The sequence below is a fragment of the Streptomyces sp. NPDC054770 genome, assembly GCF_053611985.1.
In genome coordinates this window covers 57,672-114,383 of the sequence record NZ_JBSHBL010000032.1, presented here as the reverse complement: position 1 = coordinate 114,383, position 56,712 = coordinate 57,672, and the positions used below count along the sequence as shown (strand labels likewise).

Below are 56,712 nucleotides of genomic sequence, written 5' to 3'. Positions count from 1 at the left end.
CCGACTGCGACCTGTACCTGGTGGCGAACACCGGACACTGGGTGCAGTGGGAGCGCGCCGAACTGTTCAACAGCCTGTGCGCGGACTTCCTGGCAGGCCGGCGATGACCGGGCGGCACGACGTCTTCGGGGCCGTCCACCTCGGCTACCTGGTCATCGAGACGGAGCGGTTCGCCGACTGGCGGCGGTTCGGCACCGACGCCATCGGCATGCACCACGACGACCTCGACACCGGCCTGATGCGGTTCCGCCTCGACGACCACGAGTGCCGGTTCCTGCTGCGGCGCGGTCCGGCCGAGGACGTCGTCGCCATCGGCTGGCACCTCGACGACCACACCACCTTCGAGCGGATCGAGGCCCGGGTGCGCGCCCACGGCGTCCCCGCCGTCGAGGGCAGCGCCGAGGAGGCCGGACTGCGCGGGGTCGAGCGCCTGCTCCGCTTCCCCGGCCCCAAGGGCATCACCCAGGAGATCTACACCACCCCCGTCACCTCGACGCAGCCCCTGACCATGCTCGCCTCCGGCTGGGTCACCGGCGACTCCGGGATGGGCCACGTCGCGATCACGTCCACCCGACCCGCCCTGACGCGCGGCTACTTCGCCACCGTCTTCGACGCCCGCCTGACCGACTACATCGACGAGACCATCAGCGGCGTCAAGCTCAGGATCCGCTTCCTGCGGGTCAACGAACGCCACCACTCCATCGCGATCGCTGCCGTCCGCGGGCTGCCGATCGACCCGGTCCGCACCCGCGTCCAGCACCTCAACATCCAGTGCGCGAGCCTGGACGACCTGGCGCGCAGTTACGAACGCGTCCACGAACTGGGCTTCGACATGGCCCTGTCGGTAGGTCAGCACACCAACGACAAGGAACTCTCCTTCTACGCCCGCACCCCCTCCGGCTTCGAGTGGGAGGTCGGATGGAACCCGGTCGTGGTCGACGAGACGACCTGGGAACCCAGCACCCACCAGGGCATCAGCGTCTGGGGCCACACCCCGGTCGGCCGGACCGTCCTCGGCAGACTCGACCAGTTCCGCCTCGGCACCCGCTCCCTGCTCCACCCGGAGCGGACCGTTCCCGCGCTGAGCGGAGTGGGCATCCCCGATGACTGACGGCCAGGTCCGGACCGGTCGGCTGCTCCGGATTCCTCAATTCGGCACGACAATCGTGAAAGACGGTCACAATGTGGCGATGCGGCCGGTGGTGTGGGGCGCCGGCTGTCGCGTGCTGTGAAACGAGAGTCCTGTCTTCAGGCAACGGCGTACGCTCCGCGTCGAAGGAGGGTGCCATGGCCGCTCACGCGAAAGCGATCGGGATCTGGTGGCTGGCCACGATGGCCGCCCTGACCACAGCGGTCATCGCGGTCGTCCTGGTGGTCCAGGCCGACTCCGGGGAGGCGTCCCCGCCGCCGGCGTCTCCGCTCAGCGCGCCGCCGACGAACGCGCCCGGACCGACGTCCGCCGACGGCCCCTAGGACGTGGAGCCCGTCGGCACGAAGACGCTCAGCCGATAGGTGGTCGGCCGTTCCAGCCGGCCGCAGAGAACGTCCAGGCGAGCGTTCGTCCAGTCGAACCGTTGCTCCGAGTTCCGCGGCCGGCGCAGGCGGGCCCGCCATTCCGACTCGTCCTGGGTCTCGAAGACGGTTTCCCAGCGGCCGGTGTCGGGGGCGCGGGGCGTGGGCGTCCGGCTGCTCCGGGGCCGTTGCCGGCCTGTGCTCTTCTGCCGTCCGGTCATCGGCCCAGCGTCGTCCGTCAGTTGCCGGGCGGCAAGACGATTACGGCTCACCGGCTCACCGGCTCCCCGCCGGGCCGGGGCCGCCGCGGGTGCGGTCGGCCGACCGCGTCAGACCGTGGACAGGTCGATCGCCCGGTCCAGCTCGTGCGGGCGCAGGACGCGCAGGATCGCTTCGAGGAGGTAGTAGTCGGCGTAGGGGAGGGAGATCTCGATGCCGTCCTCGGCGGGGCGGTTGCGGGTGCAGCGGGCGACGACGGCCTCGGCGCGGGTGGAGTGGGTGGTGAGGCAGGTCCGGCATACCGCGTCCAGGATTTGCAGGGCGGTGGTGCGGTAGGGACCGCTGCCGGTGGCGGCGGCCAGGTCGAGCAGTCCGCAGGCCATGACGGTTGCGGCGGAGGCGTCCTTGACGTCGTAGGGCTGCTGCGGTGCGCGATAGTCCCAGACGGGCACATGGTCCGGGCCGAGCGCCTCGACGGCGTAGTCGGCGAGCGTGCGGGCGGTGTCGAGGAACCGATGGTCGCCGGTGCGGCGGTACATGGTGGTGAAGCCGTAGATTCCCCAGGCCTGGCCGCGGGCCCAGCAGGAGGTGGGGCTGTAGCCCTGGACGGTGTTCTGGCCGATGGGGGTGCCGGTGACGGGGTCGAGGTCGTAGGCGTGCGGGGTGGACCCGTCCGGCCGCGGGAAGAGCCGCCGGGTGGTCTGCGCGTGTCCCACGGCCGCGTCCATGAAGGCGCTGTCGCCGGTCTGCCGGGCGGCGAAGACGAGCAGGTCGAGGTTCATCATCGTGTCGATGATCATGCGCCCCGCGCTGTCGGAGGTGTTGAGCGCGCCCCAGGCCCGCAGGTAGCGGCCGCGCGGGTTGTAGCGCTGGAGCAGTGAGCGCGCGGCCTGCACGGCGCCGTCCCGCCAGGACGTGTCGCCGGTCAGCCGCCAGGCGGTGACCCAGGACGGGGTGAACAGGAAGCCCAGGTCGTGTGTGCTGGTGTCGTACTGGCGGGGGGCGAGTTTCGCGGCCGACGTGAGGGCGAGGGTGCGCAGGCTGTCGTCCCCGCTGTGCAGCCAGCTCAGCCAGAGGATGCCCGGCCAGAATCCGCCGACCCAGTCGCCGTTCTGGGAGTAGACCCACTTCTCGAACTTCGTCCCGACGGGGAAGGCGCTCACCCCGGGCGCGACGGCACGTACCTTCGCCACCGCGTAGTCGGCCGCGTCGCGCAGCACCGACTCCGTCGCCGCCGGCGCCTGCCCGGTGAGCGCCTGCGCGGACTGAGGTACGGCGGCGTACGCCACCGCGGCGCCGCCTGCGGTGGCCAGCACGGCCCTGCGGGACATGTGCATGGGTGCCTTCCTCTCCAACTGGACTGGTCTGTGCGGGAGTTGAAGGAGTCTCGCATTGCCGGGCGGCTCGCGTATATACATGTGCGCAAGGTTCATATAGGTGAACGATGTGATGTGACATCCCCGAGGGGCCCGGCGCGGGTCGCCGGGCCCCTCGGGGTGCAGTATCGATCGGTGCCTCTAGTTGCTGCGGGCGGTGATGTCGCCGCGGGACGTGGTGGCGTGGATGTCGAGTTCGGTGCTGCCGTCGTTCTTGAGGGAGTTGCTGACGCGGCCGTAGCCGGTGCCGGCGTCCAGGGCGGCCGAGACGCCGGCGGCCGCGCCGACCGAGATGTCGCCGTCCTGGGTGCGGAGCAAGACCGTGCCGCGTACGGCCTCGTTGATACGGATGTCGCCCCGTGCGGTGCTGATCTCCGCCGGGCCGCCCAGTCGGCCGACCTCGATGTCGCCGTCGGTCGCGACGAGGCGGAGGCTCGCGGCCTCGTCGATCTTGATCTGGCGGTATGCGCCGTCGAAGACCACGTCCCCGAGGCGCCCGGCACCGCGCAGCTCCGTGCCGGCGGCCTTGGCCTCGACGCGGGAACCGGCGGGCAGCTGGACGGTGACCTCCACGGAGCCGGAGGGACCGAAGAGCTGGTTGCCGGGGGCGCCGGCCGCGATCCGCAGGGTGCCGTCGGCGTAGGAGACGGTGGTCTGCTCGGCCGCCTTGACGTCCCGGCTCTTGGCGGGGTCGGCGGGCAGGACCTCGACGGTGGTGTCGGCGCGGTCCGCGGCGATGAACTGGACGCGTCCGGCGGGGATGTCCAGGACGGCGGAGATCGGGGCGGGGGTGGCGAACTTCTGCATCGTGGTCTCCCGTTGGCGTTCGTTGTTTCCGACATTGAAAACGCTACGTTGCTTTCGTGGGTGTAGCAACGCGTCCGTTGCGTAAGAAGTTTATTTATGCAGCTCAACGTCAGTAAAGTGTTGCAACGGTTCTGAAAGTAACGCAACGACAGGCCTCTGATCATTGCAATGAACGTGGAGTGAACGCTATGCTCGGGGAGCCGGGGGCGCCCTCGGAGGAACAGTGAGGAGATCGCGATGCCGGGAGGCAGGCTCACTCAGCAGGAACGCCAGCAGATCGCGCTGGGGCTGGCCGACGGCCTCCCCTATGCCGAGATCGCCCGCCGCCTCGACCGTCCGACCTCGACGGTCACACGTGAGGTGATGCGCAACGGCGGCCCCACCGCCTACCGCGCCGACCTGGCGCACCGTGCCACCGAACGCCGCGCCCATCGGCGCCGGGCCGTTTCCTCCCGGGGCCCCGGGGCGGTACCTCAGCCGCACGGGCGTGACGCCGAGGCGGTGGCCGAGTACGAGGAGACGCTCACCACCGTCTTCATGCAGTCGGGTACGCCCAAGATGATGGCCAGGGTGCTGGCCTGCCTCTGCATCAGCGACGCGGCCAGCCTGACCGCTTCCGAACTCGTGCAGCGGCTCCAGGTCAGCCCGGCGTCCGTCTCCAAGGCGGTCGCGTTCCTCGAAGAGCAGGGGCTCGTCCGCCGGGAGCGCGACGAACGCCGCCGCGAGCGCTACGTCGTCGACGACGACGTCTGGTACCAGTCGATGATGGCCAGCGCCCGCGGCACCGCCCAGATCGCCGAGACCGCACGCCAGGGTGTCGCCGTCCTCGGCGCCCGCACCCCCGCCGCCGACCGCCTGGAGAACATCGCCCGCTTCCTCGACTTCGTCAGCGAGAGCATCGCCCGCGCCGCCGAGCAGGCCCGCGAAGTCCTGCACAGCAAACCCGGGACGACCTCCGGCGAGGCCGCCCGGCCGAGCCCGGACGGCGCGTAGGCGGCCACCCCGGTCGGCACGGCGGCGAAGCCTGCCCGACGCGGCGATGCGCCGGTGGCCGTGGCGATGTCTACGGTCTGGTCAGCCGGTGCAGCAGGTCGCGGCTCGCCGTGGTGACCAGCGGGGGTACGCCGAGGTCGTCGAGCATGTCGGCGGCGGCCTGCATCTCCGCCGTGCGGCGTACCGCGTGCCGGTGGCTGCCGTCCACCAGCCGGTCCAGCGTCGCCGCGTCCGCGTGCGCCAGCTCGTCGGTGATGTGCCGGCGCAGCCACTCCTCGCAGCCCGCCGCGCGCGCCGCCTCCAGCGCCTCGACGGCGGCCGCAGCCCACCCCTTGTAGAACACGCTGCGCAGCAGCTTGCGCTCGGCGGCCAGCCCGGCCGGACCGTCGAGGACGTCCACCCGCGCGCCGAGCGGCCGGAGCAGGGCGGCGCAGCGCCCGGCCGCCGCCCCCGAGGCGAGCATCGGCGTGCGCAGGCCCCGGCCCGGCACGGTGGCCATCAGGGCCACGTCGACCAGGTCGATGCCCGCGTCCGCCGCGACCTCGCCGAGCTCCCGTTTCACCGCGGGCGACGCGGTGTTGAGGTCGGCCCACAGGCAGCCGGGCGCGGTGCCGGCGAGGCCCGCGCGCAGTGCGTCCAGGGCGGCCGAGGCGCTGTTGACGCTCAGGACGAGATCGCTGCCCGCGGCCGCTTCCGCCTCGCCGCCGGTGCCGACGACACCCGGCGGCGCCGCGACCCTCGGGTCGTACCCGCGCACCCGCGCCCCCGCGGCGACCAGGTCGCCCGCGATCGCGCCGCCCGCCTCGCCCAGTCCGAGCACGGCGACACGGAGACCGGCCACGGCGGTGGAGTTCACAGGTGCCTCCCAGTTCGTGTTCATCGCCCCTGTCCGGGGCCCTCGCGGCAGGGCAGGATTGGCGACAATATCGTTGCCATTCTGATCGTTCCGTCGCGGAAAGGGGAACCACGTGTCGGCAGCACCCAACATCCCGTCCGGGTCCGACCCGGTCGTCGAGGTCATCCGCGCGGCGATCGTGCGCGGGGACTACGTGCCGGACCAGCGGCTCGTGGAGGTCGACCTGGCGGAGCAGTTCTCGGTCAGCCGCGGTGCCGTGCGCTCCGCCCTGCTCCAACTGGGCAACGAGGGGCTGGTGGAGCGCATCCCCAACCGGGGCGCCCGGGTGCGCGCGGTGCCGCTGGCCGAGGCGATCGAGATCACCGAGGTCCGGATGGTGGTCGAAGGCCTCTGCGCCGCCAAGGCCGCCCGGCGGGTGACCGACACGGAGATCGCCGAACTGCGCGAGATCCGCGCGGGGATGATCGGCGCGGTCGAGGCCGGGGAGGTCATGACCTACTCCGAGCTGAACAACCGGCTGCACCGTCGCCTCGTGGAGCTGAGCGGCCAGGCCACGGCCGGGGGAGTGCTGGAGCGGCTGCGCGGCCAGTCGGTACGGCACCAGTTCAGGCTCGCCCTGCAACCGGGGCGGCCGACCGTCTCGCTCCCGGAACACCTCGCGATCATCGACGCCGTCTGCGGCCGGGACCCGGTCGCCGCCGAGCAGGCCGCCCGGGGGCACCTCGGCAGTGTCGTCCACGCCCTGCAGAGGATCGCCAACACGGCTTCACCGCAGGCGAGTTAGCCGCCGTGTGGCATGCCGCGGGTTGTGCCCGGACAGCGGTCGGTACCGCTTTCTGCGCAACCCATTGACGCCTTCCGGGTGATTGTTGACAATCTGCGTCACCAAATTGGCGACAGGGAGGCGGCATGACCGACCGACCAGCCACCCATCCGACCCCCTCGGATGAGGCCCGCGAGCTCGTCGCGGGGGCTTACGACATCCATCTGCACATCGCACCCGACCTGATGAAGCGCCGCGTGGACGACCTGACCCTCGCGGCCCGCTTCGCCGAGGTCGGATTATCCGGCTTCGTCCTCAAGTCGCACTACGTGCCCACGACGGAACGGGCCGAGGTGGTCCGCAGGGCGGTACCCGGCTTCGCGGCGGTCGGGGCGATCACCCTCAACGGCTCGGTGGGCGGGATGAACCCGATCGCCGTGGAGATCGCCGGCCGCGGCGGGGCCCAGGTCGTCTGGCTGCCCACCGTGGACAGCGCCAACGAACGGGCCTGTACCGCGAGCAACCCCGAAGGCGCCACACCGCCCATGTGGATGCAGCTGCAGAACGAACTCCGCGACGCCGGAATGGCAGCCGACCCGGTGGACGTGGTCGGACCGGACGGCAAGGTCCTGGAGATCACCCGCCAGGTGCTCCGGGTGATCGCCGCCCACGACATGACCCTCGCCACCGGGCACCTCGGCACCGACGAGATCACCGCCGTCGTGGGCGCGGCGGTCGAGGAGGGCGTACGCCGGATCGTCGTCACCCACCCGGAGTTCACCTCGCAACGGGTGGGCGTGGCACGGCAGCGCGAACTGGCCGCCAAGGGCGCCCTGCTGGAACGGTGCTTCACCACCCCGTACACCGGCAAGGTCTCCTGGGAGCTGTGGCTGGAACACATCAGGGCCGTCGGCCCGGAGCACTCCGTGCTCTCCAGCGACCTGGGCCAGCCCTTCAACCCGCCGGTGGAGGACGGACTCCCGCTCCTCGCCGAACGGCTGCTCGCCGCGGGCTTCACCGAGCACGAGGTCCGGGTCATGGCCGTGGACAACAGCCGCTGGCTGGCCGGAGCGGTGAAGGACCGATGACCGCCGTCCTGGAACTCCGCGGGCTGAGCAAGCAGTTCGTGAAGGACGACACCGGGATCGTGGCGCTCCGCGACCTGACCCTCGGCATCGAGGAGGGCTGCTTCTTCACCGTCCTCGGCCGCAGCGGCTGCGGCAAGTCGACCATGCTGAACATGATGTCGGGGCTGATGCCCCCGACCTCGGGCCAGGTGACGTACCGGGACATGCAGGTGTCCGGGCCGCGCACCGAGGTCGGCTACCTCACCCAGTCCGACACCCTCATGCCCTGGCGCGACGTCCGCCGCAACGTCGAAATGCCCATGGAGATCAAGGGGGTTGCCGCCGGGGAACGCCGGGACCGCGCGGCGGACCTCATCGAACGGGTCGGACTCACCGGCTTCGAACGGCACTACCCGCGCGAACTCTCCGGCGGCATGCGGCGCCGCGCCAGCCTGGCCCGGATGCTCGCCGGCGACCCCGAAGTACTGCTGCTCGACGAGCCGTTCGGCGCCCTCGACGCCCAGCTCCGCTCGGTGCTCCAGGCCGAACTGCTGCGGCTGTGGCAGGGCAGCGGCCAGACCGTCGTCTTCGTCACCCACGACATCGAGGAGGCCCTGCTGCTCGGCGACCGGGTCGTGGTGCTCGGCCGGATCGGCCGGATCGTCCTCGACAAGGCGATCGACCTGCCGAGGCCGCGGGACGCCGACGGACTGCGCGTGGACCCGCACTTCGTCCGCCTGCACAAGGAGATGACGGCGGCGCTTCGGGAGGCACGGTGAACACGGTCGACGCGAAAACCCCGGCGGACCCGGAGACGGAGACGACGATCGGGCAGTCGGTCACCGTGCCCCTGAACCGCGGCTGGTGGGAACGGCACGGCGGCACCGTCGTCATCTGGGGCGGCCGGCTGGTCCTCGCCGTCGTCCTGCTGGTGGCCTGGCAGCTGTGCGCCGGGCGGGTCTTCGACCTCACCTTCACCAGCAGGCCCCTCGACGTCGTACGGCGGCTGGCCGACTGGCAGCGTCAGGGCCTGCTCTGGTCCAACACCTGGGTCACCCTCAAGGAGGTCGTCCTCGGCTTCCTGCTCGGCGCCGGGTCCGGTGCGGTCACCGGGTTCGTCCTCGCCTCCCTGCCGACCTTCTACCGTATGGTCGACCCGTTCATCGTGGCGCTGTACTCGCTGCCGAAGGTCGCCCTCGCCCCGCTGTTCATCGTCTGGTTCGGCATCGGCATGCAGATGAAGGTGCTGCTCGCCGCCGTCACCGTGTTCTTCCTGGTCTTCCTCAACACCGCCGTCGGCGTACGGGAGGTCGACCGGGGACTGATCGACGCGGTACGGCTGATGGGCGGCCGGCGCCGGGACATCGTCCTCAGGGTCGTCCTGCCCGGGGCCATGACCGGCCTGCTCACCGGACTCAAGGTCGCCGTCCCGTACTCGCTGATCGGCGCCGTGATCGGAGAACTCGTCGCCTCCAACCGGGGGCTGGGCTATCTGATCAGCGACGCGGCCGCCAACTTCGACACCGCCGGGGTCTTCGCGACGCTCGTCGTCCTCTCGGCCATCGCCACCGTCCTCAACCTGATCGTCAGCCTCATCGACCGCAGGGCCAACCGCTGGAAGCCACTGGAGGGCCGGAAATGAGACAGCGTATGGACCGCCGGCAACTCGTCAAGGGCCTGCTCGCCACCGGAGCAGTCGCCCTCACCGGCGTGGGGTGCGCCAAGTCGGGTGCCTCCACCGGGGCCGGGAAGGTCTCGGTCGGGCAGGTCAGCCAGTCGATCGCCTTCTTCCCGCTGTTCATCGCCACCAAGAAGGGCTACTTCAAGGACGAGGGCGTCAGCTTCGGCGACCCGCCGATCCTCGGCACCGGCTCCAAGGTGGCCGCCGCGCTGAAGTCCGGCAGCATCGAACTCGGCGGCTCGGTCATGACCGACGTCTTCAAACTCGCCGCGATCCAGGACGACATCCGGCTGGTCGCCGACCTGGTGGACCGGTACTACATCGACATCATCACCGGGAAGAACTTCAAGGGCGCCGCGGCCGACGCCACGCTCGACGAGCGCATCAAGTCCCTGCGCGGCCAGAAGATCGGCATCACCGGACCCGGCAGCGGCACCGAGGCGCTCGTTATCTACCTCTTCGACAAGGTGGGCCTCGACTCCAAGAAGGACGCCCAGCTGGTCAACCTCGGCAGCGAGCCCAGCGCGGCGCTCGGGGCGCTCAAGGGCGGCCAGGTCGACGCGCTGTCCTTCGCCCAGCCACTCGGCCAGCAGGCGGCGGGCACCGGCGTCGGCACCCTCTACATCTCCCCGGCCCGCGGCGACATCCCCGGCCTCGTCGACGTGGCCCACGGCGTCATCTTCACCACGCAGAGCATCCTCAAGGACAAGGCCAAGGAGGTCGCGGCCTTCCAGCGGGCACTGGTCCGGGCGAAGAAGGACATCCACGGCGACGACACGGCAGGGGTCAAGAAGCTGCTCGCCGAGTACCGCAGCGGCCTGCCCGACGCCACCCTTGACGCCCTGCTCCCGTTGCTGAGGAGCGAGATCCCGGCGACGAACGCCTTCAAACGCTCCTCCTTCGACACCGCGGTCACCTTCCACCGCTCCGCGGGCCTCATCACCAAGGATCCCGACTACGACCGGCTCGTACCGGCGAACTTGCGCGAGACGTGACCGCGGCCGACCAATCCCGGGAAGCCGGGGGTCCCGAGAAGGGAGAGGCGAGGGGGGAGGGGGATGAGGCGGGACGGAGGAAGCGGACGGGGCAAGACGGGAGAGGCGAGCGGGGACGGGACGAGGCGGGACGGGAGGGGTGGCATGGGTAGGACGGCCGGAGTGGTGGCCGAGTATGTGCGGGCCATGGGGGCGCCGTGCGTGTTCGCCTACCCGGGCGATCCGATCATCGAGCTGATGGAGGCGTTCCGGGCCGCCGGCGTCGAGGTCGTGGCCGGCAGTCGTGAGGGCACCGCCGTGTTCATGGCCGAGGCGCAGGCGATGGTGACCGGGCGGCCCGGTGTCTGTCTGTCGACGCTGGGGCCCGGTTCGACCTCGATCGTCAACGGGGTGGCCGCCGCCACCTGGGACCGGGTCCCGCTGCTGGCGATCTCGGGCCAGATCGACCCCGGCCGCGAAGACCTGGTCACCCACCAGGTGGTGGACCACAAGCTGCTCTTCTCACCCGTGGCCAAGTGGGCCGGCCGGATCGACCCCCGGTCGGTCGACGCGGTACTGCGCAAGGCGCTGCGGCTGGCCGTCGCGGAGCGGCCCGGCGCCGTTCATCTCACCGGCTCCGCCGAGGCGTTCACCGCCCCCGCGCCCGACTCCGGCATCGCGCCGCCACCGCTGGACGGTGCCGCAGGCGGTGTCCGGGTGCAGCGGGCCCCCGCCGGTCCGGACCCGGTGGCGCTGCTGCGGTCGGCCCGGCGCCCTGTGGTGCTGGCCGGCACCGCCGCGACCCGGTGCGGAGCCTCCGGCAGCCTGGTCCGGCTGGCGGAGACGGCCGGGGCACCGGTGGTGGTGTCACCGATGGCCAAGGGTGTCTTCCCGGAGGACCATCCGCTCTTCGCCGGGGTTCTCGACATGGCATGCCACCGGGTGGTGTGGGAGTGTCTGGCGGGCAGTGACCTGGTCGTCGCCGCCGGCTTCGACCCCGTGGAGCTCCTGAGGCCGTGGTCCGTGAACACGCCCGTCCTGCATGTCGACACCACGCCCAACGTCGACCAGGTCTATCCCAGCGACTGCGAACTGGTCGGGGACGTCGCGGCAAGCCTGGACTGGCTCGCCGACGGCTGGCGCGGCGAGCCCCGCTGGACCGAGGCGGACGTCGCCGCCCACCGCAGCCGGCTCCGCACGGCCTACTACGCGGGCCGGGTCGACGGCCGTCTCAATCCCACCGACGTCATCGACGTCGTCCGGGACCGTACTCCGCCCGACACCGTCGTCACCTGTGACGTCGGCTCGCACAAACTCCTCGTCGGCCAGGGCTGGCAGGCCCGCGCGCCCCGGGGCGTCCTCATGAGCAACGGCCTGTCCTCGATGGGCTTCGGACTCCCCGCGGCGATCGCCGCCCAGATGACCCTGGGTGAGGTCCCCGTCGTCGCGCTGATCGGCGACGGCGGCTTCGCCATGACCGCGACCGAGCTAGGGACGGCCGTCGCCCGCCGGCTGCGGTTGACGGTGGTGGTCTTCTGCGACGGCAGCCTCAACCGCATCGAGCTCAAACAGCGGGCCCTCGGCTACGGCAGCACGGCCACCCGGCCGGCCGACATCGACCTGATAGCACTCGCGGGCGCCATGGGCTGCGACGGCGTGCGCGTGACCACGGCGGCCGAACTGGAGAAGGCCACGACCGGCCTCGCGAACCGCACCGGACCGCTGCTCATCGAGGCCCGTATCGACCCGGCCCAGTACGAGGCCCAGTTCTAGGACGCGGACCGTCCTGATCGGGCACCGCGTGCCACGCGGTGCCCGATCACCGGCCGGGGTTCAGCTCTTGCCGGGCCGGGTCACCCACTTCCCGTCGACCCAACCGCTGACCGTCTCGTATCCGGAGCGGAACGAGCCCAGGTAGTTCACCTTCAGGTCCTTCTCGGCGGTGGACAGCTGTGCCGTGTAGCTGTCGGGGTCGTCGGCGGATCCGCCGGTGGTGTCGAGGGCAATGTAGGGGTACGGGTACACGGGCCGGGCGGCCGTCACCTTGCCGGTCCTGTCGATGGTCTGGCTGAGCAGGCTGTCCGGTGCCCGGCCCGCGGTGACCCAGTCGACGACCGCGGTGAGCGCGTCGATGCTGTCCGGGCCCTGGCCGCCGCCGCAGTGCGCCACACCCGGGAGCAGGAACAGCCGCGCGAACTCCTTGGTGGCCGCCTCGCCGCCCATCGTCCTCTCCACCGCCTTGTAGTAGGCCATCCCGGCGACGGAGGAGATGTTGGGGTCGGCCAGCCCCTGCCAGACGATCAGCTTGCCGCCGGCCGCCTTGAACGCGGAGAGGTCGGGGTCGGTGGCGTCCATCGTCCCCTCGTTCGGCTTCATCAGCTTCTTGTAGGAGACGTCTGTGAACTTGACGTCCTTCCATGACAGTTCGGGGTGTGCCTCGGGATAGAGCAGGTAGCGGACCCGTTCGTTGACGTTGGTCTGGCCGGTCGTGGAACCGGTGGCGGTGGTCGGGACGATGACCCCAGCCCAGTTCAGCTCGTTGCCGCGCAACTGCCAGCCCGGGTAGAGGAGTTCGCCGTCCTGGTCGCGGGGGCCCGAGTACAGCTTGCGTACGGTGGTGACCTGGGCGGCGGTCAGGCAGAAGTCGTCGGAGGCCGACGTCTGCCCGCTCGCACAGGCGATGCTGCCCGGGTCCCAGGTGCAGCTCAGCGGGTCCTCGATGATCCCGTCGTCGGTGGCGCCGCACGCCTTGAGCACCGCGTTGTGCAGCGGGGTGAGGTCGGCCGTGGTCAGGGTGGCGGCGCCGTCCGTGCCGGAGAACACGGCCTGGGCGTTCCAGGCGTGCTGGAAGGTGTGGGCGGTCCAGTTGTTGGCGGGGGCGCCGGCGACGATGCCGTTGAAGTCGGTCGGATAGCGCTGGGCCTCGGTCAGCGCCTCGTGACCGCCCTGCGAACAGCCGTCGTAGTAGGCCCGGGTGGTGGAGGTGCCGTAGAACCGCTTGATGATGTGCTTGGCGACGACGGCGAGTTGGTGCTCGGACTTGTAGCCGAAGTCGGCCTTCAGCGTGGGGTCGGTGCCGAAGAGACCGGAGCTCATGCTGGTGCCGTAGTGGCCCTGGTTGTCCGAGGCCACCGCGAACGCGCCGTCGGTCAGCGGCACGCAGCCCGTGGCGGCCGGGGCGCTGCCGCTGCTGACCACACCGCAGTTGCCGCCACAGCCGACCTGGAGGTAGCTGCCCTGCCAGGTCGTCGTCGGCAGCCGCAGATCGAACTGGATCTGCGGGGCGATGAGCCCCTTCACCTCACAGGCCGCCCAGTCGCCCAGGGCGTTGTCGGCGGCGGCCAGGGCGGTCGCGGACGCGATCTGCGTGGGCGCGCCCGGGATGCCGCTCAGATCGAGCCCCGTGACGGCGGAGCAGCCGATGGCGGGGGCCGTGGCGGAGGCGGTGGTCGTGCTGTCGGCCTGTGCCGAACTCCCGGTCAGCGCGCCGACGGTGCCGATCGTCAACGCCAGCACGGCGGCCAGGACCGTGGCGACATGTCGGAGGCGGATGCGTTTCCAGTGATGTGGCTGCACAGGGGGCTCCAGGGGCTCCAGGGTCTGCCAACGGTCCGGGAACACCCGGACCGCGGGGGCGGGTGAGGAGTGAAGCAGCGAGTGCGGGAGCGGCAGAAGGAGGCGGCGCCTGTGAATCCGCGTTCTGGGCATCGGCGACCGGCATACGAGCCATCACCTTGTGAACCTGCCGCGTGAAGAGGGCACATGACGCCACGTCAGGACGTGAACCCGGGCCGATCGCGACCGGGTGGCGAAACTGAAAATCTTGGCCGTGCCGCACAGTAAGACACAGGTAAATCCGAGTACCGCTCGATGGCATCCATAGCGGCGGCTGGTGGAATTTATCTCCTTCACACAACGGGCAGGGAGATCTGGCGGCTGCGTTTATGAGGACCGTTTCCAGAATTCTCTGCACATCATCTTTCGAAGGGACCGGAAAGATGCCAGAAACCCAAACTCACCGCAGGTTAAAGAGCAGGTGGAAGCGCGCCGGCGTGGCCTTCGCCGCGGGGACCGCCCTGCTCTTCGGGGGTGTCTACGTCAACGCCAACGCCGCGAGCACCCCGGGCGACTCCGCGGCCGGTGACACGTCGGCCGACGGGACCACGGCCACCACCGAGGCCGCGTCGTCCGTGTCGGACGTGGTCGACGCCGCCAACGCGTTCCTGGACACCCTGGACAGCGACCAGCAGTCCGACGTGCTCCTCGACTTCACCGAGGCGAACGCCACCGCCTGGTCGAACCTCCCGTGCGGCTCGACCTGCCGGGTCGGCATCGAGTTCAGCACCCTCAGCGACGAACAGCTGACCGCCGCCGAGGCGGTGATCGAGGCGGCCACCGGTACCGGCAGCGGCACCGGGTACGACCAGATCAGCCAGATCCTGGCGGCCGACGACAAGCTCGGCGAGACCGCCAGCGGCTACGGCAGCGGCAACTACTACCTGGCGTTCCTCGGCACCCCGAGCACGGACGGCACCTGGCAGCTGCACTTCGGCGGTCACCACCTCGCGCTGAACCTCACCTACAAGGACGGCGAGGTCGAGGGCACCACCCCGTTCTTCATCGGGGTGGAGCCGACCAGCTGGACCGGCGACGACGGCACATCGTACGCACCCCTGGCCGGGATGCACGACGGAATGGAGGACATGCTCGCCGGCCTCAGCGACGACGAACTGTCCGAGGCGAAGCTCTCCGAGTCGTTCAGCGACGTACTGCTCGGCCCCGGCGAGGACGGCGACTTCCCGGAGACAAAGGAAGGCCTCAAGGTCAGCGAACTCACCGACGACCAGCAGGAACTGGTCCTCGCGGCGATGGAGCCCTGGGTCGACGTGGCGGACGACACCACCGCCGCCTCCGTGCTCGGTGACTACCAGGCGGACCTCGACGACACCTACATCGCGTACTCCGGCAGCTCCGACCTGAGTGCCCAGGGCGACTACGTGCGCATCGACGGCCCCGGCGTCTGGATCGAGTTCGTCTGCCAGAACGGCGTGGTGTACCAGAACCAGGTCCATTACCACACCGTCTACCGGGACCACGACACCGACTACGGGGGAGAGTTCTCGTTCTGATGAACCGCCCGCCGATCTCACTGTCGCATGCGCTGCGCATGCTGGCCGGGATCGCGACGGTGGTCACGGCGGCGCTGCTTCTGGCGGCGCCGCCCGCCGCCGCGCACCCCATGCCGCACTCGGTGCTCCTGCTCGACGTGCACGAGACGTCGGTGGCCGCCGAACTGGAGCTCCCGCTCAGCGACTTCTCCCGGGCCAGCGGAGTCGACCTGGACGACGCCACCACGGCCCGGCAGCTGCCGGCACGGGAAGCCGCGATCCGCCACTACCTGGCCGCCCATGTGCACCCCACCACCCGTGGGGGCAAGGCCTGGACCGTCACCTTCGGATCCATGGGCCTGAGCCGGACCGAGCAGACCTCCACCGGTCCCTACCGCGAACTGACCGTCCGGGCCACGCTCACCCCGCCCGCCGGCGGGGACCCGCGCCGGTTCGTCCTCGACTACGACGTCATCGTCCACCAGGTCGTCACCCACACCGTCCTGGTCTCCGTCCGCCAGGACTGGGCCACCGGAAAAGTGGCCGGCGACGGCCGGCACAACGCGACCCAGGTCGGCGTCATCCGCATCGACACCCGGACGATGACCGTCGCCCCGCTCGCCGTCAACCTGGAGAACGGGAGCATCTGGAGCGGTACCTACGCCATGTTCCGGCTCGGCGCCCACCACATTCTGGAAGGCACCGACCATCTGCTGTTCCTGCTCATTCTGCTGCTGCCCGCACCCCTGCCGGCCGCCGGAAACCGCTGGCGCGGACTGACGAGCACACGGACCGCCGTCGGCCGCATCGGCCGTACCACACTGGCATTCACCGTCGGGCATTCCGTCGCGCTCGCCGTGAGTGCATTCGGGCGTCTCGACATCCCGGCCCAACCGGTCGAGGTATTCATCGCCTTCAGTATTCTCGTCGGCGCCGTCCACGCAATTCGTCCGCTTTTCCCGGGACGTGAGGCCGTGGTCGCCGGTGTCTTCGGTCTGGGACATGGACTGGCCTTTTCCCTCACCCTCGCCGAGATGCACCTTTCCACCTCCCAACTGGCGTTCAGCCTCGCGGGATTCAATCTCGGTATCGAATGCATGCAGCTCGTCCTGGTCCTGCTCGCCCTGCCGAGCCTGATCTGCCTCACCCGGCTGCGCCGGCACTCCGCCGTGCGTACCGCCTGTGCCGGACTCACCGCCGTCGCGGCCCTCGGCTGGCTGCTGGACCGCCTGGGCCTGGCCAACCCCGTCGCCCGCGTGGCGGACAGCGCGGGAACCCACACCTCCCAGCTCCTCCTCGTCCTGGTAACCGGTGCAGTGCTGGCCACGCTCTCGACGGCAGCCCCGCGCGGTCCCGGCCACCCCCGTCGATCTTGGCGGTTCGCTCACCGTTCATAACGTTCTCACCTGCGCGAAGGCAGCCGTTAGGGCCACGCCGGAAAGGTCCTGGCGGCCTGTCACAACGAAACCCCAGGACGGACTTGGTGACCGAATCACGCGTTCGCCGGTGGCGCCGCAGCCTCCGTGTTCTGCTCGTCGCCGTCGCCGGACCGACGCTCGCCGTCGGCGCCCTGACGGCGTCCCCCGCCCACGCGGCGGCGGCCGACGACATCCGGATCAACGAGGTGGTGACCACCGGGGACGTCAACGACTCCGTGGAGCTCTACAACAAGGGCACCGCCTCGGTGGATCTCTCCGGCTGGATCCTCCGGGACGACAACGACAGCTCCACGTACGCGATAGCCGCCGGGACCACGCTGGCCCCCGGCGGCTTCGTCGCCTTCGACGTGCACAACGCCTTCGGTCTGGGCTCCGACGACGAGGCACGCCTCTACCTCGCGGACGGCACCACCCTGGTCGACAGCTTCGGCTGGACCCAGCACTCCGCCCCGTCGTGGTCGCGCTGTCCCGACGGCACCGGTGCCTTCGGCTCGGCCGCGGTGACCCTCGGCGCCGCCAACGACTGCGGCTCCGGCGGGCTTTCGGCGACGGCGTGGCCGGGCGGCAGCTCGGTCGCCACCGCCGACACCAAGAACGCCTTCGGCACGGACCTGAGCGGCCTCTACCAGGAGGGGAGCGTGATGTGGGCGGCACAGAACAGCGGCAAGCTCTGGCGGCTGGTGCCGAACGGCTCCACGGCCTGGAAGGCCGACACCGCAGGCGGCTGGACGTCCGGCAAGACGCTCAAGTTCCCGGGCGGTTCGGGCACGCCCGACGACGAGGGCGTCACACTGACCGGCTCCGGTTCCAGCGGTGGCGTGTATGTGTCGAGTGAACGCAACGCCGACTCGTCCGGCACCAGCCGGCTCTCCGTCCTCCGGTACGACGTCAGCGGCACCGCCACCACGCTCACCGCCACCACCGAGTGGAACCTGACCTCCGACCTGCCGTCGGTGGGCTCCAACCTCGGCCTGGAGGGCATCACCTGGGTCCCCGACGCCACCCTGACCGCCGCCGGGTTCAGGGACGCCTCGACGGGCGCCGCCTACAACCCGGCGAACTACGGCTCGCACACCGGCGGGGTGTTCTTCGTCGGCGTCGAGGGCACCGGCATGATCTACGGCTACGTCCTCAAGGACGGCGGCACCTTCACCCGGGTCGCGTCCGTCAGCAGCGGCATGGCCGGCGTCATGGAACTCCAGTGGGAACCGCAGGCCTCCCGCCTGTGGGTGGTCTGCGACGACACCTGCTCAGGGCAGCACCGCACCATGCAGATCAACTCCTCCGGCGTCCTCGCCACCACCGCGATCTACAACCGCCCGTCCGGCATGGACAACCTGAACAACGAGGGCTTCGCCGTCTCCGGCTCCGACGCGTGCAGCGGCGGCACCAAGCCCGTGTGGTGGTCCGACGACAGCAACGACAGCGGGCACGCGCTGCGCAGGGGCACCATCACCTGCTGACGCACGCGTTCCGGTGCGCCCGGGCGCCGCTGTATCGTACCCGCGGCATCTCACGCACCACCGGAACGCAGCCTCAACTCCCTTACCGGCACGTCGACTTCACGACGTGCCGGTTCCTTTCGCCACCCCCCGGAGGAACCGTGGCAACCAGCCGCTCCCGTCGCTCCCGTGTGCCGCTGACCCGACGCAGATCCCTCGCCGTGGCGGCCGCACTCGCCGCCGTCTGCTGTGCCTGCCTCACCCGGCCGACCCCGGCCCGCGCGGACGCCGCCACCGACCGCGCGGCCCTCGCCCAGTGGTGGGCCCCGGTCAACTTCCAGGACGTCGACTCCACCGGCGAGACCGCGCTCGGCGGCAAGTCCGACTACATCACGTCGTACGACTACGACGGCGACCTCGACGGCCGCAACAACTGGGAGAACACCAGCCGGTTCCCGCTCGCGGCGCACGTGTACTACTCGGTCGTCCAGACCCCGTCCTTCTCCTACCTGCTGTACACGTTCTTCCACCCGCGCGACTGGTCGGACGGAGTCCTCGACAACTACCAGGAGGACCTCACCGAGCACGAGAACGACGCCGAGGGCGTCCTCGTCGTGGTGGCCAACGACGGCTCCGCGCACGGCCAGTTGAAGGCCGCGATCACCGTCGCGCACAGCAACTTCTACTCCTGGGTGCCCGCCGGCAGCGACTTCACGAGCGGCCAGGAGACCGTCGACGGCACGCTGAAGCTCCAGGGCGACCCGCACGACGACGGCCACGGACGCCCGTTCACGACCCAGCAGCCCAACACCCATGCCGCGTGGGCCGAGGGATACCTGTCCCAGGAGCGCAGCCAGTACGCGAGCGGCGACGGCATCGTCTACTACCCCGGCTCCACCGCCGAGGTGCCGTCCGGCTCCAACGACCGCGACGTGCAGTACACGCTGACCGACGTCTTCGCCGCCAACGGCATGTGGGCGAACCGCACCCTGACAACGTTGTTCGCGACGCCCAACAACTTCGCGGGTGACGACAGCTCCAACCCCTACGGTGCCAAGTGCGGCGCCGGCGGGGTCCTCGGCCCCGCCAACGGCGCCTGCGCCACCGACGCCGCCAATCCGCCCTGGGCCTGGGACGACGCCAACGACCTGCCCGGCCGGGGCTACCTCGCCACCGACCCCGCCGAACTCGTCTGGGACTACTTCGACTGGCCCGGCAAGCCCTCCTCGCCCGACCTCGCCTACACCTGGGACCAGTACAACGGCATCACCTCCTGACCAGGCGATCAGGGGCCGTGCGGGGCTCGACGCGCGCGATCGGGCCGGAGCTGGTGTGCTGGGTGAGGGGGCTTCGGACCGTACCCGTCGTACCCGTTCCGGGAGAGACGCATGAGTATCTACCGAGTCGCGCAGGTGCCCGCCCTGGGCGGGCCGTTCGAGATCGTCGAGCGGGAGGTGCCGAGGCCCGGCCCCGGCCATGTGCGGATCGCCGTGGAGGCCTGCGGCATCTGCCACAGCGACACCTTCTTCGTCACCGCCGCACTGCCGGGAATCACGTTCCCGGTGGTGCCGGGGCACGAGATCGCCGGGCGGATCGAGGAGCTCGGCGAGGGCATCGAGGACTGGGGCTGGCAGCTCGGCGACCGGGTCGGGGTCGGCTGGTTCGGCGGCAGCTGCGGCCACTGCAAGCCCTGCCGCCAGGGCGACTTCATCGTCTGCGAGAACATGAAGACGCCCGGCTGGAGATACGACGGCGGCTTCGGCGCGCAGGTGATCGCACCGGTCGACGCCCTGGCCCGGATCCCCGACGGGCTGACCTCGGCCGACGCGGCCCCCATGGGCTGCGCGGGCGTGACCACCTTCAACGGCCTGCGGCACAGCCCGGCCCGGCCCGGCGACCTGGTCGCCGTCGTCGGTCTCGGCGGGCTCGGCCACCTCGGGGTGAAGTACGCGGTGGCCATGGGCTTCGAGACGGTGGCCGTCGCCCGCGGCGCCGAGAAGGCCGACTTCGCCAAGCAGCTCGGCGCCCACCACTACGTCGACTCCACCGCCGCGACCCCGGTCGCGGAGGCCCTCCAGTCGCTCGGCGGCGCCACGGCCGTGCTCGCCACCGCGGGCAACTCCCAGGCGATCTCGGCGGCCATGGACGGGCTGGCCCCCCGGGGCGAGCTGGTGGTGATCGGCATCGACCCCGAGCCGCTCGGGGTCAGCCCGTTCCAGCTGGTCGGGACCGCGCGCGTGGTCCGCGGCCATCCCTCCGGCACCGCGCAGGACGTACAGGACACCATGGAGTTCAGCGCCCTGCACGGGATCCGCCCGACGATCGAGACCGTACCGCTGGAGCAGGCGGACGCGGCGTACCAGAAGATGGTCACCGGGGCCGCTCGCTTCCGGATGGTCCTCACCTACGAATGACCTCACCTACGACCGAACAGACCGCCCGCCGGTCACGGGCATGCCGCGCCCGCCGTCGCGCAGATCGCCGTCGGCGGGCCTTCCCGTTGTCGGGAGTGTGAGGCCTTCCCGTTCTCGGGAGTGTGAGCGTGCGCTCAGCCGCGTACCGCGCGGGCCGCGAGCAGTGCGATGTCGTCCTCGGAGCCGCCGGCGAGGTGCGCGAGGACCGTGTCGAGGATCTTGTCCAGCGGATCGGTGGGACACAGCGACAGTCCCGTCAGCCGTGCCAGGCCGCGGTCGATGTCCTCGCCGCGCCGCTCCACCAGCCCGTCCGTGTAAAGGAGCAGCACCCCGCCGCGTTCCGGGGTGACGCGCTGCTCGTACCGGCCGAGCCCGCTGCCCAGCGGCGGGCCGACCGGCACCGGGACCAGCTGTATGTCGCCCTGCGGGCTGAGCCAGACCGGCGGCAGGTGGCCGGCGCTGGCGTAGGTGAGCGTGGCCACGTCCGAGTCGCCCAGCGCGAGGAAACAGGTGGCCACCCGGTCGAAGCCGGAGTCGGCGACCATGCGGTCCGCGTGCTGGAGGATGCGGCGCGGCGAGAGCCCCGCGAGGGCCAGGGCGCGCAGCGTCGAACGGTAGTGGCTCATCGCCACCGCCGCGTCCACCCCGTGCCCCATCACGTCCCCGATGACCAGCATGGTGCGGCCGTCGGGCAGCGCCAGGACGTCGTACCAGTCGCCGCCGACCAGCGAGCCGTCGTCGGCGGGACGGTAGCGGGCCGTGGTCTCCACCCCGGCGTGCTGCTGGAGCTGGCCCGGCTCGGCCAGCAGGGCCCGTTGCAGCTCCAGGGCCATGGTGTGCTCGCGTTCGAAGCGGACCGCGCGGTCCAGGGCGCGGGCGGCGCGGGCGGCGAGTTCGCGGGCCACGGTGGCGTCCTCGTTGGAGAACGACCCGGAGTCCCCGGCCCGGGCCAGCAGCAGAATGCCGAGCACCCGACCGTCCGCGACCAGGGGGGCGAGGAGCACCGAGTGGACCCGGGCGGTCAGACACGCCCGGGCCGGCGGCCAGCGCGGGATCAGCGACCGCCACTGCGCCGCGGTGATCGCGTTGCGCCGCCAGATCCGGCCCGCCGCCAGGTTCCGCCGGGTCCCGGTGCCGCGCGGCCAGCCGACCAGCTCACCGCGCGCGTCGAGGGCCGCGAGGCCGGTGACCAGCCCGTGCCGGGTGGCGTACGCTGCGAGCCGGGTCGGCGTCCGGCGCGCCGACGCGGTGTCCGGCGGACTGAGCTCGACCCCGGCCGCGTCCGCCAGCTCCGGTACCACGAACTCCGCCAGCTCCCGGCAGGTCCCGGCGACGTCGGTGCCGGTGCCGATCCGGGAGGCGGCCTTGTCCAGCAACGCCAGCCGCCGGTGGGCGCGCTCCAGCTCGTACAGGTACTGCTGCGGCTCACTGATCTCCAGGCCCACCGCGGCGACGCCCACCACCTTGCCCGTGCTGTCGACGAGCCGGTGGTACACGCACCGCCACTCGCGGACCTGGTACGGCGAGTCCGCCCAGGTCCGTCCGGTGACGACGGCCTCGCGCGGCCGTCCGTCGTGGATGACGTCCCGCAGCACCTGGTCGGGCCGCTGGATGTGCGGCAGCACCTCGTGCTGGGTGCGGCCGAGGTAGGCGGCGGCCGGCAGACCCGTCATCCGGGCCATATGGGGATTGACGTAGAGGTAGCGCAGATTGGTGTCCAGGACCGCGAAACCGACGGCCGCGTCCTCGACGATGCCGCGCAGCAGGTCGATGTAGCCGATGTCGACGGGCGGCACGCCCGGTGCCGCCGACGCCGTCGACGCGGTTGCTCTGCCCCGCGCGACCGGTGCCGCCGGTGCGGCCGCGAGCCCCGGTGCGGCCGGCGGAGCCGGTGCTGCCGGTCGTCGTGAGGAGGTGTCCCTGTCCACCCGATCCTCCTCGCCTGCCCCCTCCCTCGGCCGCCCTCATCCTCCACCAGGTCCCGGCGCGACGCATCCCGGGACCGGGGGCCGGGCTCCCGTGCGGGAGCGTCCGGGGAGCGGCCCCGGCGGCCGTGCGGGGCGGCCGCCGGGCCAGGCGTCCTGGCATCCTTAGACCGTCCCGTCCGGTATACCGGACGCCTCCGCTCACACCGCCCGGAGCCGGTCTGTGCGGTGGCCTTAACCCCCGTTGATCAGGAGCGGTGACGCCGACGTAATCAGCCGTACATACCGTCGGGGTCGAATGGAAGAGGCTGACCAGCAGGAACAGGGGGCGCCCGTGGCCGCGCCGGACTCGCGCAGCACCGACACCGGCAGGGTGCGGACCGTGTGCTCGTACTGCGGGGTGGGCTGCGGCATGGTCCTGGACATCGGTATGGGCCCGGACGGCCGCCGTACCGTCCTGAAGGCCTCCGGCGACAAGGAGCACCCCGCGAACTTCGGCAGGCTGTGCACGAAGGGCGCCACCACCGCCGACATGCTCGCCGCGCCGGGCCGTCTGACCACCGCGCTGCTGCGGCCCGAGCGGGGCGAGGAGGCGGTGCCGTCGGCCGTGGCGGCGGCGGTCGCCGAGACCGCGCGGCGGCTGCGCGCGATCGTCGACGAGCACGGCCCGGACGCGGTCGCCCTCTATGTCTCCGGCCAGATGAGCCTGGAGGCCCAGTACCTCGCCAACAAACTCACCAAGGGCTATCTGCGCACCAACAACATCGAGTCGAACTCCCGGCTGTGCATGGCCAGCGCCGGCACCGGCTACAAGCTCTCCCTCGGCGCCGACGGCCCGCCCGGCTCCTACCAGGACCTGGACAAGGCGGACGTCTTCCTGGTCATCGGCGCCAACATGGCCGACTGCCACCCCATCCTCTTCCTGCGCCTGATGGACCGGGTGAAGGCGGGCGCGAAACTGATCGTCGTCGACCCGCGCCGCACCGCCACCGCCGCGAAGGCCGACCTGTTCCTCCAGGTCAAACCCGGCACCGACCTCGTCCTCCTCAACGGCCTGCTCCACCTCCTGTACGAGAACGGGCACACCGACCCCGACTTCATCGCCGCGTACACCGAGGGCTGGGAGGCGATGCCGGAGTTCCTCGCCGACCACCCGCCCGCCGCCGTCGCCGAGATCACCGGGATCCCCGAGGACGACCTGCGCGCGGCCGCCCGGCTGATCGGCGAGGCGGGGGAGTGGACCAGCTGCTGGACCATGGGCCTCAACCAGTCCACGCACGGGACGTGGAACACCAACGCGCTGGTCAACCTGCACCTCGCCACCGGGAAGATCTGCCGTCCGGGCAGCGGCCCGCTCTCCCTCACCGGCCAGCCCAACGCCATGGGCGGCCGGGAGATGGGCTACATGGGGCCGGGGCTGCCCGGCCAGCGGTCGGTCCTCGTCGACGCCGACCGCGCCTTCGTCGAGGAGCGGTGGGGTCTGGAGCCCGGCACGGTCCGCGCCGACGGCGTCGGCAAGGGCACCGTCGAGATGTTCCGGAAGCTGGCCGACGGCGAGATCAAGGCCTGCTGGATCATCTGCACCAACCCGGTCGCCTCCGTCGGCAACCGCAGGACGGTGATCGAGGGCCTGGAGGCCGCCGAGTTCGTCGTCACCCAGGACGTCTTCACCGACACCGAGACCAACGCCTACGCCGACGTCGTGCTGCCGGCCGCCCTGTGGACCGAGACCGAGGGCGTCCTCATCAACAGCGAGCGCAACCTGACCCTCGCCCGCCCCGCCGCCGACCCGCCCGGCGAGGCCACCGCCGACTGGCGGCTGATCGCCGGCGTGGCCCGCGCGATGGGCTTCGAGGACGGCTTCTCCTACGACAGCGCCGAGCAGATCTTCGAGGAGATCAAGGGCTTCCACAACCCGCAGACCGGCTACGACCTGCGCGGCGTGACCTACGACCGGCTGCGCACCGCCCCCGTCCAGTGGCCGGCCGCCACCGCCGACGGCCCCGACCGCAACCCCGTCCGGTACGTCGGCGCCGACGGTTCCCTCACCTTCGCCACCGCCTCCGGCCGCGCCGTCTTCCATGCCCGGCCGCACGTGGACCCCGCCGAGATGCCGGACGACGACTACCCGTTCGTCCTGAACACCGGCCGCCTCCAGCACCAGTGGCACACCCTGACCAAGACCGCGAAGGTCGCCAAGCTGAACAAGCTCAACCCCGGCCCGTTCGTCGAGGTCCACCCCGAGGACGCGGCCGCGCTCGGGCTCGCCGAGGGCGACTCCGTGGAGGTCGCCTCACGGCGCGGCCGGGCGGTGCTGCCGGCGGTCGTCACGGACCGGGTGCTGCCGGGGTCCTGCTTCGCGCCGTTCCACTGGAACGACCTGTTCGGCGAGTACCTCAGCGTCAACGCGGTGACCAGCGACGCGGTCGACCCGCTGTCCTTCCAGCCCGAGTTGAAGGTGTGCGCGGTGTCGCTGACCAAGGTGTCCACGCCGGTGAGCGTGCAGGTGCCGGGGACCGAGCGGACCCCGGCCGCCGCCGTACCCGCTGCCGCCGTCCTACCCGCTTCCGCCGCCGTCGCGCCCACGGCCGTGCTGCCCTCCGCCGCCTCCGTGTTCGGCCTCGACCCGGCTCCGCCGCCGGTCCTCACCGAGCGCGAGCGCCAGTACCTGGTCGGCTTCCTCGCCGGCATACCGGCCGGCGCCCCGGGTGTCCCCGTGCTGCCGCCGGACGCGCCGTTCAGCCCCGAGCACGCCCTGTGGGTCAACGGCACCCTCGCCGGCATGTACTCCCGCTCGGCCGCGGCCCCGGTCACCGCGTCGGCGCCGGTGTCGCCGACCCGTCAGGTGGTGGTCCTGTGGGCCTCGCAGACCGGCAACGCCGAGGACTTCGCCGCCACCACCGCAGAGCGCCTCACCGCGGGCGGCCACGCGGCCTCCCTCGTCGCCATGGACCAGGCCGACCCGGCCACCCTGCCCACGGGCGCCGACCTGCTCCTGATCACCAGCACCTTCGGCGACGGCGACGCCCCCGACAACGGCGCCGGCTTCTGGGACGGGCTCGCCGCCCTCGACGCCGGGCGCCTCGAAGGCCGCCGGTACGCCGTCCTGGCCTTCGGCGACTCCAGCTACGACGACTTCTGCGGACACGGGCGGCGCCTGGACAGCCGCATGGACGAACTCGGCGCGGTCCGGCTCGCCCCGCGCTCCGACTGCGAACCGGACTACGAGACCCAGGCGGAGGCCTGGCTCGACCAGGTCCTCGGCGCCCTCAAGGACGGATCCGCGGCCACCCACGGTCCCGTGGCGGCCTCCGCTCCCGTGCCGGCCTCCGCTTCCGCGGCGGCCTCAGCCCCGTCCCGGCGTCCCGCCCCCGTCACCGCCCGGCTCGTCGGCAACCAGCTGCTCAGCCTGCCCGGCGCCGGCAAGGAGGTCCGCCGCTTCACCTTCGACAGCCGCGACAGCGAGACCCCGCTGGTGTACGAGGCGGGCGACGCGCTCGGAGTCCGGCCGCTCAACTCCCCGGACCTGGTGGCGGAATGGCTGTCCGTCACCGGCCTCGACGCGACAACCGGGGTGCAGGTCAACGGAGTCGGCGAAGTCCCGCTCGCCGAAGCCCTCTCCCGCCACCTGGACATCACCCGCATCACCCCCGACCTGCTCCGCTTCGCCGCCGAACGCACCCGTGACCCGCGCGAGTTGCGGAAGCTGCTGCGCCCCGACAACAAGGACGAGCTGGCCAAGTGGTCCTGGGGCCGGCAGGCCGTCGACGTCGTCGCCGAGTTCGGCATCCGCGCCGCCGCCGACGAATGGGCGGGACTTCTCGGCAAGCTCCAGCCGCGCCTGTACTCCATCTCGTCCAGCCCGCTCACCGACCCCCACCAGGTCTCGCTCACCGTCTCCGTAGTCCGCTACGAGAACCTGCACGGCAGGCCCCGGCAGGGCGTCTGCTCGCCGTTCCTCGCCGACGCCGAACCCGGCACACCGGTCCCGGTGCACGTCCAGCGCTCCCCGCACTTCCGCCCGCCCGCCGATCCGGCGACCCCCATGGTCATGGTCGGCCCCGGTACCGGCGTGGCGCCGTTCGTCGGCTTCCTGGAGGAGCGCCGTGCCCGCGGCCACCGCGCCCCCAACTGGCTGTTCTTCGGCGAACAGCACCGGGCCACCGACTTCTACTACGAGCAGGAGCTCACCGCCCTGCTCGCCGACGGCACCCTGAGCCGTCTCGACACCGCCTTCTCCCGCGACCAGCGGGCCAAGGTCTACGTCCAGGACCGGATGCGCGAACACGGCCCGCTGCTGTGGTCCTGGCTCCAGGGCGGCGCCCACTTCTACGTCTGCGGCGACGCCTCCCGGATGGCCAAGGACGTCGACCGGGCCCTGAAGGACATCGCCACCGTGCACGGCGGACTCACCGAGGACGAGGCGACGGTGTACGTCAAGCAGCTGGCCACGGACCGGCGTTACGGCCGAGACGTCTACTGACGGGCCGGTGAACCTTTACTGACTCTCCATCAGGTGACGCATGGTGAGGGCGAGTTGCAGCCGGAACCGGCCCTGCGGGGTGCGCACCGACCAGCCCAGCAGATGCTCGGCGTGCGTCAACCGGTCCTGGAGCGTGGAGTGGTGGACGTTGATCCCGGCGGCCGCCGCCCGCAGGCTCGCCGTCGACGCGACCGCGTGCAGCGTGCGCAGCATCCAGGGAGCGTCCGCCGCGGCGGCCTGCACGGCCCGGACGTCCGGCGCCGGTTCCGCACCGGGTACGACGAGACCGGCGAGCAGCGCCACCCCGCCCAGCTCGTCGGCGTGCACGACGGACGGGCCGCCCGGCTCCGGCGCGTCGCCGCCCGAGGCGAACCGCAGCGCGGTACGGGCCGCCGCCCAGGACCGGGGGAGATCCGCGACGGCCACGGCGGGACCCACGCCCGCGCGCCCCGCCGGCAGTACCGGTGCCGGTCCGTCGCCCATGATCCGGGGCGGGCCGTCCGGCATGATCCGGGGCGGTCCGTCGGCCACCGCCACCGCGCGGAACCGCGCCGCCGGACCGGCGGTGTCCAGGCCGAGCCGGCGGGCCGCGTGCAGCCGGGCCGGTAGCGGCGCGCCGGCGTCCAGGACCGTCTCGACCAGCGCGGGATCGTCCACCGGCGACCCCGGCGCCCGCCCCCGGGTGCGGTCGAGCACGGATCGTACGGCTGCCGAGGCCCGCTCCAGGATCACCGCGTCGACCACACCGGTACCGTCGGCCCCGGCCCGCTCCAGCCACAGGGCCGGCGGCCCGCCGGGCACCAGCGGTGCGCACGGCCAGCCCGGCCCGGGCGCGCCCATGGCATCCGACCGCCGTCCGTCCGGCTCCACCCGCAGCCGGACCCCGCGCTCCTCGTCGGCCAGCCGCGCCGGACACCCGGCGAGCACGGCCGCCCCGCGCACCAGCGCCTCCAGACCGGCCCGGGTCTCGGCCAGCCGGTCGAAGTAGGCGATGACCGCGACGGCCGCCCCGGCATCCGGGTCCACCGCGGCCAGCCGTCCCGCCAGCTCTTTCATACGGCCATCATGCGCCATCCGGCCGTCCGCCGAGGAGAGCCGTGCACCCGCAGGCAACCGACGCACACGCTCGCCCCTCATAGCTGTCGAGACAGGTACCGACCGACAGGAGCCCTCGCTTGGACCGCACCGAGCCCCTGCGGGCCGCCGGACCGTCCCGCCGGAGATTCGTGGTCTACACGGTGGCCGCGGCCACCCTCACGGTCGCCGCCCCGCTCGGCTGCGACACCCCGCGGGCCGCCGGCGCCACCGCGCCCTCCGACGTGCTGGTCACCGGCACCGACGACGAGATGCTCGTCCTGGAGGTCACCGCCGACAACGAGGTCGTCGTACGGCTGCCCCGGGTCGAGGTCGGCCAGGGCATCACCACCGCCGTCGCCATGATGATCGCCGAGGAGCTGGACGCCCGCCTCGCCGACGTCCGGATCCCGCTCGCCGACGCCCGCGGCAAGGGCAACCAGTACACCGGGGGCTCCAGTTCGGTCAGTTCGCTGTACGGCCCGGCCCGGCAGCTGGCCGCCACCGCACGCGCCCGGCTGGTGACCGCGGCCGCCCGCCGCTGGCGGCTCCCCGCGCACAGCCTGCGCACCCGGAACACCCGGGTCGTGGCCCCCGACGGCCGGACGGCCACCTTCGGCTCCCTCACCGCGAGCGCCGCCCGGATCCGCACCCCGGACGTGTCGAGCAAGCCCAAGCCGGCCTCCCGGCACCGGGTGATCGGGAAGCCGACGACCAGGATCGACGCCCGGGACATCGTCACCGGCGCCGCGAAGTACGCCGGTGACCTGGCGGTGGCGGGCGCGAAGCCGACCGTGGTGGCCCGGCCGCCGACCCTGCGCGGCAGGCTGGTCTCCCTGGACGACACGGCGGCCCGCGCCCTGCCCGGCGTCCGGGCGATCGTGCGGATCCCGGGCGGGGTAGCCGTCGTGGCGGACACCTTCCACCACGCCTTCCAGGCCCGGGACGCGCTCAGGACCACCTGGGCCGACGGGCCGCTGGTGCCCCTGTCCGACAAGGAGATCCGCTCCCGGCTGCGGGCCGCGGTGCCCCGGCTCGGCACTCCGCCGCGCGGATCGACCCAGATCGAGGGCGAGTTCGCGTTCGCCTTCGTCAGCCACGCCCCGATGGAGGTGCTCACGGCCGTCGCCGACGTCCGCGCCGACCGGGCCGAGCTGTGGTTCGCCACCCAGACCCCGATGGACGCCCGCGAGACCGTCGCCGACCTGCTGAGGCTCCCGAAGACCGCGGTACGGGTCCATGTGCTGCGCGGGGGCGGCTCGTTCGGCCGGCGCCTCAACTTCGACCAGGCGATCGAGGCGGTGCTCGTCTCCAGGGCGGCCCACCGGCCCGTGAAGCTGATGTGGAGCCGCAACGACGACATCCGGCACGGCAGGATGCGCCCCGCCGACCACCACCGGATCCGGGCCAGTGTCGCCGGGGGCCGGGTGGTGGCCTTCCAGCACCTGTCGGCCTCGGTGTCGGAGTCCTCCGACGGGCAGGGCCCGACCGTGCAGTCCGGTGCGGTACGGCCGCTGCCCAGCGACAGCGGGCTGTACAACTTCGGCCGGGTGGGCGGCGGTTCGGGCGGCATCGAGCTGCCGGTACCGCTCGGCGCCTGGCGCTCGGTGGACTCCGGGACCTCGCGCACGGCGGAGGAGATCGTCGTCGACGACATCGCCCGCGCACTGGGCCGGGACCCGGTCGCCTTCCGCCGCAGCACCCTGCGCGGCGCAACGGTGCGGGCCGTCCTCGCCAAGGCGGCCGCCGCCGGCCACTGGGGCCGCGCCATGCCCACGGGCACCGCCCAGGGCGTCGCCGTCCACGAGGAGTACGGGTCCGCCGTCGCCTGCCTCGCCGAGATCGACGCCACCGACCCGAAGAACCCCCGGGTCACCAAGGTGGTGATGGCCGCCGACGTCGGTACGGCCGTCAATCCGCGCGGCCTTGAGGCCCAGCTCATGGGCACCGCCGTCGACGGCATCTCCACCGTGCTGCGCGCCGGACTGCACATCGACCGGGGCGCGGTCCGCGAGGGCAGCTTCGCCGACTTCCACTACGCCCGCCAGCGGCACGCCCCACTGGAGTTCGAGGCGCACATCCTCCCTTCGCGCCGGGAACCCGGCGGCGCCGGCGAACTGGGCGTCCCCGCGGCGGCGGGCGCGATCGCCAACGCCTACGCCCGCGCCACCGGCAGGAAGCCCCGTACCTTCCCGCTCGACTTCTGACCCACCGCCCCCAACTCCCGGAAGACACCGATGCGTTCGTACTCCTTCGTCCTCAACGGCAAACCGGTGACGGTCGAGGCCCCCGCCGACATGCCCCTGCTCTGGGTGCTGCGCGACCTGCTCGGCGTCACCGGCCCCAAGTACGGCTGCGGGGTGGGCGTCTGCCGTGCCTGCACCAGCCACCTCGACGGCGCGGAGATCCAGCCGTGCACGGTCCCGGTCGCCGACTGCGCGGACCGCACGGTCACCACCATCGAGGGCCTGGCCGACGGCGACACCCTGCACCCCGTCCAACAGGCCTGGCTGGACTGCGACGTGGCCCAGTGCGGCTTCTGCCAGCCGGGCCAGATCATGGCGGCCGCCGCCCTGCTGAAACGCACCCCGCACCCGACGGACGCCGACATCGACGCCATCGAGAACGTCTGCCGCTGCGGCACCTACTCCAGGATCAGGGAGGCGATCAAGAAGGCGGCGGCGAACGGGGGTTGAGTCCCGGCCCCGCTTCTCCTCCCGGCGCGCGAACGGCGACCGAAGACGCCCGGACACAGACGATGGACGCCCGGACACAGACGATCGACGCGCGGGCATGGACGATCGACGCGCGGGCGCAGACCTTCGGCCGATGTCCGCGCGGCCGCTCCCGCCCGACGATGGGGCCATCCCATCCGACGAGCGGGAGGCAACACGTGAGGACAGCACGGGGGAGTGCGGCCGCCGCCCTGGCCGTGGCGGCCGTACTGGCATCGACGGCCGGCGCACCGGCCCCGCACCACCCACCCACCACCCGGCTCTACGTGGCCCCCTGGGGCGACGACCACTGGCCCGGCACCCTCGACCGCCCCTTCGCCACCCCGGCCCGCGCCCAGCAGGCGATACGGGCCCTCGCCCCGCACATGACCTCGGACATCACGGTCGACCTGCGCGGCGGCACCTACCGCCTCACCTCCCCCCTCCGCCTGACCCCGGCCGACTCAGGCCGGCACGGCCACCGGGTGGTCTACCAGGCGTACGGCTACGGCACCGGGCACCAGGAGCCGGTCACCCTCAGCGGTGGCCGACCGGTCACCGGCTGGCGCCCCGACCCCGGCCGCCCCGGCATCTGGCGGGCCGACGTGGGTGCCTTGCAGACCCGCCAGCTCTACGTCGACGGCCGCCGGGCGCCACGCGCCTCCCTCGGCGCACCCCTGCCCGGAAAACCGAAGGTGACCGCCACCGGCTACACGACGACCAGCAGGACGCCGCTCTCCTGGCACCGCCCCGCCGACCTCGAAGTCGTCTACCGCTACGACTACGTGGAGGGCCGCTGCGGGGTGAAGGCGGTCTCCGCACCCGCCCCCGGCCGGACCGCGATCACCATGGACCAGCCCTGCTGGCGGATGGCCCGGGCCCTCTACGGCGCGGCCGCCCTCGCCCGGACCCACGACGTCGAGAACGCCCCCGACTTCGTCACCCGGGCGGGAACCTGGTACCTCGACCGCACCCACCCCGCCCACCACACTCTCCTCTACCGCCCCCGCCCGGGCGAGGACATGACCCGCACCGAGGTCATCGTCCCCACCCTCCAGACCCTGCTGAGCGGCACCGGAACCTCCGCCGCCCGCCCCCTCCACGACCTCACCCTGCGCGGCCTGACCTTCGCGCACGCCACCTGGCTGGCGCCGGACGAGCCGGCCGGCTTCGCCGCCGCCTGGAGCATGTACATGCGCCCCGGCAAGGGCGGCGACATCACCCCCCTCACGGTCCCCGGAAACGTGACCTTCCGGCACGCCGACCGCATCACCCTCACCGGCAACCGCTTCGTCCACCTCGGCGCCCAGGGCCTCACCCTCACCGCGGACACCTCGCACAACACGGTCACCGGCAATGTCTTCACGGACATCTCCGACGGCGGTATCGCGCTGGGCGTCCTGCCACCGGCCACCCGGGGCACCAACACGGGCAACCGCGTCACGGACAACTGGCTTCACCACATCGGAGCCGAGTACCGGGCGGCCTCCGCCGTCTGGAACAGCGCCACCCAGGACACCCTCATCGCCCACAACCAGGTCGACCACGTCCCCTACACCGGCATCCTCTCCGGCCCCAGCGAGGACCTGCGCGGCCTGACCCGCCGCAACCGCATCCTCGGCAACCGGGTCTTCGCCACGAACCGCCTGCTGGCCGACGGCGGCGGCATCTACCTGCGCGGCGAACAGGGCCCCTCCTACTCCGACGGCGCCCTGGTCGCCCGCAACGCCGTCACGGACAGCCCGGGTGCCGTCTGGAACGTCGGCATCTACACCGACGACTCCAGCAACCGCATCACCGTCCGCGACAACGTCGTCCACGACTACGTCGCGTCCATCGGCGGCTGCAGCGAGAACTGGGGCAACCGCCCCGTCCGCAACATCCGCTACACCGGCAACTACTGGGACGACAAGGTCCCCACCTGGCTCCGCCGCCGCCCCTACCCGGGAGCCTGGCCCCCCGCCCCCGACTGCGGCGACCCCCGGCACCTCCACTTCACGGCCAACACCCTCCTGACCCCGAACACCCCCTGCACCGCCCACCCGGCCTGCACCGCCATCACAGCCGACGCAGGCCCGAGGCGGCCGTACCGCAGGGAACTGGGCCTGGGCCTGCGCTGACCCTGACCGTAGGCCCCGCCGGTGCCGCTCAGCGCGCCAGCAGCCGCCGCAGCCAGTCCACGTGGGCCGCTCGTGCCGACTGGGACAGAGCGGCCTGCGGGGCGAAGCCGTCGAAGCCGTGGAAGCCGCCGGGCCAGACGTGGAGTTCGGCGATGCCGCCGGACTGCCAGAGACGGGAGGCGTAGGCGACGGTCTCGTCGCGGAAGGTCTCGGCGGAGCCGACGTCGAGGAAGGCCGGGGGCAGGTTCGTGAGGTCGGTGGCGCGGGCCGGGGCCGCGTAGGGGGAGACGTCGGGGCCGCCCCGGCGCTCGCCCAGCAGGGCGGTCCAGCCGGTCTCGTTGGAGGTGCGGTCCCAGACGCCGAGGCCCTTCATCTGGTGGCCGGACGGGGTGTCGTTGCGGTCGTCGAGCATCGGGCACATGAGCATCTGGCCGATCACGGACGGGCCCTGACGGGCCCTCAGAAGAAGGGCCAGGGCCGCGGTGAGGCCGCCGCCCGCGCTGGCGCCGGCGATCACGATCCGCTCCGGGTCGCCGCCGATCTCCTTCGCGTGCTCCGCCGTCCACAGCAGCCCGGCGTACACGTCCTCCACCGGCGCGGGATGCGGATGCTCGGGGGCCAGCCGGTACTCCACCGACACCACCACCGCGCCCAGTTCCTTCGCCCAGGCCAGCGGGACGTCCAGGCCCACCCGGTTGTTGCCGAGCACCATGCCGCCGCCGTGCACGTGGTAGATCACCGGGAGCGGACCGGGGGCCGGAGCGGTGACCGGGCGGCAGACCAGGAGGGAGACCTCGGGGGCGTCCGCCGGGCCGGGCACCGTGTGCTCCGCCACCTCGAACGCCCCGTCCATGGTGAGGTCCAGGTCGGCGAGCAGCTGGATCCCCACGCCCTCCCGGATCGCGGCGATGTCCGCCGCCGTGAACGACGGCGAGATCACGTCCTTGATCAGCTCCAGGGCGGCGGAGAGTTCGGGGTCGAACGGGGGCGGTACGGAGGTCATGGCGGCTCCTCGCGGTGGTGCGCTGCGGCTCGTAGGCCAATGATCCGCGCGGTCGTGCGCTCCCCGGGGGCCGCCGGACGGCGGAAGCTCCCCGCCATCCGGCGGGTACGTGTCCGCAGACGTCTCCGGACACGCCCGGCATCCGGCGCCGGGGCTTGACTTCGAGCACGCTCGAAGACCTAGCGTCGGGAAGGCAGACGACGATCAGGGCGGAACGGAGAACGGCCATGCGCGTGGGCGTGCACATCAACCGGTTCAACCACTCCGGCGGCGGCCCCGCCCTCGGCGCCGAACTCGCCGCCGCCGGTGCCGCGGCCGAGGCGGCGGGCGTCAGCTGGGTCTCGGTGATGGACCACTACTTCCAGATGGAGTTCAACGGCGGCGCCGAGGACGCCATGCTGGAGGCCTACACCACCCTCGGCTACCTCGCCGGCCGCACCTCCACCGTGCGGCTCGGCGCCCTGGTGACCGGAGTGACGTACCGGCACCCCGGACTCCTCGCCAAGATCGCCACCACCCTCGACGTGGTGTCCGGCGGCCGGGCCACGCTGGGTATCGGCGCCGCCTGGTACGACCGTGAGCACCACGGGCTCGGCGTGCCCTACCCGCCGCTCGCGGAGCGCTTCGAGCGGCTGGAGGAGACGCTGCGGATCTGCCTGCAGATGTGGGACCCGGAGAACAACGGCCCCTTCGAGGGCGAGTACTACCAGCTCGCCGAGACGCTCTGCGTGCCGGCGCCGGTGAGCACCCCGCACCCCGAGATCATGATCGGCGGCCAGGGCGAGAAGAAGACCCTGCGCCTGGTGGCCCAGTACGCCGACGCCTGCAACCTCATCCCGTCCTCCCCGGAGGAGCTGCGGCACAAGCTCGACGTGCTGCGCGGCCACTGCGACACCGTCGGGCGGGACTACGACGCCATCCGCAAGACCATCGCGTACGGCGCCGAGCCGGCCACCGCGGGCGACCTCGACGCCTTCACCCGGGACATCCAGGGCTACGCCAAGCTCGGCCTCGACACCGTCATCCTGTCCCCGCGCCTGGGCGAGACCTCGGGATGGATGGAGAGCTTCGCCGTCCCGGCCGTCGAGCGGCTCGCCGGGATGGAGTGACCGGGAGCGGGACTGAAGGACGCGAAAGGGGCCGGCGAGTGCCGGCCCCTTTCAGGTGGTGCCTCAGGCGGCCACGCCCACGTTGCCGTGCAGGCGGGCGACGACCTCGGTCAGCTGGGCGGCGACCTCGGTGTCGTCGGCCGGGTGGGTCTCGGCGAAGCGGACCACGGAGCCGGGGATGGACAGCTTGATGTCCTCGATCACCTTGCCGCCGGCGATGCCCACGGCCTTGCGGGCCTCGTCCTGCGCCCACACGCCGCCGTACTGGCCGTACGCGGTGCCGATGACGGCGACCGGCTTGCCGCCGAAGGTGCTGGCGCCGTACGGGCGGGACAGCCAGTCGATGGCGTTCTTCAGGACGGCCGGGATGGTGCCGTTGTACTCGGGGGAGAAGAGCAGGAACGCGTCGGCGGCCTGGGCGGCCTCGCGCAGCTTCGCGGCGGCGGCCGGGAGGCTGTCCGCGACGTCGATGTCCTCGTTGTAGAACGGGATGTCGGCCAGGCCCTCGAAGACCTCGACCTCGGCACCCTCGGGGGCGAGCTTGACGGCCGCCTCGGCGAGCTGGCGGTTGTGCGAACCGGCGCGGAGGCTGCCGACGAGAGCAAGGATGCGGACAGACATGAGGAACTCCAGAGGGGGCTGAAACACTGCCGTTACGAATCCGGACCGAGGTCCGCTTAATTTCTAGCATCATAAACGGACCTCGGTCCAGTTCTGTTCCCGATGCTTTACGCTGTCTTCATGTCCAGCGTCCTGCCGCCCCTTCCGCAGCCCCAGGAGCCCTTCGACACCCCGCAGTTGCTCGAGGTCGGTCCGGCTCCCGAGGAGCCGTGCCTGCGCGCCGACGCGGCCCGCAACCGCGCCCGGCTGCTGGAGGCCGCCGCCCGGCTGATCGCCGAGCACGGGGTGGCCGGCGTGACCATGGAGGCGGTGGCGGCGGCTGCCGAGGTGGGCAAGGGCACGGTCTTCCGCCGCTTCGGCGACCGCACCGGACTGCTGATGGCGCTGCTCGACCACTCCTCGCGGCAGCTCCAGGCGGACTTCCTGGGCGGCCCGCCGCCCCTCGGCCCCGGCGCCCCGCCGGTCGACCGGCTCCGGGCGTTCGGCGTCGCGGTGCTCTACCGCTCGGCCGACCAGCTGGACCTCCAGCTGGCCGCCCAGCCCGAGCCCACCCGGCGCTACGCCAATCCGCCGATCCAGGCGCTGCGCACGCACATCACGATGCTGCTGCGGCAGGCCCAGCCGGACGCCGACTGCGAACTGCTCGCCCAGACGCTGCTCGCCTACCTCGACCCCGCCCAGATCCACCATCTGACCAGGCAGTGCGGGATGCCGATGGAGCGTCTGGAGGCCGGCTGGATCGACCTGGTCGACCGCGTCACGCGGACGGAGCCGACCCGCTGACCTCCGGCCGGCCGGCGAACATCTCGACCAGGCCCTGCGGCGCGTCGGCGTGGAACAACAGCGCGCTGCCCGCCGCGGACTCCGCCGCGGCCGCCTCGGCCCGCGGGAACATCCGCGCCTCGTAGGCGGCCAGAGCGGTCTCCGTGGCGCCCGGGTGCGCGACGAGGGCCAGGCCCAGGTCGGCGGCGTCGATCAGGGCCAGGTTGGCGCCCTCGCCGGCGAACGGCGACATCAGATGGGCCGCGTCACCGAGCAGCGTGACCCCGGGCGTCCGGTCCCAGTGGTGGCCGACCGGAAGAGCGTGGATCCGCCGGGGCACCAGCGTGCCCTCCGCGTCCGCGACCAGCGCCCGCAGGCTCTTGTCCCAGCCGTCGAAGGACCGGAGGACAGCCCGCTTGGCCGCCTCGGTGCCGGTGAAGTCGATCCCGTCCAGCCACTCCTCGGACGCCTCCACGGCCGTGTACACATGCAGGCTGCCGTCGCTCTCGCGGTGGGCCATGAAGCCCCGACCCGCGCCGAGCGCGAACAGCATCCCGCCGCCGACGACCTCGGCGCTCACCGGATGCCGTACGTCCGCGTCCGGCAGGTCGGCCTCCACGAACGAGATCCCGGTGTACGCGGGCCGCGCGTCCGAGACCAGCGGGCGCACCCGGGACCAGGCGCCGTCCGCGCCGACCAGCAGATCGGTGGTGAAGGAGCCGCCGTCCTCCAGGAGCACCTCGTGCCGGCCGTCGCCGAGCGGACGGGCGCCGGCGACCCTCGCGTTCCAGCGGATCACGCCCTCGGGCAGTGAGCCGAGCAGCAGCCGGCGCAGCTCGCCCCGGTCGATCTCCGGACGCCCGCCGGTGCCCTCGTCGGCCGCCGCGAAGCGGACCCGGGCGTCCTTGTCCAGCACCCGCACCGCCTGGCCGCCGACGTGGACGCGCGCCAGGAACTCCTCGTGCAACCCGGCCGCGCGCAAAGCCACCTGGCCCGAATCGTCGTGGATGTCGAGCATGCCGCCCTGGGTGCGGGCGGCGGGGGAGGCGTCCAGGTCGAAGAGGGCGGCCCGAACGCCGTGCACATGGAGCACCCGGGCGAGGGTGAGCCCGCCGAGACCGGCGCCGATGATCGCTATGGGGTGGTGGGGAACTGACATGGTGGTCTCCTAGTCGTGGGGTCCGGGTACGGCGGTGCGCTCGATGCCGTTGATCAGGGCCTGGAACGCCCAGGACGCACGGGCCCCGGGCGGCCCCGACAGGAGCAGCCCGGACGCGGCGGCGATGTGCGGGTGGGTCCGCTCCGACACCTCGCCGAGCGCCCGGCCGAGCGCGTCCCAGTCCCCCTGGGACTCCCCGCCCGCGTGTTCGGCGGCGGTCGCGGTGGCGCGCTGGAGCAGCAGGTCGACGCCCCAGGCGGCCCGCTCGCGCGGCACCCCACCCTCGTCGAGCAGGCCCAGCAGGGTCTCGATCAGGTTCAGGTAGTGCGGGCCGCTCGGCCAGGAGGTCAGTGCGGAGCGGGCCAGGCTCGGATGCTCCAGGAGCATCGTGGTGTAGGCGACGAGCACCTGCTCCAGTCGCTCCCGCCAGTCGCCCCGCGCCGGGGCCGGGCCCAGGGTGCCGAGCAGTTCGTCCAGGACCGCCGCGTGCAGCTCGGCGGTGTTGCGGACGTAGACGTACAGCGAGGCCGGGCCGGTGTCGAGCTCCTGGGCCAGGCGCCGCATGGTGACCTTCTGGAGGCCCTCGGTGCGGAGGATCTCCACGGCGGTGGCGACGATGCCCTCCCTGGTCAGGGCGGGTTTGGCGGGACGCTCTCGGCGGGAGCGCGGAGTTGGTGGCATGCGTCGACCATAACGAACATGTTCGCGGAGAACAAGTTCGTGACGAACATGTTCGTAGATTTTCGCGGCGAGCCCGTGAACCAGGTGACCGGGGCCCAACTCGTCGAACCCTCAACCACCTTGCCCCGCCGGTCCCGCCTCCCTGTGCTTCTGCCAAGATGCCGTACGTCATGGTGCACATCCCGAAACCGCCCTCGGCAGCGTCGCCGATCCAGCGCTCGGTCCCCACGAGCGCCGACGTGGCCCGCCTGGCCGGCGTCTCCCGCGCGACCGTCTCCTACGTCCTCAACAACACCAGTGCCGTCCGGATCAGCGAGCCCACCCGCCGCCGGGTCCACGAGGCCGCGAAGGAACTCGGGTACGTCCCCCACGCGGCCGCCCGCAGCCTGCGCGCCGGGCACAGCCGGATGGTCCTGATGCCCGCCCCCGCCATCCCGATGGGCCCGCTGTACGCGCAGTTCATCACCGACCTCCAGTGGGCCCTCAGCCGCCTCGACTACACGGTCGTCCAGTACGGCACCGCGGGCCTCTGCGGCGACGAAGCCGCCCGCGCCTGGGCTGAGTTGAGGCCGGTCGCCGTCCTCGTCCCGGGCGCCGAACTCGGCCCCGAGGGGGTCTCCGTCCTCAAGCGGTCCGGGGCCCGCGCCGTGGTCACCTTCGGCGCCGAACGCGTCGAGGGCGCCCATGCCCTGCTGATGGACCACGACGCCGTCGGCCGCTGCGCCGGCCGCCACCTGTACGCCCGCGGCCGGCGCCGGATCGGTGTCCTGGTCCCCGAGGAGACCGGCCTGGAGACGTACTCCCGGCCCCGCCTCGAAGGCGTACGCCAGGCGCTGTGCGACACCGACGCCGAGGTGACCGGGCTGCCGCTCGGCTACACCGAGCAGTCCGCGGCCCGACTCGCGGCACGCTGGCCCGAGTTGGGGATCGACGCGGTGTTCGCGTACAACGACGAGTACGCCATGCTGTTCATGCGCGCCCTCCAGGACGCGGGCGTGCGCATCCCCGAGGACACCGCGGTGCTCGGTGCCGACGACCTGATGCTCGGCCGGCTGCTGCGGCCCCGGCTCTCCACGATCCACATCGACCTGCCCTCCGGCCGCGACCTCGCCGAGCTGGTCGACCGCGTGGTGCGCGATCCCGGCGGCGAACCGGAGATGCACCGGGTGCTCGGCGCCTCGGTGGTCCAGCGCGACTCCAGCTGATGGGTGACCCTGGTCGGGGGCGGTGCTTTTCCGGGCCCCCCGGCTAGGATGTTGCGCGCTCAACCAAACGGCTCAAGGATGTGCCGTGGGCCGTGCAACCCGGGTGATCGATCGGAGAGCCGTCATGCCGTTGCTCGACCCGAAGACCTGGCAGGCGGGCGCCCTGTCCGGCGCGCCGTACGACGTCACCGAGCCCGCCACCGGCGACACGCTCGGCACCGTCACCCTGGCCGCCCCCGCGGACGTCTCCCCGGCCGCCACGGCCGCCCGCGCCGCGCAGCGCGACTGGGCCCGGGTACCGCACTTCGTCCGTGCCCAAGTCCTGCGCAAGGCGGGCGACTTGTTCACGGCGCACGCCGAGGAACTGCGCGAGTGGATCGTCCGGGAGTCCGGTTCCATACCCGGCAAGGCGGACTTCGAACTGCACGTCGCCGCCCAGGAGTGCTACGAGGCCGCCGCCCTCGCCTCCCGCCCGGCCGGGCAGGTGCTGCCCAGCGAGGCGCCCCGGCTGTCGTACACCCGCCGGGTCCCGGTCGGTGTCGTCGGGGTGATATCCCCGTTCAACGCGCCGCTGATCCTGTCCATCCGCTCGGTCGCACCCGCCCTCGCGCTCGGCAACGGGGTCGTCCTGAAGCCCGATCCGCGCACCGCCGTCTGCGGCGGGCTGGCGCTCGCCGCGGTGTTCGCGGAGGCCGGGCTGCCGGAGGGGCTGCTGCACGTGCTGCCCGGCGGGGCCGACGTCGGCGCGGCGCTGGTCGAGGACCCGCTGGTGCCGGTCATCTCCTTCACCGGCTCGACGGCGGCCGGCCGCGCGGTCGGCGAGGCCGCGGGCCGCCACCTCAAGCGCGCCCATCTCGAACTCGGCGGGAACTCCGCCCTGATCGTCCTGGAGGACGCCGACCTCGACGCGGTGATCTCCACGGCCGCCTGGGGATCCTTCTTCCACCAGGGCCAGATCTGCATGACCACGGGACGGCACCTGGTCCACGCCTCGCTCGTCGAGGAGTACGCCGAACGCCTCGCCGCCAAGGCCGACTCGCTCGCCGTCGGCGACCCGCACCGCGAACAGGTCCACCTCGGTCCGATCATCGACGCCGGCCAACTCGCCAAGATCCACGGCCTGGTGGAGTCGAGCACCGCCCAGGGCGCGCGACTCGCCGCCGGCGGCACCCATGAAGGCCTCTTCTACCGGCCGACGGTCCTGACCGGCGTGGACGACCGCACACCCGCCTACACCGAGGAGGTCTTCGGCCCTGTCGCGCCCGTCCGGGCCTTCGCCGACGCCGACGAGGCCGCCGCCCTCGCGGCCGACAGCTCCTACGGCCTCTCGCTCGGCATCGTCACCCGGGACCCGGCCCGCGCCCTGGACCTGGCCGAACGCATCCCGACTGGCATCGTCCACATCAACGACCAGACCGTGAACGACGAGGCCGTGGCCCCCTTCGGGGGAGTCGCCGCCTCCGGCACCGGCGCCCGGTTCGGTGGCGAGTCCAACCTGGAGGCCTTCACGGACGTGCGGTGGACGACCGTGCGCGGGGACGTGGCACCGTACCCCTTCTAACACCCGTTAGCGGCTCTAACGCCCATTGGGGGATCTGACGCACGTTGGAGGCTCTAACACACGTTGATGGCTCTAACGCACGTTAGTGAGTCTCACTCGCCCTGTGCGCTGCCCTGCTGCGCGGCGATGCTCTTGCGGACCTCGTCCATGTCCAGCTTGCGGGCCTGGCCGATGACGTCCGTCAGGGCGGCCTCCGGCAGCGCACCCGGCTGGGCGAAGACGGCGACCTGGTCACGGACGATCATCAGGGTCGGGATCGACTGGATCCCGAAGGCCTGCGCGAGCTCCGGCTGCGCCTCTGTGTCCACCTTGCCGAACACCAGGTCCGGGTTGTCCTGCGCGGCCTTCTCGTAGACCGGCGCGAACATCCGGCACGGGCCGCACCAGGACGCCCAGAAGTCGATGAGGACGAACCCGTTCTCGGTGACCGTCTGGTCGAAGTTCTCCTTGGTGAGCTCCACGGTGCTGCTCATGCGCGCTTCCCTCTTCCTGACGTGGGGGGCGCCCCGGGACGGGGCGGAACCGTCCGCACAACATGTCCGGCCGGGCAGGTATTCCGCCCCCTACCCGTGTGGCCCGGGCGCACGCCACCGGCAAGACTGGCCCCATGACGGAAACGGAATCCATCGCTTACGACGTCGTGGTGCTCGGGGCCGGGCCCGTGGGGGAGAACGTCGCCGACCGCACCCGTGCGGCCGGCCTCACCACCGCGGTCGTGGAGAGCGAACTCGTCGGCGGCGAATGCTCGTACTGGGCCTGTATGCCCAGCAAGGCCCTGCTGCGCCCGGTCATCGCCCAGGCCGACGCCCGCCGCCTGCCCGGCCTCGCCCAGGCGGTCCAGGGCCCCCTCGACACCCCGGCGGTCCTCGCCCGCCGCAACTACTTCACCTCGAACTGGAAGGACGACGGCCAGGTCGCCTGGCTGGACGGCATCAGCGCCGACCTCTACCGCGGCCACGGCCGCCTCGCCGGACCCCGCACGGTCACCGTGACCGGCCCCGACGGCACCCTCACCACCCTCACCGCCCGGCACGCGGTCGCCGTGTCCACCGGCACCCGCGCCCAACTGCCCGACCTGCCCGGCCTCGCCGAGGTGAAGCCCTGGACCAGCCGCGAGGCCACCAGTGCCCAGGAGGCACCCGGGCGGCTGATCGTCGTCGGCGGCGGTGTCGTCGCCACCGAGATGGCCACCGCCTGGCAGGCGCTCGGCTCCCGGGTCACCCTGCTGGTCCGCGGCAAGGGCCTGCTCAACCGCATGGAGCCGTTCGCCGGTGAGTTCGTCGCCGAGGCGCTCAAGGAGGCCGGCGTCGACGTCCGCACCGGTACCTCCGTCGAGTCGGTGACCCGGGAGAACGGCACGGTGGTGGCCGTGACCGACGCGGGTGACCGCATCGAGGCTGACGAGATCCTCTTCGCCACGGGGCGCGTCCCGCACACCGACGACATCGGCCTCGGCACGGTCGGCCTGGAACCGGGCTCCTGGCTGTCGGTCGACGACACCCTGCTGGTCGAGGGCACCGACTGGCTCTACGCCGTCGGGGACGTCAACCATCGGGCGCTCCTGACCCACCAGGGCAAGTACCAGGCCCGGATCGCGGGCGCGGCGATCGCGGCGCGCGCGGCGGACACGCCGCTGCTGGACGGGCCGTGGGGTGCGCACGTGGCCACCGCCGACCACGGTGCCGTACCGCAGGTCGTCTTCACCGAGCCGGAGGCGGCGGCCGTCGGGCTCTCCTTCGCGGAGGCCGAGCAGGCGGGGCACCGGGTCCGCGCCGTCGACGTCGAGTTCTCCTCCGTCGCCGGGGCGGGGCTGTACGCCGACGGCTACAAGGGGCGCGCCCGGATGGTCGTCGACCTGGAGACGGAGATCCTGCGCGGGGTCACTTTCGTGGGGCCGGGGGTGGGCGAGCTGATCCACTCGGCGACGATCGCCGTCGCCGGGCAGGTGCCGATCAGCCGGCTGTGGCATGCGGTGCCGTCTTATCCGACGTTGAGTGAGGTGTGGCTGCGGCTGCTGGAGGCGTACCGGGGGTAGGGCCGAAGGGGGGAGGAAGGGCGTGGGTAGGCTGCGGGCCGGTGGGGGCTGGTCGCGCAGTTCCCCGCGCCCCTGAGGGGGCGCCGAACGCTCAGGTCAGTTTGAAGCCCAGCGCCTCCGCCGCCGTCGCCGGGGTCGGCTGGGTCCAGCGCGCTGCCATCGCCTCGTTCGACGACAGTGAGCGCAGCTCCGCCCGGTCCAGGTACAGCATGCCGTCGAGGTGGTCCGTCTCGTGCTGGACGATGCGGGCCGGCCAGCCCGTGAACTCCTCGTCCAGGGCGTGCCCGTGCTCATCCGTGCCGGTCAGCCGGACGCTCGCGTGCCGGGACACCACCGCCTGCCAGCCCGGCACGCTCAGGCAGCCCTCGAAGAACGCGGCGCGGGCGGTGCCGACGGGCTCGTAGGCCGGGTTGACCAGCACCCGGAACGGCTGCGGGACCCGGCCCCGGGCCACCGCCACCTCCTCCGGCACCGGCGCCGGGTCCTCGATCACGGCGATCCTGAGCGGGACGCCGACCTGGGGTGCGGCCAGGCCGACGCCCGGGGCCGCGTGCATGGTGACGCGCAGCGCCTCGACGAACCGGGCCAGCAGGGCCGGGGCCAACTGGCCGTCGTACGGCTCGGCGCCGCGCCGCAGGACCGGGTCCCCGGCCGCGACGATGGGCAACGGGCCGCCCGGGCCGAGGAGTTCCTCGATCCGTTCGGCAAGGGGTGCGTGATCACGGGGAGATGCCATCGCGCCAGCATGCCATGGAGTGGAGTGTGACGCGGGTCACTTGGGCTGCCGGGAACTCGGCCCCCGCACCCCCCGACTACTGGACCGTCACCGCTCAGCCACGAGTCCCCGGAGCAGCCGCCGATGTCCACCGCTTCCCCGACCTCCCCCAGTCCCGGCTCCGCCCGATCGGGGGGACCCCCATCGGACGAGGCCCCGCAACCCGCCGTCCCGGCCGCGTCCCCGAGCCGCTGGGCCCCGCTGCGCCCCCTCGTCCTGCGCCTGCACTTCTACGCCGGCGTCCTGGTCGCCCCCTTCCTGCTCGTCGCCGCCACCACCGGCCTGCTGTACGCCTTCTCCTTCCAGGCCGAGAAACTGGTGTACGCCCATGAGCTGACCGTCCCGGTGGGCGAGACCAAGCTGCCGATCTCCGAGCAGGTCACCGCCGCCCGCAAGGCCCACCCGGAGGGCACGGTCTCCGCGATACGGCCGTCGCCCGAGGCGGACGCGACCACCAGGGTGCTGCTGTCGGGCGTCGCGGGCGTGGACCCGGACCACACCCTCGCGGTGTTCGTCGACCCGTACACCGGCAAGGTGCGCGGCGCGCTCGAACAGTACGGTTCGACGGGCGCGCTGCCGCTGCGCACCTGGATCGACGAACTCCACCGCGACCTCCACCTCGGCGACACCGGACGGCTCTACAGCGAGTTCGCGGCGAGCTGGCTGTGGGTGATCGCGGGCGGCGGCCTGGTGCTGTGGTTCTCCCGGCGGCGGGCGCTGCGCAAGGTGCGCGGCACCAGCGGGCGGCGGCGGACCCTGGGCCTGCACGGCACCGTCGGCGTCTGGGCCGCGGCCGGCTTCGTCTTCCTCTCGGCGACAGGCCTGACCTGGTCCACCTACGCCGGCGCCAACATCGACGAGCTGCGCACCTCCCTGGGCCAGGCCACCCCGTCCGTCTCGGCGGCCGCGAGCGGCGGCGAGCACGCGGGACACGGTACGGCGGCCGGGACCGGCGGTGACGCCGAGCACGGAGTCGGCCTGGACAAGGTGCTGGCGGCCGCCCGCGGCGAAGGGCTCGGCGACCCCGTCGAGATCGTCCCGCCCGCCGACGCGGACAGCGCCTACGTGGTCAGGCAGGTCCAGCGCAGCTGGCCCGAGAAGCAGGACTCCGTCGCCGTGGACCCGAGCACCGGCGAGGTGACCGACGTCCTGCGCTTCGCCGACTACCCGGTCCTCGCCAAACTCACCCGCTGGGGCATCGACCTGCACACCGGCATCCTCTTCGGCCTCGTCAACCAGCTCGCCCTGGCCCTGCTCGCACTCTCCCTGATCCTGCTGATCCTGTGGGGCTACCGCATGTGGTGGCAGCGCGGCCGCGGCTCCTCCTTCGGCCGGCCGATCCCGCGCGGGGCCTGGGCGGAGGTCCCGCCGTACCTCCTCGTCCCGGCGATGGCGGTGATCGCGGTCCTCGGCTACTTCGTGCCGCTGCTCGGGATCCCGCTGGCCGCCTTTCTGGCCGTGGACATCGTGCTCGGTGAGATCGCACACCGAGGCGGGCGGCGATCCCACGGGGGCGGCGCCGGCGTGAAGTAGCGTGGACGGACACGCCGACGCGCGTGTCACCACACGCCTACGCCGGAGGGAGACGGGACCATGGCGCGGGTCCGGCGGGGGCAGGGGGAACTGGAGGGCCAGGTGCTGGGCGCGCTGCGCGAGGCCGGCGGTCCCGTCACCGCCGCCTGGGTGCAGGAGCGGCTCGGCGGCGACCTCGCCCACACCACCGTCGTGACCATCCTGACCCGGCTGCTCGCCAAGGACGTCGTCGCCCGCGAGCGGCAGGGCCGTTCCTTCCTGTGGACGCCGACCGCCGACGTGGCCAGCCTCGCCGCCCTGCGGATGCGCCGTCTCCTCGACGGCGAACGGGACCGCGAGGCGGTGCTCACCAGCTTCGTCACCGCCCTGCCGCCCGGTGACGAGCAGGTGCTGCGGGCCCTGCTGGAGGCCGCCGGGCCGGGCCGGGTGAACACCCGGAACACCACGCCCGCGGACCACGGCGGTACGGAAGACTGACCGCCCATGGGGGTCTTCGTCCTGCTGCCGCTGGTCCTGCCGCCGACCGCGTGACCGGCCCGGCCGTCACCCTGTTCCTGGTCCTGCACGCGGCCACGCCGTGGTGACGGCCGAAGGGCCCCTGGAACCGCGGCGGTTCCAGGGGCCCTTCGGCACCGGTGCTCAGTCTTCGGGAAAGTCCCCGGCCAGCGCCGAGGCGATCCGCAGATGCGGCTCCGCCTCCTCGTGCCGGGCCTGCCGCTGGAGCGTACGGCCCAGCATCAGCCGGGCGTAGTGCTCCACCGGGTCGCGCTCGACGATCTCGCGCAACTCTGCCTCGGCGCGGCGCAGTTGGGCCGAGTGGTAGTAGGCGCGTGCCAGCAGCAGCCGGGGTCCGGTCTGCTCCGGCACCTCCTCGACCAGCCCGGCGAGCACCCGCGCGGCGCCCGCGTAGTCCTTGGCGTCGAAGAACAGCTGGGCCCGGACCCAGCGTTCGGCGGCGGTTCCCTGGTCGTAGTACGTCGTGTCCACGTGACCTCCTTCGCCGCCGACAACGGATCCAGGTGGTTGAATATTCCACCAACTCTCAGGGGGTGGCCGTGCCGGAACGGATCACTGGATCCAGGGCGCCTGGTAGGTGCCGGTGTCGTCGGGGATCGCGGTGAGGTCCTCGCCGGCCCACTCCGCGCTGATCCTGCCGTTCCGTACCTGGAAGACGTCGACGGCGTCCCACCTCAGGGCCCGGTTGCCGGCCGGTATGCCCAGCAGCGGGCCCCTCTGTGTGCCGGTGACGACGGCGCGGACGACGACCTTGTCGCCCTGGGCGACGATGTCCTGCGCGGAGACGTGCAGGTCGGGGATCGAGGTCACCAGTCCCGAGATGAGCCCGGCGACGCTGTCGCGTCCGGCGAAGTCACCGGCGGTGCCGCCGTGCCACTGCACGTCCGGGGTGAAGTAGCGGCCGGCGCGCTCTCCGTGGTGCGCGTCGAGGACGTCCGCGATGAACGCCTGCACCACCCTCTTGTCGGCCGCGACCCGTGCGGACTCGCCGTTGTGGAACTGGGCAGCCACCGCCGACACGGCGGCGGTCTCGGTGGAGGGTTCCGCGTTCGCCGCGGCGCCGGCGATGGTCAGGCCGCCGAGGGCGGCGGTGAGGACTGCGCCCAGGGCGATGCGGTGCCATTCCTTCATGACGTCTCCTCGGTGGCATGGCGAAGACGGCATGCCGAACCAGGTCGTGCGGCTTGCTTTCGTCTCGTGAGTACTTTACTACGCAAGCAAGTACCTGGTGAGTGCGAGGAGCGTCACGGAATATCAGGGAGGGCCGGGACGCTGGGGACTGTCCGGAGGGGGACTCCCGCGGGTGCCGTCAGCAGGGCTTGCGCCACACCCCCAGTTCCAGTTTCTTCTGCATCGACGACAGGCCCAGCCGCCGGGACTCGGCGCAGAAGGCGCTGGTCGGCTCCTTGTACTCCACGTGGAACACCGCCTTGTCCGCCTTGATGAACGGGGTGAGGAGCGCGCACTCGTCGTACTGCGCGCACTCCTCGTCGACCGCGAAGTCGAAGTCGGCGAGCAGTTGCGGGATCTGCGGAAGGTCGTTCTTGAGGCCCACGGACAGGCCGCGTTCATGGGCGATGTCCGCGATCATGCGGTTGTAGCGAAGCTGGTCGGCGGCGGTGAGCGGGAACCCGGTGTCGTTGCCGTAGCCCTCCACCAGGTCGGGCTCGACCGCGTCGAAGCCCTTGTCACGGCACATGTCGAAGCGCCGCTCCATGATCGGCCGCAGTACGGACACCTTGCGGATGTCCAGCCATCGTTCCCCCGCCCAGCCGTTGTTCTTCCCGAGCACCGAGCGGGGGAAGTCGTCCTTGTCGGGCCGGAAGTTCTCCCACGCGCCGACGTTGACGTAACAGATGACCTTCCGGCCGGCCCGGTGCAGCGCGGCCACGTCCCCCTTGGAGTTCTCGAAGCCGTCGATGTCGTAGACAGGTACGTCCACCGTCGGCTTGACCTCTCCGTCCAGCTGCCACTGCCAGGCCAGGCCGGGTTTTGGCTTCCAGACCGCCGCGGCAGGGCCGGCCGTGGGGGAGCCCTTGGACGAGGACGGGTCCGGGGCGGGGGAGCCGGGGTGCGCGGAGCAGCCCGCCAGGAGTGCCGCGGTCAGGGCGACGGGCAGCAGGCTCCGGGCCCGCGGCCGTGCGGGGGTCCTCATCGTTCCGCCTCCGCCCCGGTCAGCGCCGGTGTCAACTGGGCCCAAGGGTTGGGAGGTTCGCCCGTCACCGGGCCGCAGACCGCCGCGCCCCGCTGGTGCGCGGTGCGCACGGCCAGCGGGACCAGGGCCTCGGGCACGCCGTAGACCAGGTGGCACAGCCGCTCCGGCTGCGGCCGGCCGGCCCACGCCGGGCGGGTGAACGCCGAGACGTACGTGGACCAGTGGCCCTCGAAGGTGACGGTCAGATCGGCGAGCCGGAGGTATCCCGGCGCCGGGTGGACGCCCGGGTTGAGCACCACCGTCCCGGCGCCCGCCTTCCGTACGGCGCGCACCAGTCTGCGGCAGGCGGGCAGGGCCTGCGGGGTCGCCGTCACCCGGTCGAGGAAGCAGCCGTCGGCCGCGTACCACTCCTCGTGCCGGCGCATGTCCTCGGTGACCTGGACCTGGCCGCGCATGCCGTAGTCGGTGTCGACGTACCCCAGCAGGAGCGCCCCGGCCGTCCGCAGCGCGTCGGCCGCCGCGGTGAACGCCGGGTCGGGGCGGTCGCCGGGGCCGTTGGCCGGGTTGAGGACCACGCCGTAGGTGCGGTGCGCGGCGGTGATCAGGCGGTGCCAGGCGCCCGGGTCCTCGGCGGGGTGCACGTACAGCGGAATCAGCAGGCTCACCGGGTACCGTCGCTCTCCCACAGCGCGGTGAGCGCGTCGTCCAGGGTGTGGGCGGGGCGCCAGCCCAGGGCCCGCCCGGCGGCGGAGATGTCGGAGCACTGCCACGACACCCGCGCCGAGCGCACCGAGCCGGTCGTGCTCTCCTCGACACGGCCCCGGAAGCCGGCCCGGCCGGCCAGGGCGTGCACCAGCTCGCGCACCGGGACGGCCCGGCCGCCGCCGACGTTGAGAACGGGCGGCAGCGGTCCGGGCGCGGTGGCCGCCAGCACCACCGCACGGGCCACGTCCCGTACGTCCACGAAGTCGCGGTACGCCGACAGGTCCCCGAGCCGCAGCACTGCCGCGGCGTCCGGCCCCGCCTCGCGGAGCAGCGCGGTGATCCGGCCGGGCAGCGAGGCGGCCGGCGCCCCGGGCCCCACCGGGTTGCCCACCCGCAGCACCACCGCGTCCAGGCCCGCCGCGGTCACCGCGACCGTGCCCGCGAGCTTGGTCGCACCGTACGGGCCCACCGGGCTGGTGGGCGCCGACTCGGTCACCAGGACGTCCGGGGTGCCCGGGCCGTACTCGGCGGCCGAACCCAGGTGCACCAGGCGGGCCGCCGGGGCCGCGTCGCGCAGCGCGGCGCACAGCACCGCCGGGCCGCGGGCGTTGAGCTCGGCGAGGGCGACCGCGTCGCCGCCGGTCGCGCCCGCGCAGTTGACCACGGCGTCGGGCGCGACCGCCGCCAGGGTCTTGGCCAGCTGTTCGGGACGGACGGTGGCGAGGTCGACGCGGTGCTCCACGCCGTGCTCCGCACCGGCCGAGCGGCCGCCGCCGAGGACCTGTGCGCCGGGCACGGCCCGCAGCCCCGCGGCGACATGGGTGCCCAGATAGCCGGTGCGGCCCAGGACGAGAATGCGCATGACGAGCTCAGGCTCCCTTGAGCAGAAGCGACTTGCGGGTGGTGAACTCGGCGTTGGCCCGGTCGTAGTCGTCCGGGCGGCCGATGTCCAGCCAGTACCCGTCGAACTCGTAGGCGTGCGGCGGGGTTCCGGCCTGCAGCAGGTCGATCACCAACTCGTCGAAGCCGAGCGGGAGTCCGGGCGTGTAGTCGTCGAGGGTGGCTCGGGACAGCCCGTAGACGCCCATCGAGACGCGGTAGTCCACGCTCGGCTTCTCGGTGAACGCGACGACCTTGCTGTCGTCGGTGGTCAGCACCCCGAAGTCGATGTGGACCTTGCGGGCGTAGGTGGCGATGGTCAGCGGGGCACCGGAGGCTCTGTGCCGGGCGAGGACGTCGGCGTAGTCGAGATCGGTCAGGATGTCGCCGTTCATCACCAGGAACGTCTCGGGCAGCCGGTGGCGCAGGTTGAGCAGCGGGCCCATGGTGCCCAGCGGGCTCTCCTCGGTGGCGTAGTCGACGGTCACACCCCACTGGGAACCGTCGCCGACATAGGCGCGGATGATCTCGCCGAGATGGCCGATGGCGAGGGTGACGCTGGTGAAGCCGGCCGTGGAGAGCTGGCGTAACACGATCTCCAGGATCGCGTGCTGGTCGCCGATGGGGACGAGCGGTTTGGGCAGCGCGGTGGTGTAGGGACGCAGCCGGACGCCCTTGCCTCCGGCCAGGATCACTGCGTGCATGGGGCTCCTCCTTCGTATACGTGCGCAGACGTGCCGGACGAGGTCAGATGTTGTAGATGCCGGTCTTGTAGCGGGCGAGGTTGGCCGGGTCGCGGAAGAACCCGGCGGTCTGCGCGAGGCCCTCCTCCAGGGAGTGCGCGGGCCGCCAGCCGGTGGCCGCCGTGAGCCTGCTCGCGTCGGCGACCAGCCGCATCACCTCCGAGCCCGGCGGCCGGATCCGGGCCTCGTCCGCGCGGACGTCGACGGCGGTGTCCATGACCTTGCCGATCAGCGCGACCAGGTCGCCGACCGAGATCTCCGTGCCGGTACCGGCGTTGAAGGTGCGGCCCACCACCTGGTCGGCGGGCGCGGTGCCGACCGCGAGGAACGCCTGGGCGGTGTCCTTGACGAACAGGAAGTCCCGGGTGGGGCGCAGGTCGCCGAGGGTGATCGTCCTTTCCCCGGCGGCGAGCTGTCCGATGACCGTGGGGATCACCGCGCGCATCGACTGCCGTGGCCCGAACGTGTTGAACGGCCGCAGCGTCACCACCGGGGTGTCGAAGCTGGCGTGGTAGCTGTCCGCGAGCCGGTCCCCGCCGGCCTTCGAAGCGGCGTACGGGGACTGGGTGTTGATCGGGTGGTCCTCGGTGATCGGCACGGTCCGCGCGGTGCCGTACGTCTCGCTGGTCGAGGTGTGCACCAGCCGGGGCGTGCCGAGCGCGCGGACCGCCTCCAGGACGTTCAGGGTGCCGGTGACGTTGGTGTCCACGTAGCTGTGCGGGGCCCGGTAGGAGTACGGGATCGCGATCAGCGCGGCCAGATGGTAGGCGGTGTCGGCGCCTTCGAGCAGGCCGCGGACCGAGCCGGGGTCCCGGACGTCGCCGAGGACGATCTCCACCTGGTCCAGGACGTCCGGGGCGAGGGTCTCCAGCCAGCCGTAGGAGGAGAAGGAGTTGTACTGGGCCATGGCCCGCACCCGGTGCCCCGAGGCGACCAGCGCCTCGGTGAGGTGCGAACCGATGAAACCCTCGGCCCCGGTGACGGCGGCGAGCGGTTGGGAGGTCAACTGCGGTGTCCTTCCAGTCGGTTGTGCGTGGGGGGAGTGACTATCCGTGCGGGGCGGGGCGGCCGAGCAGCGCCAGGGCACAGGCCGCCAGACAGAGCGCGGCGGCGCCGCAGCACAGCGGCAGGGCGAGACCGGCCCCGGGGAGGCGAAGCAGGGTGGCCGCGCCGGCGACGGCGGCGGCGGTGAGACAGAGCCCGGCCGACGGCCAGGCCGCGCCGAACGCCTGGAGCAGCAGCGCGGTCCACAGGGTGGCCGCGAGCAGCAGCAGGGCGGCCGGGTCGGCGCCCGTGACCAGGGCGGCGGGCAGCAGCGGCAGCAGGTACAGCAGGAGGCAGAGGGCGAGGATCCCGGCGGAGCGCAGCAGGAACCCGGCCGGGGTGGCGGTCGCGCGCAATGCGGCGACCGACAGCCCGCGATAGCGGTACAGCAGCCACTCCGCCGGACCCATGCTCACCGTCAGGGCGATCACCGCGTACGGCGCGTGCGGCTCCCGGAGCCCCTCCAGGAGCACCAGCACCCCGGCCGACAGACCGAACAGGCCGTAGGGCAGCGACCACAGCACCCTGGGCCGGCCCGCCGCGGCGGCGGCCGGCACGGCGAGGGTGCGCCACAGGACCCAGCCGGTGACGCCGAGCGTGGCGGTCAGGGCCAGCAGCGGCAGCCCCGCCCGCAGCACGCGGCCCGGCTCCCACCAGGGCAGCACGGCCGCACCCGCGATCAGCGGGCTGAGCGCGGCCAGCAGCAGCCGCTCCCTGGCCAGTACCAGGAGCACGCCCGCCGCGGCCAGGTAGCCCGACTGGGCCGCCGCGGCCAGGACGACCGGTCCGCCCCCGGCGGCCACGGCGGCCGCCCCCGTGGCCAGCACCGCCCCGACCGGAGCGCCGCGCAGGAGGGTACGGCCGGCCTCGCGCCGTCCGCTCACCATCCGCAGGTGGGCGCGGTGGCCCAGGGCCTGCCCCCACGCCCAGGACACCAGCCCCGCCACGATCAGGGCCGGGGCCTGCCCGCCCGCGTTCCACAGCGGCGCGGTCAGCAGATAGGCCAGTCCGGGCAGCGCGAACAGCACCCCGCGCAGCAGGCAGCGCACGGTGTCCGGGCGCCACGGGTCGGCCGCGGGCGCGGGTTCCGGGAAGGTCCTGGGCACGCGCTCGTAGAGCGCGGAGGCGAGCGAGAACAGGTTCGGGTGGCCGTACCGCTCGTTGATCACGGCGGCCGACAGCCCCTCCGACTCCAGCAGGGCGGCCACCTCGTAGGCGTGGACGGCGGGGCCGATGCGGTCGGCGAGTTCGGCGGCGAGCTCGCTGACCGCGTCCTCGTCCGGGCCGCGCCGGGGCAGCCGGATGGTCAGCGTGGTGTCGTCCAGGGCCCAGCGCGGCCGGCGGCGGCGCGGCGGCCGGGGCTCGGCCAGGCGCAGGGCCAGCGTCTCCTGTTCGGAGCCGCCGGGTTCCAGGGACATCGGTCCGCTCACCGGGCCACGCTCCCGGAGACGGACGCGGCCGGCGGCTCGGCCGGGACTGGCGCTGCCGCCGCCGACTCCCTTGCCCGGTCGGGCAGTTCGAGGTAGATGGCCCGGAAGGTGTCGATGGTCTGCCGGAGCGTGAACTGCTCGATCACCCGCAGCCGGGCCGCCTCGCCCATCGCCCGGCGGCGCGCCGGATCCGCCAGCAGTTCGAGGGCGGCCGCGGCCATCGCCGCCGGATCCCTGGGGGCGACGACCAGCCCGGTGTCGCCGACCGCCTCCCGGACCCCGCCGACGTCGGTGGAGACGGTGGCCCGCCCGCAGGACATGGCCTCGATCAGGGTGAACGGGAAGCCCTCGCTGATGCTGGAGAGCATCACGACGTTGCCGGCCGCGTAGGCGTCCTTGATGTCGTCGACGCGGCCCTCGAAGGTGACGGCGTCGCCGTGCCCGAGTTCGGCGGCCAGCGCCGCGCAGCGCTCCCGGTAGGCCTCGCCGCCCCGGGGCGTGCCGCCGAACAACCGCAGCCGCGCTTCCGGGAGTTGAGCGCGGACCAGGGCGAAGGCCCGGATCAGGGTCTCCAGGTCCTTGATGGGGTCCACCCGGCCCGCCCAGCTGAGCGTGGGCACCTCCGGCTCCGGTCCGGCCGCCGGGAACGCGGCCGGGTCGACGCCGTTGTACACGGTGCGGATGGACTCCGGGTCGGCGCCGCCCTCCTCCTCCCAGAGCCGGTTGTAGCGGTTGCCGGGGGTGATCAGGGCCGCCTTGCGGTAGGACTCGTGGGCCAGCAGCCGGAAGAAGCCGAGCACGACCGCCTTGACCGGCCAGCGGTAGGGCGCGGTGCGATAGCCGAGGTAGCGTTCTCGCAGGTAGACGCCGTGCTCGGTGAGCAGCAGCGGGACCCCGTGCTGTTCCAGCGCGGCCAGCCCCGGCAGCGCGGCGACGCCCCCGCTCACCGCGTGCGCGACGCCGGTCTCCGGCAGCGGAGCGGTCAGCGGGCGCAGGGCGTGCTCCAGGAGCGCGGTCGCGGTGAGCGCGTCGTGCAGGGTGGGCCGGGCCTCGCGCACGGCGACGCCGGGCCGGTTCCACAGCGAGGTCAGGACGGTGATCGCCGGGTCCGAGCGCAGGAAGGGACTGAGCGTACCGTCCGCCGCGGCGCGGGCCATGGAGTACAGGGCGGCCGGGAAGCCGTTCTCCTCCCGCGGGTCGAGCACCGCGGCGAGGAACCGGCCGTAGGCGTCGGTGAGTTCACGGCGGGCCCGGCCCCGGGGCGCCCGGCCCGCGGGCGGGTCGCCCCACATCGGCACGGACCACACCTGGGAGACGTGCGCGGGCAACTCCCAGACGACGGGCTCGCGTCCGGTGCCGGTGACGGCGACCACGTCGAAGTCCATGTCGGGCATGCCCTGCACCAGTTGGTCGCACCAGACGCTGACACCGCCGTGACTGTGCGGGTAGGTGCCCTCGGTGAGCAGGGTGACGCGCGTAGTGCGGGTGGGCGGCGCGCCGTCGGGAAGGGACATCGGGTGCTCCACGGCCGAGTTGTGGGGGGTGGTCGTGCCGGTTCCGGCCGCCGGCGGGCGGCCGGAACCGCGGATCTGTCGGTGCTTCGGTCGTCGGTGCGGCGGAGCGCTGTTCAGTTGGTGACGGTGGCGGTGACCGGATCGGCCACCCCCGCCGGGACCCGGGTGCCGGGTGCGGGATCCGTGGCCGGGGCGGAGCCGTCGGACGCCGTGACAGCCGGGGTCGCCGTGGTGGCGGGGAGGGTGAGGCTGATCGGGTCGCCCGTCGACGCGGTCCAGCCGGAGACCGCGCCCGCGTACGCCGAGCCGAACGCGGCGCCGCCCACCGTGGTCCCGGTCGGCAGGGTCGCGGTGACCTCCAGGCCGGCCGGTGCCTCGACGGTCACGGCGTCGCCGATGCGGTAGGCGGTGACCTGGCCGGCCTGGAGCGCGGCCTGCCAGTCCGCCCGGCGCTTCAGCTCGGTGCCGATGTCCTTCATCCGCAGGTTCACCACGGGGGTGTTGTCCGCGAACAGGGCCCGGTAGCCGTCGAGTACGCCGTTCAGCACCGGGTAGGCGATGCGGTCCTCGGTCAGGTTCGACTGGTGGATGTAGTGCGGCCGGGGGTCGTTGGACAGCACGTGCCCGAGGTCGATCCGGGTCTCCAGCGGCACGATCTGGCCGGTGTAGCCGGTGCTGGTGTCCAGCGGCGCCGACAGACAGGTGGTGGTGGCCGGGTTGTCCTCGCAGATACCGCTGCCGCCCTGGGCACGGCTGGTGTACAGCCAGTTGTACTCGTCGACCTCCTCGGCGGCCTTGCCCGCGTTGTAGAAGATGTTCATCGGGTAGCGGGGCACGGTCTCGGCCCCGCCGACCTGACGCTGCTGCGGGTCACGGGAGTTGTCGGAGCCGAGCCAGTCGATGCCGTTGGCGGCGAGAGCGGGCGCCAGGTTCGGGTTGTCGTCGGGCTGCTGCGGCAGGATCCGCATCCCGGAGTGCTCGCCGGTCACCAACTCGTCGTTCTCCAGGGGGAGTCCGTTGGTCTCGGCCCAGACACGGTTGTTGGCGATCTCGTCCGAGATGTCGTTCTCGGCGACCCACTGGGTGCTGCCGTCGGCGTTGGTCTCGCACACCCAGGGCACCACGGCGGTGTTCTGCACGCAGCCGAGGAAGGCGTGCGTGTAGGTGTGGTTGATCCAGCGGAAGTCGTTCTTGTCCGCGATCAGCTTGTCGGCGAGCTGGTCGACGCCGTTGTTGTCGTCGCGCTGGTCGACGCTGCCGGAGCCGTTGAAGGCGAGGTCGAAGGTGAAGTTGTTGCTCTGCTCCCAGGCCACCGCGTAGTCGACGTCGGCGGCCGTCATCCGGATCGGGTCGGCCTCGGCGTCGGAGTCGGTGCAGTCGACGTCGCCGGGCGTGCAGTTGAGCTCGCTGTCCCAGCGGTCGTCCTCGGCGAACACGTCGTCCACGTGCACGGCGAAGTAGTTGCGGGAGGCGCCCAGGTGCACCCCGCCGGTCATCCACTCGACGATGCCGCGCGCCAGCAGCCGGAACTGCTCCTGGTACTGGTTGTAGACGAAGGTCACGACGAGCTCGCGCCGGCCGTCGTGCCGGTACTCGCCGACCAGGGAGCCCTTGGTGGACGACCCGGGGATGGTCGCCTCGACGTAGGGGGTGAAGTCGGCGCCGGCCGCCGGCTGCGCGAGGTAGGCATAACTCTCACCGACGGAGGGGTCGTTGTCCTCGAAGGGGACGGTGCCGTCGAGGTAGCCGAAGGGGCCTGCCTCGCCCGCGGCCGTCACGTCGGCCTGGGTGCCGTCGATGCTGCCGGAGTAGCCGGTGCTGCCGACCGGGTACTGGAGACCGGCTTGTGGACGCGCGTAGGTATAGGCATCGACCTGGGGTATCTGGTAAACCTGTTCGTACGCTGTGAGCGCGGCCATCTCGGTCGAACCGGTCGCGAACGGGTTGTCGTTGGGCAGAGCGACGGCCTGGAACTTGGCGCGGGCCCGTCCGTCGACGGTGTCCGCGAGGAATTCCGCGTCGATGACCTGGCGTCCGGACTGCGTCAGGTCGATCTCGGTGAACGGGGTGCCGTCATCGGTCAGTTCGGCCGCGATGGCGGCGGTCGACGGTCCGCCGTCGCTGACCAGCAACACGCGTAGATCGATTCTGGGTGCGTCGTCTGCATGGGCCGCGCCGGCCGGCAGGCCGAGCGCGGCGATGAGCGCACCGACCGTGAGCACGGTCGTGCGTAAGGTCCGCTTCATGCGGTGAAGTCCCCTCCCCGGACGGCGGCGAGCATGGCTCCGTAGAGCGGACGCACCCCTTTGCACCGA

General features: G+C 72.5%; 49 protein-coding genes (1 of these 49 cut by a window edge). 26 read left to right on the top strand and 23 right to left on the bottom strand.

Annotated elements, in window-relative coordinates:
- From ACWGKQ_RS26485 to ACWGKQ_RS26475, 3 genes are all read left to right on the top strand, one after another.
- On the top strand, positions 1-107 hold the 3' end of the coding sequence (locus tag ACWGKQ_RS26485) for an alpha/beta fold hydrolase (protein ID WP_453294440.1). It extends 766 nt beyond the left edge of the window; the window shows 107 of its 873 coding nt (coding positions 767-873); its start codon lies beyond the left edge, outside the window; its stop codon occupies positions 105-107.
- Entirely contained in the window at positions 104-1,111 is a 1,008-nt protein-coding gene (locus ACWGKQ_RS26480) for a VOC family protein (RefSeq protein WP_453294439.1), read from the top strand. The genes ACWGKQ_RS26485 and ACWGKQ_RS26480 overlap by 4 nt, the downstream gene beginning before the upstream one ends.
- Positions 1,112-1,287: 176 nt before the next feature.
- Positions 1,288-1,473, top strand: coding sequence for a hypothetical protein (locus ACWGKQ_RS26475; protein WP_453294438.1), 186 nt, complete (start codon positions 1,288-1,290; stop codon positions 1,471-1,473).
- Here ACWGKQ_RS26475 and ACWGKQ_RS26470 read toward each other — a convergent pair.
- The 3 genes from ACWGKQ_RS26470 to ACWGKQ_RS26460 all read right to left on the bottom strand — a co-directional run bounded on the left by ACWGKQ_RS26470 (position 1,470) and on the right by ACWGKQ_RS26460 (position 3,914).
- Positions 1,470-1,733, bottom strand: coding sequence for a hypothetical protein (locus ACWGKQ_RS26470; protein ID WP_453294437.1), 264 nt, complete (start codon positions 1,731-1,733; stop codon positions 1,470-1,472). The two genes, ACWGKQ_RS26475 and ACWGKQ_RS26470, sit on opposite strands and share 4 nt — an antisense overlap.
- Before the next feature lie 108 nt (positions 1,734-1,841).
- Positions 1,842-3,068 carry a glycoside hydrolase family 88 protein gene (locus ACWGKQ_RS26465; protein WP_453294436.1) on the bottom strand — a complete coding sequence of 409 codons (1,227 nt, stop codon included), beginning with the start codon at positions 3,066-3,068 and terminating at the stop codon, positions 1,842-1,844.
- Between the two features lie 180 nt (positions 3,069-3,248).
- Positions 3,249-3,914 (bottom strand): DUF4097 family beta strand repeat-containing protein, encoded by a 666-nt coding sequence (locus tag ACWGKQ_RS26460; RefSeq protein ID WP_453294435.1) that lies wholly within the window; start codon positions 3,912-3,914, stop codon positions 3,249-3,251.
- 237 nt (positions 3,915-4,151) lie between these two features.
- Here ACWGKQ_RS26460 and ACWGKQ_RS26455 point away from each other — a divergent pair, with 237 nt between their 5' ends.
- Positions 4,152-4,907, top strand: a complete 756-nt coding sequence (locus tag ACWGKQ_RS26455) for a helix-turn-helix domain-containing protein (protein WP_453294434.1) — start codon at positions 4,152-4,154, stop codon at positions 4,905-4,907.
- 70 nt (positions 4,908-4,977) lie between these two features.
- Here ACWGKQ_RS26455 and ACWGKQ_RS26450 read toward each other — a convergent pair whose 3' ends face one another.
- Positions 4,978-5,763 (bottom strand): DUF1932 domain-containing protein, encoded by a 786-nt coding sequence (locus tag ACWGKQ_RS26450; RefSeq protein ID WP_453294433.1) that lies wholly within the window; start codon positions 5,761-5,763, stop codon positions 4,978-4,980.
- Positions 5,764-5,875: 112 nt separating this feature from the next.
- Between ACWGKQ_RS26450 and ACWGKQ_RS26445 the strand changes: the two genes are divergently transcribed.
- The 6 genes from ACWGKQ_RS26445 to ACWGKQ_RS26420 all read left to right on the top strand — a co-directional run bounded on the left by ACWGKQ_RS26445 (position 5,876) and on the right by ACWGKQ_RS26420 (position 12,021).
- Positions 5,876-6,547 carry a GntR family transcriptional regulator gene (locus ACWGKQ_RS26445; protein WP_453294432.1) on the top strand — a complete coding sequence of 224 codons (672 nt, stop codon included), beginning with the start codon at positions 5,876-5,878 and terminating at the stop codon, positions 6,545-6,547.
- A gap of 125 nt (positions 6,548-6,672) precedes the next feature.
- Entirely contained in the window at positions 6,673-7,614 is a 942-nt protein-coding gene (locus ACWGKQ_RS26440; RefSeq protein ID WP_453294431.1) for a DUF6282 family protein, read from the top strand.
- Entirely contained in the window at positions 7,611-8,372 is a 762-nt protein-coding gene (locus ACWGKQ_RS26435) for an ABC transporter ATP-binding protein (RefSeq protein ID WP_453294430.1), read from the top strand. Before ACWGKQ_RS26440 ends, ACWGKQ_RS26435 begins: the two co-directional genes overlap by 4 nt.
- Positions 8,369-9,235 carry an ABC transporter permease gene (locus tag ACWGKQ_RS26430; RefSeq protein ID WP_453294429.1) on the top strand — a complete coding sequence of 289 codons (867 nt, stop codon included), beginning with the start codon at positions 8,369-8,371 and terminating at the stop codon, positions 9,233-9,235. The genes ACWGKQ_RS26435 and ACWGKQ_RS26430 overlap by 4 nt, the downstream gene beginning before the upstream one ends.
- Positions 9,232-10,269 carry an ABC transporter substrate-binding protein gene (locus ACWGKQ_RS26425; RefSeq protein ID WP_453294428.1) on the top strand — a complete coding sequence of 346 codons (1,038 nt, stop codon included), beginning with the start codon at positions 9,232-9,234 and terminating at the stop codon, positions 10,267-10,269. The genes ACWGKQ_RS26430 and ACWGKQ_RS26425 overlap by 4 nt, the downstream gene beginning before the upstream one ends.
- 144 nt (positions 10,270-10,413) lie before the next feature.
- Positions 10,414-12,021 (top strand): thiamine pyrophosphate-binding protein, encoded by a 1,608-nt coding sequence (locus ACWGKQ_RS26420; RefSeq protein ID WP_453294427.1) that lies wholly within the window; start codon positions 10,414-10,416, stop codon positions 12,019-12,021.
- Between the two features lie 60 nt (positions 12,022-12,081).
- Here the strand turns inward: ACWGKQ_RS26420 and ACWGKQ_RS26415 are convergent, their stop codons facing one another.
- On the bottom strand, positions 12,082-13,824 hold the full coding sequence (locus ACWGKQ_RS26415) for a tannase/feruloyl esterase family alpha/beta hydrolase (RefSeq protein ID WP_453294426.1): 1,743 nt from the start codon (positions 13,822-13,824) through the stop codon (positions 12,082-12,084).
- A 476-nt stretch (positions 13,825-14,300) separates the two neighbouring features.
- Between ACWGKQ_RS26415 and ACWGKQ_RS26410 the strand changes: the two genes are divergently transcribed.
- From ACWGKQ_RS26410 to ACWGKQ_RS26390, 5 genes are all read left to right on the top strand, one after another.
- A complete protein-coding gene (locus ACWGKQ_RS26410; protein WP_453294425.1) occupies positions 14,301-15,377 on the top strand; it encodes a DUF3500 domain-containing protein in 1,077 nt (358 codons plus the stop codon).
- Positions 15,377-16,753 carry a HupE/UreJ family protein gene (locus ACWGKQ_RS26405; protein WP_453294424.1) on the top strand — a complete coding sequence of 459 codons (1,377 nt, stop codon included), beginning with the start codon at positions 15,377-15,379 and terminating at the stop codon, positions 16,751-16,753. The genes ACWGKQ_RS26410 and ACWGKQ_RS26405 overlap by 1 nt, the downstream gene beginning before the upstream one ends.
- Positions 16,754-16,839: 86 nt before the next feature.
- Positions 16,840-18,258: a lamin tail domain-containing protein gene (locus ACWGKQ_RS26400; RefSeq protein WP_453294423.1), complete on the top strand. Its 1,419-nt coding sequence runs from the start codon at positions 16,840-16,842 to the stop codon at positions 18,256-18,258.
- A 140-nt stretch (positions 18,259-18,398) separates the two neighbouring features.
- Positions 18,399-19,514: a hypothetical protein gene (locus tag ACWGKQ_RS26395; RefSeq protein ID WP_453294422.1), complete on the top strand. Its 1,116-nt coding sequence runs from the start codon at positions 18,399-18,401 to the stop codon at positions 19,512-19,514.
- A 111-nt stretch (positions 19,515-19,625) separates the two neighbouring features.
- Positions 19,626-20,651: an alcohol dehydrogenase gene (locus tag ACWGKQ_RS26390; RefSeq protein ID WP_453294421.1), complete on the top strand. Its 1,026-nt coding sequence runs from the start codon at positions 19,626-19,628 to the stop codon at positions 20,649-20,651.
- A 134-nt stretch (positions 20,652-20,785) separates the two neighbouring features.
- Here the strand turns inward: ACWGKQ_RS26390 and ACWGKQ_RS26385 are convergent, their stop codons facing one another.
- A complete protein-coding gene (locus ACWGKQ_RS26385) occupies positions 20,786-22,579 on the bottom strand; it encodes a SpoIIE family protein phosphatase (RefSeq protein WP_453294420.1) in 1,794 nt (597 codons plus the stop codon).
- 295 nt (positions 22,580-22,874) lie between these two features.
- Here ACWGKQ_RS26385 and ACWGKQ_RS26380 point away from each other — a divergent pair, with 295 nt between their 5' ends.
- Positions 22,875-27,059, top strand: coding sequence for a molybdopterin-dependent oxidoreductase (locus ACWGKQ_RS26380; protein ID WP_453294419.1), 4,185 nt, complete (start codon positions 22,875-22,877; stop codon positions 27,057-27,059).
- A 15-nt stretch (positions 27,060-27,074) separates the two neighbouring features.
- Here ACWGKQ_RS26380 and ACWGKQ_RS26375 read toward each other — a convergent pair whose 3' ends face one another.
- Positions 27,075-28,115 carry a helix-turn-helix domain-containing protein gene (locus ACWGKQ_RS26375; protein WP_453294418.1) on the bottom strand — a complete coding sequence of 347 codons (1,041 nt, stop codon included), beginning with the start codon at positions 28,113-28,115 and terminating at the stop codon, positions 27,075-27,077.
- Positions 28,116-28,285: 170 nt separating this feature from the next.
- On the opposite strand from ACWGKQ_RS26375, the gene ACWGKQ_RS26370 reads away from it, so the two are divergent.
- The 3 genes from ACWGKQ_RS26370 to ACWGKQ_RS26360 all read left to right on the top strand — a co-directional run bounded on the left by ACWGKQ_RS26370 (position 28,286) and on the right by ACWGKQ_RS26360 (position 32,967).
- On the top strand, positions 28,286-30,340 hold the full coding sequence (locus tag ACWGKQ_RS26370) for a molybdopterin cofactor-binding domain-containing protein (protein ID WP_453294449.1): 2,055 nt from the start codon (positions 28,286-28,288) through the stop codon (positions 30,338-30,340).
- 30 nt (positions 30,341-30,370) lie between these two features.
- On the top strand, positions 30,371-30,829 hold the full coding sequence (locus ACWGKQ_RS26365) for a (2Fe-2S)-binding protein (protein ID WP_453294417.1): 459 nt from the start codon (positions 30,371-30,373) through the stop codon (positions 30,827-30,829).
- 197 nt (positions 30,830-31,026) lie between these two features.
- A complete protein-coding gene (locus ACWGKQ_RS26360; protein ID WP_453294416.1) occupies positions 31,027-32,967 on the top strand; it encodes a right-handed parallel beta-helix repeat-containing protein in 1,941 nt (646 codons plus the stop codon).
- Between the two features lie 28 nt (positions 32,968-32,995).
- Here the strand turns inward: ACWGKQ_RS26360 and ACWGKQ_RS26355 are convergent, their stop codons facing one another.
- Positions 32,996-33,970 carry an alpha/beta hydrolase gene (locus tag ACWGKQ_RS26355; protein WP_453294415.1) on the bottom strand — a complete coding sequence of 325 codons (975 nt, stop codon included), beginning with the start codon at positions 33,968-33,970 and terminating at the stop codon, positions 32,996-32,998.
- A 227-nt stretch (positions 33,971-34,197) separates the two neighbouring features.
- Here ACWGKQ_RS26355 and ACWGKQ_RS26350 point away from each other — a divergent pair, with 227 nt between their 5' ends.
- On the top strand, positions 34,198-35,079 hold the full coding sequence (locus tag ACWGKQ_RS26350) for an LLM class F420-dependent oxidoreductase (protein WP_453294414.1): 882 nt from the start codon (positions 34,198-34,200) through the stop codon (positions 35,077-35,079).
- 63 nt (positions 35,080-35,142) lie between these two features.
- On the opposite strand, the gene ACWGKQ_RS26345 is transcribed toward ACWGKQ_RS26350, so the two are convergent.
- Complete coding sequence (locus ACWGKQ_RS26345; RefSeq protein WP_089106223.1) at positions 35,143-35,700, bottom strand: NAD(P)H-dependent oxidoreductase; 558 nt, start codon at positions 35,698-35,700, stop codon at positions 35,143-35,145.
- Positions 35,701-35,802: 102 nt separating this feature from the next.
- On the opposite strand from ACWGKQ_RS26345, the gene ACWGKQ_RS26340 reads away from it, so the two are divergent.
- Positions 35,803-36,483 carry a TetR/AcrR family transcriptional regulator gene (locus tag ACWGKQ_RS26340; protein WP_453294413.1) on the top strand — a complete coding sequence of 227 codons (681 nt, stop codon included), beginning with the start codon at positions 35,803-35,805 and terminating at the stop codon, positions 36,481-36,483.
- On the opposite strand, the gene ACWGKQ_RS26335 is transcribed toward ACWGKQ_RS26340, so the two are convergent.
- Both ACWGKQ_RS26335 and ACWGKQ_RS26330 read right to left on the bottom strand, forming a co-directional pair.
- Entirely contained in the window at positions 36,458-37,621 is a 1,164-nt protein-coding gene (locus tag ACWGKQ_RS26335; protein ID WP_453294412.1) for an FAD-dependent oxidoreductase, read from the bottom strand. The two genes, ACWGKQ_RS26340 and ACWGKQ_RS26335, sit on opposite strands and share 26 nt — an antisense overlap.
- Positions 37,622-37,630: 9 nt before the next feature.
- Entirely contained in the window at positions 37,631-38,302 is a 672-nt protein-coding gene (locus ACWGKQ_RS26330; protein ID WP_453294411.1) for a TetR/AcrR family transcriptional regulator, read from the bottom strand.
- Between the two features lie 158 nt (positions 38,303-38,460).
- On the opposite strand from ACWGKQ_RS26330, the gene ACWGKQ_RS26325 reads away from it, so the two are divergent.
- Positions 38,461-39,507, top strand: a complete 1,047-nt coding sequence (locus ACWGKQ_RS26325) for a LacI family DNA-binding transcriptional regulator (RefSeq protein ID WP_453294410.1) — start codon at positions 38,461-38,463, stop codon at positions 39,505-39,507.
- Between the two features lie 124 nt (positions 39,508-39,631).
- The gene (locus ACWGKQ_RS26320) at positions 39,632-41,068 is read left to right on the top strand and encodes a benzaldehyde dehydrogenase (RefSeq protein ID WP_453294448.1); all 1,437 of its coding nucleotides are present in this window, start codon (positions 39,632-39,634) and stop codon (positions 41,066-41,068) included.
- Positions 41,069-41,160: 92 nt separating this feature from the next.
- Here ACWGKQ_RS26320 and trxA read toward each other — a convergent pair whose 3' ends face one another.
- Positions 41,161-41,541, bottom strand: a complete 381-nt coding sequence (trxA, locus tag ACWGKQ_RS26315; RefSeq protein ID WP_453294409.1) for a thioredoxin — start codon at positions 41,539-41,541, stop codon at positions 41,161-41,163.
- Positions 41,542-41,675: 134 nt separating this feature from the next.
- On the opposite strand from trxA, the gene ACWGKQ_RS26310 reads away from it, so the two are divergent.
- Positions 41,676-43,103, top strand: coding sequence for a dihydrolipoyl dehydrogenase family protein (locus ACWGKQ_RS26310; protein ID WP_453294408.1), 1,428 nt, complete (start codon positions 41,676-41,678; stop codon positions 43,101-43,103).
- A 91-nt stretch (positions 43,104-43,194) separates the two neighbouring features.
- On the opposite strand, the gene ACWGKQ_RS26305 is transcribed toward ACWGKQ_RS26310, so the two are convergent.
- Positions 43,195-43,839, bottom strand: a complete 645-nt coding sequence (locus ACWGKQ_RS26305) for a peptide deformylase (RefSeq protein WP_453294407.1) — start codon at positions 43,837-43,839, stop codon at positions 43,195-43,197.
- Positions 43,840-43,962: 123 nt separating this feature from the next.
- Between ACWGKQ_RS26305 and ACWGKQ_RS26300 the strand changes: the two genes are divergently transcribed.
- Positions 43,963-45,411 (top strand): PepSY-associated TM helix domain-containing protein, encoded by a 1,449-nt coding sequence (locus ACWGKQ_RS26300; protein WP_453294406.1) that lies wholly within the window; start codon positions 43,963-43,965, stop codon positions 45,409-45,411.
- Between the two features lie 60 nt (positions 45,412-45,471).
- Positions 45,472-45,888, top strand: a complete 417-nt coding sequence (locus tag ACWGKQ_RS26295; RefSeq protein WP_453294405.1) for a BlaI/MecI/CopY family transcriptional regulator — start codon at positions 45,472-45,474, stop codon at positions 45,886-45,888.
- Positions 45,889-46,050: 162 nt separating this feature from the next.
- On the opposite strand, the gene ACWGKQ_RS26290 is transcribed toward ACWGKQ_RS26295, so the two are convergent.
- From ACWGKQ_RS26290 to ACWGKQ_RS26245, 10 genes are all read right to left on the bottom strand, one after another.
- A complete protein-coding gene (locus tag ACWGKQ_RS26290; protein ID WP_453294404.1) occupies positions 46,051-46,398 on the bottom strand; it encodes a tetratricopeptide repeat protein in 348 nt (115 codons plus the stop codon).
- Positions 46,399-46,479: 81 nt separating this feature from the next.
- The gene (locus ACWGKQ_RS26285; RefSeq protein ID WP_453294403.1) at positions 46,480-47,058 is read right to left on the bottom strand and encodes an ester cyclase; all 579 of its coding nucleotides are present in this window, start codon (positions 47,056-47,058) and stop codon (positions 46,480-46,482) included.
- 178 nt (positions 47,059-47,236) lie between these two features.
- Entirely contained in the window at positions 47,237-48,082 is an 846-nt protein-coding gene (locus ACWGKQ_RS26280) for an endo alpha-1,4 polygalactosaminidase (RefSeq protein ID WP_453294402.1), read from the bottom strand.
- The gene (locus ACWGKQ_RS26275) at positions 48,079-48,747 is read right to left on the bottom strand and encodes a spherulation-specific family 4 protein (protein WP_453294401.1); all 669 of its coding nucleotides are present in this window, start codon (positions 48,745-48,747) and stop codon (positions 48,079-48,081) included. Before ACWGKQ_RS26275 ends, ACWGKQ_RS26280 begins: the two co-directional genes overlap by 4 nt.
- A complete protein-coding gene (locus tag ACWGKQ_RS26270; protein ID WP_453294400.1) occupies positions 48,744-49,649 on the bottom strand; it encodes an NAD-dependent epimerase/dehydratase family protein in 906 nt (301 codons plus the stop codon). The genes ACWGKQ_RS26275 and ACWGKQ_RS26270 overlap by 4 nt, the downstream gene beginning before the upstream one ends.
- 7 nt (positions 49,650-49,656) lie before the next feature.
- Positions 49,657-50,370, bottom strand: coding sequence for a nucleotidyltransferase family protein (locus tag ACWGKQ_RS26265; RefSeq protein ID WP_453294399.1), 714 nt, complete (start codon positions 50,368-50,370; stop codon positions 49,657-49,659).
- A gap of 43 nt (positions 50,371-50,413) precedes the next feature.
- Complete coding sequence (locus ACWGKQ_RS26260; RefSeq protein ID WP_453294398.1) at positions 50,414-51,415, bottom strand: GDP-mannose 4,6-dehydratase; 1,002 nt, start codon at positions 51,413-51,415, stop codon at positions 50,414-50,416.
- Positions 51,416-51,455: 40 nt separating this feature from the next.
- Entirely contained in the window at positions 51,456-52,883 is a 1,428-nt protein-coding gene (locus tag ACWGKQ_RS26255) for a hypothetical protein (RefSeq protein WP_453294397.1), read from the bottom strand.
- The gene (gene pelF, locus ACWGKQ_RS26250; protein WP_453294396.1) at positions 52,880-54,397 is read right to left on the bottom strand and encodes a GT4 family glycosyltransferase PelF; all 1,518 of its coding nucleotides are present in this window, start codon (positions 54,395-54,397) and stop codon (positions 52,880-52,882) included. The genes ACWGKQ_RS26255 and pelF overlap by 4 nt, the downstream gene beginning before the upstream one ends.
- Before the next feature lie 113 nt (positions 54,398-54,510).
- Positions 54,511-56,643: a hypothetical protein gene (locus ACWGKQ_RS26245; RefSeq protein ID WP_453294395.1), complete on the bottom strand. Its 2,133-nt coding sequence runs from the start codon at positions 56,641-56,643 to the stop codon at positions 54,511-54,513.
- Positions 56,644-56,712 lie beyond the last annotated feature (69 nt).

Coding starts and splice junctions, on each gene's coding strand:
- ACWGKQ_RS26480 (WP_453294439.1), top strand. CDS start 104: ATGACCGGGCGGCACGACGTCTTCGGGGCCGTCCACCTCGGCTACCTG.
- ACWGKQ_RS26475 (WP_453294438.1), top strand. CDS start 1,288: ATGGCCGCTCACGCGAAAGCGATCGGGATCTGGTGGCTGGCCACGATG.
- ACWGKQ_RS26470 (WP_453294437.1), bottom strand. CDS start 1,733: ATGACCGGACGGCAGAAGAGCACAGGCCGGCAACGGCCCCGGAGCAGC.
- ACWGKQ_RS26465 (WP_453294436.1), bottom strand. CDS start 3,068: ATGCACATGTCCCGCAGGGCCGTGCTGGCCACCGCAGGCGGCGCCGCG.
- ACWGKQ_RS26460 (WP_453294435.1), bottom strand. CDS start 3,914: ATGCAGAAGTTCGCCACCCCCGCCCCGATCTCCGCCGTCCTGGACATC.
- ACWGKQ_RS26455 (WP_453294434.1), top strand. CDS start 4,152: ATGCCGGGAGGCAGGCTCACTCAGCAGGAACGCCAGCAGATCGCGCTG.
- ACWGKQ_RS26440 (WP_453294431.1), top strand. CDS start 6,673: ATGACCGACCGACCAGCCACCCATCCGACCCCCTCGGATGAGGCCCGC.
- ACWGKQ_RS26435 (WP_453294430.1), top strand. CDS start 7,611: ATGACCGCCGTCCTGGAACTCCGCGGGCTGAGCAAGCAGTTCGTGAAG.
- ACWGKQ_RS26425 (WP_453294428.1), top strand. CDS start 9,232: ATGAGACAGCGTATGGACCGCCGGCAACTCGTCAAGGGCCTGCTCGCC.
- ACWGKQ_RS26420 (WP_453294427.1), top strand. CDS start 10,414: ATGGGTAGGACGGCCGGAGTGGTGGCCGAGTATGTGCGGGCCATGGGG.
- ACWGKQ_RS26405 (WP_453294424.1), top strand. CDS start 15,377: ATGAACCGCCCGCCGATCTCACTGTCGCATGCGCTGCGCATGCTGGCC.
- ACWGKQ_RS26390 (WP_453294421.1), top strand. CDS start 19,626: ATGAGTATCTACCGAGTCGCGCAGGTGCCCGCCCTGGGCGGGCCGTTC.
- ACWGKQ_RS26380 (WP_453294419.1), top strand. CDS start 22,875: ATGGAAGAGGCTGACCAGCAGGAACAGGGGGCGCCCGTGGCCGCGCCG.
- ACWGKQ_RS26375 (WP_453294418.1), bottom strand. CDS start 28,115: ATGAAAGAGCTGGCGGGACGGCTGGCCGCGGTGGACCCGGATGCCGGG.
- ACWGKQ_RS26365 (WP_453294417.1), top strand. CDS start 30,371: ATGCGTTCGTACTCCTTCGTCCTCAACGGCAAACCGGTGACGGTCGAG.
- ACWGKQ_RS26355 (WP_453294415.1), bottom strand. CDS start 33,970: ATGACCTCCGTACCGCCCCCGTTCGACCCCGAACTCTCCGCCGCCCTG.
- ACWGKQ_RS26350 (WP_453294414.1), top strand. CDS start 34,198: ATGCGCGTGGGCGTGCACATCAACCGGTTCAACCACTCCGGCGGCGGC.
- ACWGKQ_RS26345 (WP_089106223.1), bottom strand. CDS start 35,700: ATGTCTGTCCGCATCCTTGCTCTCGTCGGCAGCCTCCGCGCCGGTTCG.
- ACWGKQ_RS26340 (WP_453294413.1), top strand. CDS start 35,803: ATGCTTTACGCTGTCTTCATGTCCAGCGTCCTGCCGCCCCTTCCGCAG.
- ACWGKQ_RS26335 (WP_453294412.1), bottom strand. CDS start 37,621: ATGTCAGTTCCCCACCACCCCATAGCGATCATCGGCGCCGGTCTCGGC.
- ACWGKQ_RS26330 (WP_453294411.1), bottom strand. CDS start 38,302: ATGCCACCAACTCCGCGCTCCCGCCGAGAGCGTCCCGCCAAACCCGCC.
- ACWGKQ_RS26325 (WP_453294410.1), top strand. CDS start 38,461: ATGCCGTACGTCATGGTGCACATCCCGAAACCGCCCTCGGCAGCGTCG.
- ACWGKQ_RS26320 (WP_453294448.1), top strand. CDS start 39,632: ATGCCGTTGCTCGACCCGAAGACCTGGCAGGCGGGCGCCCTGTCCGGC.
- trxA (WP_453294409.1), bottom strand. CDS start 41,541: ATGAGCAGCACCGTGGAGCTCACCAAGGAGAACTTCGACCAGACGGTC.
- ACWGKQ_RS26310 (WP_453294408.1), top strand. CDS start 41,676: ATGACGGAAACGGAATCCATCGCTTACGACGTCGTGGTGCTCGGGGCC.
- ACWGKQ_RS26305 (WP_453294407.1), bottom strand. CDS start 43,839: ATGGCATCTCCCCGTGATCACGCACCCCTTGCCGAACGGATCGAGGAA.
- ACWGKQ_RS26300 (WP_453294406.1), top strand. CDS start 43,963: ATGTCCACCGCTTCCCCGACCTCCCCCAGTCCCGGCTCCGCCCGATCG.
- ACWGKQ_RS26295 (WP_453294405.1), top strand. CDS start 45,472: ATGGCGCGGGTCCGGCGGGGGCAGGGGGAACTGGAGGGCCAGGTGCTG.
- ACWGKQ_RS26285 (WP_453294403.1), bottom strand. CDS start 47,058: ATGAAGGAATGGCACCGCATCGCCCTGGGCGCAGTCCTCACCGCCGCC.
- ACWGKQ_RS26280 (WP_453294402.1), bottom strand. CDS start 48,082: ATGAGGACCCCCGCACGGCCGCGGGCCCGGAGCCTGCTGCCCGTCGCC.
- ACWGKQ_RS26270 (WP_453294400.1), bottom strand. CDS start 49,649: ATGCGCATTCTCGTCCTGGGCCGCACCGGCTATCTGGGCACCCATGTC.
- ACWGKQ_RS26265 (WP_453294399.1), bottom strand. CDS start 50,370: ATGCACGCAGTGATCCTGGCCGGAGGCAAGGGCGTCCGGCTGCGTCCC.
- pelF (WP_453294396.1), bottom strand. CDS start 54,397: ATGTCCCTTCCCGACGGCGCGCCGCCCACCCGCACTACGCGCGTCACC.
- ACWGKQ_RS26245 (WP_453294395.1), bottom strand. CDS start 56,643: ATGAAGCGGACCTTACGCACGACCGTGCTCACGGTCGGTGCGCTCATC.